Origin of the sequence: Microbacterium sp. DWRC1-3, assembly GCF_049896645.1 — a bacterium.
Lineage (GTDB): Bacteria > Actinomycetota > Actinomycetes > Actinomycetales > Microbacteriaceae > Microbacterium > Microbacterium maritypicum.
Map to the genome: position 1 here is coordinate 515242 of NZ_JAFCUS010000001.1, position 56944 is coordinate 572185.

General features: G+C 67.3%; 54 protein-coding genes and 2 tRNA genes (2 of these 56 running past the window's edge). 32 read left to right on the forward strand and 24 right to left on the reverse strand.

Annotated features, from left to right (window positions below; translation table 11 throughout):
* The 4 genes from gltB to ACP699_RS02485 form a co-directional block, all read left to right on the forward strand.
* Window positions 1–1030: the 3' portion of a glutamate synthase large subunit gene (gltB, locus tag ACP699_RS02470; RefSeq protein WP_157535620.1), read on the forward strand. It extends 3494 nt beyond the left edge of the window; the window shows 1030 of its 4524 coding nt (coding positions 3495–4524); the start codon falls outside the window, past its left edge; its stop codon occupies window positions 1028–1030.
* Window positions 1023–2489, forward strand: a complete 1467-nt coding sequence (locus ACP699_RS02475) for a glutamate synthase subunit beta (RefSeq protein ID WP_017830584.1) — start codon at window positions 1023–1025, stop codon at window positions 2487–2489. The genes gltB and ACP699_RS02475 overlap by 8 nt, the downstream gene beginning before the upstream one ends.
* A gap of 58 nt (window positions 2490–2547) precedes the next feature.
* Window positions 2548–3996, forward strand: a complete 1449-nt coding sequence (pyk, locus tag ACP699_RS02480; RefSeq protein WP_055868164.1) for a pyruvate kinase — start codon at window positions 2548–2550, stop codon at window positions 3994–3996.
* A gap of 79 nt (window positions 3997–4075) precedes the next feature.
* The gene (locus tag ACP699_RS02485) at window positions 4076–4762 is read left to right on the forward strand and encodes an esterase/lipase family protein (protein WP_426168900.1); all 687 of its coding nucleotides are present in this window, start codon (window positions 4076–4078) and stop codon (window positions 4760–4762) included.
* 3 nt (window positions 4763–4765) lie between these two features.
* On the opposite strand, the gene ACP699_RS02490 is transcribed toward ACP699_RS02485, so the two are convergent.
* Entirely contained in the window at window positions 4766–6025 is a 1260-nt protein-coding gene (locus ACP699_RS02490; RefSeq protein ID WP_426168903.1) for an alpha/beta fold hydrolase, read from the reverse strand.
* A 156-nt stretch (window positions 6026–6181) separates the two neighbouring features.
* Here ACP699_RS02490 and ACP699_RS02495 point away from each other — a divergent pair, with 156 nt between their 5' ends.
* On the forward strand, window positions 6182–6652 hold the full coding sequence (locus tag ACP699_RS02495) for a hypothetical protein (RefSeq protein WP_426168906.1): 471 nt from the start codon (window positions 6182–6184) through the stop codon (window positions 6650–6652).
* Between the two features lie 101 nt (window positions 6653–6753).
* Here ACP699_RS02495 and ACP699_RS02500 read toward each other — a convergent pair whose 3' ends face one another.
* On the reverse strand, window positions 6754–7215 hold the full coding sequence (locus tag ACP699_RS02500) for a universal stress protein (protein WP_426168909.1): 462 nt from the start codon (window positions 7213–7215) through the stop codon (window positions 6754–6756).
* 205 nt (window positions 7216–7420) lie between these two features.
* Here ACP699_RS02500 and ACP699_RS02505 point away from each other — a divergent pair, with 205 nt between their 5' ends.
* A complete protein-coding gene (locus tag ACP699_RS02505; protein ID WP_426168912.1) occupies window positions 7421–9907 on the forward strand; it encodes a phosphoketolase family protein in 2487 nt (828 codons plus the stop codon).
* 4 nt (window positions 9908–9911) lie between these two features.
* On the forward strand, window positions 9912–10580 hold the full coding sequence (locus tag ACP699_RS02510) for a BON domain-containing protein (RefSeq protein ID WP_302792219.1): 669 nt from the start codon (window positions 9912–9914) through the stop codon (window positions 10578–10580).
* Here ACP699_RS02510 and ACP699_RS02515 read toward each other — a convergent pair.
* From ACP699_RS02515 to ACP699_RS02525, 3 genes are all read right to left on the reverse strand, one after another.
* A complete protein-coding gene (locus ACP699_RS02515) occupies window positions 10574–11245 on the reverse strand; it encodes a response regulator (protein WP_288967612.1) in 672 nt (223 codons plus the stop codon). The genes ACP699_RS02510 and ACP699_RS02515 overlap by 7 nt on opposite strands.
* 267 nt (window positions 11246–11512) lie before the next feature.
* Window positions 11513–12004, reverse strand: coding sequence for a universal stress protein (locus ACP699_RS02520; protein ID WP_302792222.1), 492 nt, complete (start codon window positions 12002–12004; stop codon window positions 11513–11515).
* 64 nt (window positions 12005–12068) lie between these two features.
* On the reverse strand, window positions 12069–12827 hold the full coding sequence (locus ACP699_RS02525; RefSeq protein WP_426168919.1) for a universal stress protein: 759 nt from the start codon (window positions 12825–12827) through the stop codon (window positions 12069–12071).
* A 126-nt stretch (window positions 12828–12953) separates the two neighbouring features.
* Between ACP699_RS02525 and ACP699_RS02530 the strand changes: the two genes are divergently transcribed.
* From ACP699_RS02530 to ACP699_RS02560, 7 genes are all read left to right on the forward strand, one after another.
* Complete coding sequence (locus tag ACP699_RS02530) at window positions 12954–14651, forward strand: GAF domain-containing protein (RefSeq protein ID WP_426168922.1); 1698 nt, start codon at window positions 12954–12956, stop codon at window positions 14649–14651.
* Complete coding sequence (locus ACP699_RS02535; protein ID WP_151486367.1) at window positions 14648–15316, forward strand: response regulator; 669 nt, start codon at window positions 14648–14650, stop codon at window positions 15314–15316. The genes ACP699_RS02530 and ACP699_RS02535 overlap by 4 nt, the downstream gene beginning before the upstream one ends.
* A gap of 205 nt (window positions 15317–15521) precedes the next feature.
* Window positions 15522–16103, forward strand: coding sequence for a flavodoxin family protein (locus ACP699_RS02540; RefSeq protein ID WP_318278837.1), 582 nt, complete (start codon window positions 15522–15524; stop codon window positions 16101–16103).
* The gene (locus tag ACP699_RS02545) at window positions 16100–17515 is read left to right on the forward strand and encodes an MBL fold metallo-hydrolase (RefSeq protein WP_426168927.1); all 1416 of its coding nucleotides are present in this window, start codon (window positions 16100–16102) and stop codon (window positions 17513–17515) included. The genes ACP699_RS02540 and ACP699_RS02545 overlap by 4 nt, the downstream gene beginning before the upstream one ends.
* A gap of 13 nt (window positions 17516–17528) precedes the next feature.
* Complete coding sequence (locus ACP699_RS02550; protein ID WP_426168930.1) at window positions 17529–18368, forward strand: universal stress protein; 840 nt, start codon at window positions 17529–17531, stop codon at window positions 18366–18368.
* Window positions 18369–18457: 89 nt separating this feature from the next.
* Entirely contained in the window at window positions 18458–19516 is a 1059-nt protein-coding gene (gene adhP / locus ACP699_RS02555) for an alcohol dehydrogenase AdhP (protein ID WP_302794631.1), read from the forward strand.
* A gap of 88 nt (window positions 19517–19604) precedes the next feature.
* Window positions 19605–21293, forward strand: a complete 1689-nt coding sequence (locus ACP699_RS02560) for a hypothetical protein (protein ID WP_302792237.1) — start codon at window positions 19605–19607, stop codon at window positions 21291–21293.
* 15 nt (window positions 21294–21308) lie between these two features.
* Here ACP699_RS02560 and ACP699_RS02565 read toward each other — a convergent pair.
* A tRNA-Leu gene (locus tag ACP699_RS02565) sits at window positions 21309–21391 on the reverse strand.
* A 101-nt stretch (window positions 21392–21492) separates the two neighbouring features.
* Between ACP699_RS02565 and ACP699_RS02570 the strand changes: the two genes are divergently transcribed.
* The gene (locus tag ACP699_RS02570) at window positions 21493–22113 is read left to right on the forward strand and encodes an ANTAR domain-containing response regulator (RefSeq protein ID WP_017830602.1); all 621 of its coding nucleotides are present in this window, start codon (window positions 21493–21495) and stop codon (window positions 22111–22113) included.
* 2 nt (window positions 22114–22115) lie between these two features.
* A complete protein-coding gene (locus tag ACP699_RS02575; protein WP_302792242.1) occupies window positions 22116–22691 on the forward strand; it encodes a GNAT family N-acetyltransferase in 576 nt (191 codons plus the stop codon).
* Here ACP699_RS02575 and ACP699_RS02580 read toward each other — a convergent pair.
* Complete coding sequence (locus ACP699_RS02580; RefSeq protein WP_302792245.1) at window positions 22666–23094, reverse strand: hotdog fold thioesterase; 429 nt, start codon at window positions 23092–23094, stop codon at window positions 22666–22668. The genes ACP699_RS02575 and ACP699_RS02580 overlap by 26 nt on opposite strands.
* 45 nt (window positions 23095–23139) lie before the next feature.
* On the opposite strand from ACP699_RS02580, the gene polA reads away from it, so the two are divergent.
* Genes polA through ACP699_RS02610 form a run of 6 tightly spaced genes read left to right on the forward strand, consistent with a single transcriptional unit; the run spans window position 23140 to window position 31548 of the window.
* Window positions 23140–25773, forward strand: a complete 2634-nt coding sequence (polA, locus tag ACP699_RS02585; RefSeq protein ID WP_288967620.1) for a DNA polymerase I — start codon at window positions 23140–23142, stop codon at window positions 25771–25773.
* A gap of 41 nt (window positions 25774–25814) precedes the next feature.
* On the forward strand, window positions 25815–27491 hold the full coding sequence (locus tag ACP699_RS02590) for a DUF885 domain-containing protein (RefSeq protein ID WP_302792249.1): 1677 nt from the start codon (window positions 25815–25817) through the stop codon (window positions 27489–27491).
* A gap of 54 nt (window positions 27492–27545) precedes the next feature.
* Window positions 27546–28580, forward strand: a complete 1035-nt coding sequence (locus tag ACP699_RS02595) for an LLM class flavin-dependent oxidoreductase (RefSeq protein ID WP_302792251.1) — start codon at window positions 27546–27548, stop codon at window positions 28578–28580.
* Between the two features lie 47 nt (window positions 28581–28627).
* Window positions 28628–29980, forward strand: a complete 1353-nt coding sequence (locus ACP699_RS02600) for an MFS transporter (RefSeq protein ID WP_055868216.1) — start codon at window positions 28628–28630, stop codon at window positions 29978–29980.
* A gap of 34 nt (window positions 29981–30014) precedes the next feature.
* On the forward strand, window positions 30015–30770 hold the full coding sequence (locus tag ACP699_RS02605; RefSeq protein WP_426168940.1) for an SGNH/GDSL hydrolase family protein: 756 nt from the start codon (window positions 30015–30017) through the stop codon (window positions 30768–30770).
* Between the two features lie 31 nt (window positions 30771–30801).
* On the forward strand, window positions 30802–31548 hold the full coding sequence (locus tag ACP699_RS02610) for a formylglycine-generating enzyme family protein (RefSeq protein WP_055868222.1): 747 nt from the start codon (window positions 30802–30804) through the stop codon (window positions 31546–31548).
* 89 nt (window positions 31549–31637) lie between these two features.
* Here the strand turns inward: ACP699_RS02610 and ACP699_RS02615 are convergent, their stop codons facing one another.
* Both ACP699_RS02615 and ACP699_RS02620 read right to left on the reverse strand, forming a co-directional pair.
* On the reverse strand, window positions 31638–32963 hold the full coding sequence (locus tag ACP699_RS02615; RefSeq protein ID WP_055868225.1) for an MFS transporter: 1326 nt from the start codon (window positions 32961–32963) through the stop codon (window positions 31638–31640).
* A gap of 151 nt (window positions 32964–33114) precedes the next feature.
* Window positions 33115–33690, reverse strand: coding sequence for an AAA family ATPase (locus ACP699_RS02620; protein ID WP_426168945.1), 576 nt, complete (start codon window positions 33688–33690; stop codon window positions 33115–33117).
* A 66-nt stretch (window positions 33691–33756) separates the two neighbouring features.
* On the opposite strand from ACP699_RS02620, the gene ACP699_RS02625 reads away from it, so the two are divergent.
* Window positions 33757–34491, forward strand: coding sequence for a peptidoglycan recognition protein family protein (locus ACP699_RS02625; RefSeq protein ID WP_426168948.1), 735 nt, complete (start codon window positions 33757–33759; stop codon window positions 34489–34491).
* An 81-nt stretch (window positions 34492–34572) separates the two neighbouring features.
* On the forward strand, window positions 34573–35418 hold the full coding sequence (locus ACP699_RS02630; RefSeq protein WP_426168952.1) for a class I SAM-dependent methyltransferase: 846 nt from the start codon (window positions 34573–34575) through the stop codon (window positions 35416–35418).
* A gap of 61 nt (window positions 35419–35479) precedes the next feature.
* On the opposite strand, the gene ACP699_RS02635 is transcribed toward ACP699_RS02630, so the two are convergent.
* The 3 genes from ACP699_RS02635 to ACP699_RS02645 are packed head-to-tail and all read right to left on the reverse strand — an operon-like array spanning window position 35480 to window position 38681.
* Window positions 35480–37837, reverse strand: coding sequence for an ATP-binding cassette domain-containing protein (locus tag ACP699_RS02635; protein WP_426168955.1), 2358 nt, complete (start codon window positions 37835–37837; stop codon window positions 35480–35482).
* A gap of 29 nt (window positions 37838–37866) precedes the next feature.
* Window positions 37867–38277: a VOC family protein gene (locus ACP699_RS02640; RefSeq protein ID WP_426168958.1), complete on the reverse strand. Its 411-nt coding sequence runs from the start codon at window positions 38275–38277 to the stop codon at window positions 37867–37869.
* Between the two features lie 5 nt (window positions 38278–38282).
* The gene (locus ACP699_RS02645; RefSeq protein WP_426171519.1) at window positions 38283–38681 is read right to left on the reverse strand and encodes a helix-turn-helix transcriptional regulator; all 399 of its coding nucleotides are present in this window, start codon (window positions 38679–38681) and stop codon (window positions 38283–38285) included.
* Window positions 38682–38863: 182 nt separating this feature from the next.
* On the opposite strand from ACP699_RS02645, the gene ACP699_RS02650 reads away from it, so the two are divergent.
* On the forward strand, window positions 38864–39460 hold the full coding sequence (locus ACP699_RS02650; protein ID WP_017830619.1) for an HdeD family acid-resistance protein: 597 nt from the start codon (window positions 38864–38866) through the stop codon (window positions 39458–39460).
* Between the two features lie 70 nt (window positions 39461–39530).
* Here ACP699_RS02650 and ACP699_RS02655 read toward each other — a convergent pair whose 3' ends face one another.
* Window positions 39531–40295: an SDR family oxidoreductase gene (locus tag ACP699_RS02655; protein ID WP_426168962.1), complete on the reverse strand. Its 765-nt coding sequence runs from the start codon at window positions 40293–40295 to the stop codon at window positions 39531–39533.
* A gap of 122 nt (window positions 40296–40417) precedes the next feature.
* On the opposite strand from ACP699_RS02655, the gene ACP699_RS02660 reads away from it, so the two are divergent.
* The 4 genes from ACP699_RS02660 (at window position 40418) to ACP699_RS02675 (ending at window position 43111) form a co-directional block, all read left to right on the forward strand.
* Window positions 40418–40891 carry an NfeD family protein gene (locus ACP699_RS02660; protein WP_127482371.1) on the forward strand — a complete coding sequence of 158 codons (474 nt, stop codon included), beginning with the start codon at window positions 40418–40420 and terminating at the stop codon, window positions 40889–40891.
* 9 nt (window positions 40892–40900) lie between these two features.
* Window positions 40901–41830 carry an SPFH domain-containing protein gene (locus tag ACP699_RS02665; protein WP_055868247.1) on the forward strand — a complete coding sequence of 310 codons (930 nt, stop codon included), beginning with the start codon at window positions 40901–40903 and terminating at the stop codon, window positions 41828–41830.
* The gene (locus ACP699_RS02670; RefSeq protein WP_426168968.1) at window positions 41827–42603 is read left to right on the forward strand and encodes a glycerophosphodiester phosphodiesterase family protein; all 777 of its coding nucleotides are present in this window, start codon (window positions 41827–41829) and stop codon (window positions 42601–42603) included. The genes ACP699_RS02665 and ACP699_RS02670 overlap by 4 nt, the downstream gene beginning before the upstream one ends.
* Before the next feature lie 124 nt (window positions 42604–42727).
* Window positions 42728–43111 carry an RNA polymerase-binding protein RbpA gene (locus tag ACP699_RS02675; protein WP_017830624.1) on the forward strand — a complete coding sequence of 128 codons (384 nt, stop codon included), beginning with the start codon at window positions 42728–42730 and terminating at the stop codon, window positions 43109–43111.
* Here the strand turns inward: ACP699_RS02675 and lnt are convergent.
* The 9 genes from lnt to ACP699_RS02720 are packed head-to-tail and all read right to left on the reverse strand — an operon-like array spanning window position 43108 to window position 52770.
* Window positions 43108–44640 (reverse strand): apolipoprotein N-acyltransferase, encoded by a 1533-nt coding sequence (gene lnt, locus ACP699_RS02680; protein WP_426168972.1) that lies wholly within the window; start codon window positions 44638–44640, stop codon window positions 43108–43110. The two genes, ACP699_RS02675 and lnt, sit on opposite strands and share 4 nt — an antisense overlap.
* A 1-nt stretch (window position 44641) precedes the next feature.
* A complete protein-coding gene (locus ACP699_RS02685; protein ID WP_426168975.1) occupies window positions 44642–47116 on the reverse strand; it encodes a DEAD/DEAH box helicase in 2475 nt (824 codons plus the stop codon).
* The gene (tatC, locus tag ACP699_RS02690; RefSeq protein WP_151486670.1) at window positions 47113–47871 is read right to left on the reverse strand and encodes a twin-arginine translocase subunit TatC; all 759 of its coding nucleotides are present in this window, start codon (window positions 47869–47871) and stop codon (window positions 47113–47115) included. Before tatC ends, ACP699_RS02685 begins: the two co-directional genes overlap by 4 nt.
* A gap of 57 nt (window positions 47872–47928) precedes the next feature.
* Window positions 47929–48165: a Sec-independent protein translocase subunit TatA gene (gene tatA, locus ACP699_RS02695; protein WP_017830628.1), complete on the reverse strand. Its 237-nt coding sequence runs from the start codon at window positions 48163–48165 to the stop codon at window positions 47929–47931.
* A 44-nt stretch (window positions 48166–48209) separates the two neighbouring features.
* Complete coding sequence (locus ACP699_RS02700; RefSeq protein ID WP_426168979.1) at window positions 48210–49193, reverse strand: helix-turn-helix transcriptional regulator; 984 nt, start codon at window positions 49191–49193, stop codon at window positions 48210–48212.
* Window positions 49190–50182 carry a helix-turn-helix transcriptional regulator gene (locus tag ACP699_RS02705; protein ID WP_141386067.1) on the reverse strand — a complete coding sequence of 331 codons (993 nt, stop codon included), beginning with the start codon at window positions 50180–50182 and terminating at the stop codon, window positions 49190–49192. The genes ACP699_RS02700 and ACP699_RS02705 overlap by 4 nt, the downstream gene beginning before the upstream one ends.
* A complete protein-coding gene (locus ACP699_RS02710; protein ID WP_017830631.1) occupies window positions 50182–51093 on the reverse strand; it encodes a hypothetical protein in 912 nt (303 codons plus the stop codon). The genes ACP699_RS02705 and ACP699_RS02710 overlap by 1 nt, the downstream gene beginning before the upstream one ends.
* A gap of 10 nt (window positions 51094–51103) precedes the next feature.
* A complete protein-coding gene (locus tag ACP699_RS02715; protein WP_426168984.1) occupies window positions 51104–52123 on the reverse strand; it encodes a tRNA (adenine-N1)-methyltransferase in 1020 nt (339 codons plus the stop codon).
* Window positions 52120–52770 (reverse strand): HAD family hydrolase, encoded by a 651-nt coding sequence (locus ACP699_RS02720; RefSeq protein ID WP_017830633.1) that lies wholly within the window; start codon window positions 52768–52770, stop codon window positions 52120–52122. The genes ACP699_RS02715 and ACP699_RS02720 overlap by 4 nt, the downstream gene beginning before the upstream one ends.
* 123 nt (window positions 52771–52893) lie before the next feature.
* Between ACP699_RS02720 and ACP699_RS02725 the strand changes: the two genes are divergently transcribed.
* Window positions 52894–53742, forward strand: a complete 849-nt coding sequence (locus ACP699_RS02725) for a PAC2 family protein (RefSeq protein ID WP_127482376.1) — start codon at window positions 52894–52896, stop codon at window positions 53740–53742.
* Window positions 53743–53749: 7 nt separating this feature from the next.
* On the opposite strand, the gene ACP699_RS02730 is transcribed toward ACP699_RS02725, so the two are convergent.
* The gene (locus tag ACP699_RS02730) at window positions 53750–54574 is read right to left on the reverse strand and encodes an undecaprenyl-diphosphate phosphatase (protein ID WP_055868284.1); all 825 of its coding nucleotides are present in this window, start codon (window positions 54572–54574) and stop codon (window positions 53750–53752) included.
* A gap of 41 nt (window positions 54575–54615) precedes the next feature.
* Window positions 54616–55911, reverse strand: a complete 1296-nt coding sequence (locus ACP699_RS02735) for a M20/M25/M40 family metallo-hydrolase (protein ID WP_127482377.1) — start codon at window positions 55909–55911, stop codon at window positions 54616–54618.
* A 111-nt stretch (window positions 55912–56022) separates the two neighbouring features.
* Between ACP699_RS02735 and ACP699_RS02740 the strand changes: the two genes are divergently transcribed.
* Both ACP699_RS02740 and ACP699_RS02745 read left to right on the forward strand, forming a co-directional pair.
* A tRNA-Leu gene (locus ACP699_RS02740) sits at window positions 56023–56105 on the forward strand.
* A 139-nt stretch (window positions 56106–56244) separates the two neighbouring features.
* Window positions 56245–56944, forward strand: the 5' portion of a protein-coding gene (locus tag ACP699_RS02745; RefSeq protein ID WP_426168990.1) for a DUF1254 domain-containing protein. The gene runs 641 nt beyond the window's last position; the window shows 700 of its 1341 coding nt (coding positions 1–700); it begins with the start codon at window positions 56245–56247; its stop codon lies beyond the right edge, outside the window.

Sequence of the window (56944 nt, forward strand, 5' to 3'; positions counted from 1 at the left end):
CCGCTCGCTCGACGAGATCATCGGTCGCGCCGAGCTCATCGAGGTCAACGCCGCGGTGGAGCATTGGAAGGCCGAGGGCCTCGACCTCACTCCCGTGCTCGAAGGCCCCGTCTTCCCGGCGGGCGAGCCTCGCCGCAGCGGTCGCGCGCAGGATCACGAGCTCGAGAAGCACTTCGACGTGCAGCTGATCGACATCGCGAAGGGGGCGCTGCTCAATGGCGAACCCGTCGTGGTGGAGCTGCCCATCGCCAACACCGAACGCGCGGTCGGAACGATGCTGGGTCACCAGGTGACCTCTCGGCACGGTGCCGCTGGTCTGCCGCAGGGCACGATCGACGTCACCCTGCACGGCACCGCGGGACAGTCGCTCGGGGCGTTCCTGCCGCCGGGGATCGTGCTGCGGCTGGAAGGTGATGCGAACGACTACGTCGGCAAGGGCCTGTCGGGCGGTGACATCACCATCCGTCCGCCGCGCGGCTCCGCCATCGCACCCCATGAGAACGTCATCGCCGGCAACGTGATCGGCTACGGCGCGACCTCGGGGACGATGTTCATCTCCGGTGTCGTCGGCGAGCGGTTCCTGGTGCGCAACTCCGGCGCGACCGCCGTCGTCGAGGGCGTGGGCGACCATGCACTCGAATACATGACCGGTGGCCTGGCCGTGATCCTCGGTTCGACCGGTCGGAACTTCGGCGCCGGCATGTCCGGGGGAGTGGCGTACGTGCACGCGCTCGACACGAGCAAGGTCAACGCCCAGTCGCTGGGCAGCGGAGAGCTGCTGCTCGAGCCGCTGGACCGCGCGGATCTCGAAGTGCTGCGCAGCCTGCTCGTCGCACACATCGAGCGCACCGCGTCTCCGCGGGCGTCCGCGCTTCTCGAGAGTTTCGAAGAGGCCGCGGCAGAGTTCGTCAAGGTGCTGCCTCGCGACTTCGCCGCGGTGCGGAGCATGCGCGAGGAGGCGCTGGCCGAGGGGATCGACCCCGACGGCGACATCGTGTGGAACCGCATCCTGGAGGTGACCGGTGGCTGACCCCAAAGGCTTTCTGAAGGTGACCGAGCGGGAGCTTCCCGCACGGCGTCCCGTGCCCGTGCGCATCATGGACTGGAAAGAGGTCTACGAGCCCGGAGACACGCAGGTCCTCCGCCGTCAGGCCGGGCGCTGCATGGACTGCGGTGTGCCGTTCTGCCACCAGGGCTGCCCGCTCGGCAACCTGATTCCGGAGTGGAACGATCTGACGTGGCGCGGCGAGGGTCGCGCGGCGATCGAGCGCCTGCACGCGACGAACAACTTCCCGGAGTTCACGGGCCGGCTGTGCCCCGCACCCTGCGAGAGCTCGTGCGTGCTCGGCATCAACCAGCCTGCGGTGACGATCAAGCAGATCGAGGTCTCCATCATCGACGAGGCCTTCGCGAAGGGCTGGGTCGAGCCCGAGCCGCCCGAGCGCCTCACCGGCAAGACGGTCGCCGTGGTCGGATCAGGGCCCGCGGGCCTCGCCGCCGCACAGCAGCTGACCCGGGCCGGGCACACCGTCGCGGTCTTCGAGCGTGACGATCGCATCGGCGGTCTGCTGCGCTACGGCATCCCGGACTTCAAGATGGAGAAGACGCAGCTCGAGTCGCGCCTGCGTCAGATGCAGGAGGAAGGCACCCGCTTCCGTGCGGGTGTCGAGATCGGCAAGGACATCTCCTGGCCCGACCTCCGCGCCCGCTACGATGCCGTCGTCATCGCGACCGGATCGACCGTGCCGCGTGATCTCGCGATCCCCGGACGCGACCTCGACGGCGTGCACTTCGCCATGGAGTACCTCGTGGAGTCGAACCACGCGGTCGCCGGAGACAAGGTCACCGACCAGATCAGCGCCGAGGGCAAGCACGTCATCGTGATCGGCGGCGGAGACACCGGTGCGGACTGCATCGGCACCGCTCACCGTCAGGGCGCGCTCAGCGTGACCAACCTCGCGATCGGCAAGCAGCCAGGCGACACGCGTCCCGACCACCAGCCGTGGCCGATGATGCCGACCGTCTTCGAGGTCTCCTCCGCGCACGAGGAAGGCGGTGAGCGGGTCTTCCTCGCATCGACCGTCGAGTTCCTCGGGAACGAGGTCGGCGAGGTCCGCGCGCTGCGTGTGGCCGAGACGGAGTACATCGACGGGCGCCGTGTGCCCAAGAGCGGCACCGAGCGGGAGATCCCGGCGGATCTGATCCTGATCGCGATGGGGTTCACCGGACCGGAGCAGGGCGGGTACACCGACGACACGCTTCCGCAGGTGACCGAGCGCGGTGCCTTCGGGCGCGACTCGTCGTACGAGTCGACGGTTCCCGGCGTGTTCGTCGCCGGCGACGCAGGCCGCGGACAGTCGCTCATCGTATGGGCCATCGCCGAGGGCCGTGCAGCGGCCGCGAACGTCGACCGATTCCTCATGGGCAGCACCGTGCTGCCCGAGCCGGTGCGTCCGAGCGATGTCGCGATCGGTCTCCAGCCCGCGTAGGCTGAGGCCGGCACCGTCGCCTGATTTACCTTCCCCCACTTCTACCCTGGAGAAATCTTTGAGACGCGCGAAAATCGTCGCCACCCTGGGCCCCGCCACCTCCACCTATGAGACGGTGCGCGCACTGATCGATGCGGGGGTGGATGTCGCTCGACTGAACCTCAGCCACGGTGACTACTCCGTGCACGAGAACAACTACGCCAACGTGCGTCGTGCCGCAGAGGACGCCGGTCGTCCGGTCGCCATCCTCGTCGACCTCCAGGGGCCGAAGATCCGTCTCGGCAAGTTCGAGAACGGCCCTTACGAGCTCGCCAAGGGCGACATCTTCAAGATCACCACCGAAGACATCATCGGCAACAAGGACATCTGCGGTACAACCTTCAAGGGTCTCCCGCAGGACGTCAAGCCCGGTGACTTCCTCCTCATCGACGACGGCAAGGTGCGCGTCGAGGTCGTCGAGACCGACGGTGTCACGGTCACCACCAAGGTGATCGTCGCCGGGGCCGTCTCGAACAACAAGGGCATCAACCTGCCCGGCGTCGCCGTCAACGTCCCCGCGCTGAGCGAGAAGGACGAGGACGACCTGCGTTGGGGTCTGCGCATCGGCGCCGACCTGATCGCCCTGTCGTTCGTCCGCAACGCCGACGACGTCACCCGTGTGCACGAGATCATGGCGGAAGAGGGCGTCCGCGTGCCCGTCATCGCCAAGGTCGAGAAGCCGCAGGCCGTCGACGCGCTCGAGGAGATCGTCGACGCCTTCGACTCGATCATGGTCGCCCGTGGCGACCTGGGCGTCGAGCTTCCGCTCGAGGCCGTGCCGATCGTGCAGAAGCGTGCGGTCGAGATCGCACGTCGCATGGCCAAGCCGGTCATCGTCGCGACGCAGATGCTCGAGTCGATGATCAACAGCCCCGTTCCGACGCGCGCCGAGACCTCGGATGTCGCGAATGCGGTGCTCGACGGTGCAGACGCCGTCATGCTCTCCGGTGAGACGAGCGTCGGCGACTACCCCGTCGTGGTCGTGGAGACCATGGCTCGCATCATCGAGTCGACCGAGGAGCACGGCCTGGAGCGCATCGCGCCCCTCACGACCAAGCCCCGCACGCAGGGTGGCGCGATCACCCTCGCCGCTCTCGAGGTCGCCGAGTTCGTCGACGCGAAGTTCCTCTGCGTGTTCACGCAGTCCGGTGACTCGGCACGACGCCTGTCGCGTCTGCGCTCGCGCATCCCGATGATCGCCTTCACGCCGGAGCCGGGTATCCGCCGCCGCATGGCGCTGACGTGGGGCATCCGCTCGACGCTGGTCGACATGGTGCAGCACACCGACCTGATGTATCACCAGGTCGACGAGTACCTGCTCGGCAACGGTCTCGCCGAGGAAGGGGACAAGGTCGTCGTGATCTCCGGTTCCCCTCCCGGAATCGTCGGATCGACGAACGACCTTCGTGTGCACAAGGTCGGCGATGCGATCCGCGGTGCCGCCCCCATCTACAAGGCCGGCGTCTGACGGACAGCATCCAGAGGGGGCGGGACTTCGGTCCCGCCCCCTCTGTCATATGCGTCAGGTAGTTTTCACTCATGGAGCCGTGCCGTCGTCCGAGGAGCACATCATCGGCGTGCTGAGGAACGCCGGGTGGTGGGTCGCCGACTACGTCTACGCGGGGTACTGGCAGGTGCGTGCGCTGTTCGACCGCACCGATCCGGCCTCCTTCGCATCCGGGCGCGCCGCCCACATCGTCGTGCTCCCCGGTGTGTACGAGACCTGGAGGTTCCTGCAACCGCTCGTCGTGGCGATGCATCGGCGCGGGCACCCCGTCCACATCGTCGACGCGCTCCGCCGCAATCAGCAGCCGGTGGTCGACCTGGCCGCCGATGTGACGGCCTTCCTCGACGAGCATGACCTCACCGATGTGATCCTCGTCGCCCACAGCAAGGGCGGCCTCGCAGGGAAACTCGTCATGACCGGCCCGGCGGGAGAGCGGGTGCGGTCGATGCTCGCGGTCGCGACACCGTTCGGCGGATCTCGCTACGCCCGCCGCATACTGTCACGCACTCTGCGGGAGTTCTCTCCGGAAGCCCCATCGATCGTGAGTCTCGCACGGCAGCTGAGCGTGAACGAGCGGATCGTCTCGGTCTACGCGGGGTTCGATCCGCACATCCCGGAGGGGAGTGAGCTCGCCGGCGCCAAGAACGTCCGCCTCGAGACGGGCGGACACTTCCGGATCCTCGCCCACCCGCGGGTTCTGGCAGAGCTCGTGGTCCTGGCGGAGTAGCGCTCAGTCGCAGCCGTCGGCAGCGGGGCGGCCTCCACCGAGCGTCGGGAGCCACAGGAGCAGATCCGGCAGCGCGGCGTAGGCGGCGAGGCCGTGGGTGACATCCGGATAGCGGTGGAAGGTGACATCCGTGTTCTGCGTGCAGAGCAGCTTCACGTAGCCCTCGGTCGCGCTCGGGAGCACGAGCTCGTCGGCTTCTCCCTGACCGACGAAAACCGGCACCCTGAGAGGGCTGTTTCCCGCACTGTTCTCCTGGAGCATCGTCTGCCAGGGCTCTGTCGTCGCAGGGTCGCTTCGCACGTAGCGACCGACGAGCGGGTCGGCGATCGCGTGGATCTGCGCGTTCTGGGTGAGCAGGCACAGGGCGGCCATGTCGGGGGTCGCCGACAGCCCGGCGGGCGTGAGCACGTCGGTGATCGCCTCGGAGCCGTACTGCTCTGCGTAGGCGGCTTCGTAGGCCGGGATGGCGAAGGAGGCGATGGTGACGCCCGAGAGGTTGACGATGTCGTCGGTCATCAACGCGTTCAGATTCGCCGCCGGCGCCGCCACCGCGACGCCCTCGATCGTGAGCTCGTGCGCGTACTCCGCCGCGCGCTCCGCCGCGAACAGAACGGCCTGGCCTCCCTGCGAATGTCCCCACAGCACGACCCTGCCGCTCACCCCTGCGCCGTCGATGCGGCGTGCTGCGCGCACGATGTCCAGCACGCTGTTGGATTCGGGAATGCCCAGCAGATACGACGAGGCGCCTTCGATCCCGAGGCCGGGATAGTCGGTGGCGGCGATGGCGTACCCCTCGGCGAGCAGCTCGTGCATCCCCTCGATGTACTCGAACGGGTCCATCCCGAGCGACGGTGCGCACCGTGTGGCCGCCCCCGTGGTGGGATGGCCCCAGGACACGATCGTGCGTCCGCCGTCGGGAACCGGCCCGTTCGGGACGATCACGACGCCGGACACCGGGATATCCGCGCCCGCCTGATCGCGCGAGTGGTAGATCACACGCCACGCGCTGGTGCCGACGGGAGCGCTTTCGATCGGTGCGATGCGGATGATCTCGCCCGGATCGTCGCGGGGCAGGGGAGTGGGAAGCGCATAGAAGGCCGGATCCGTCCGCGCATCCTCCTGTTCGGCCAGCGTTCGGCGGGTGACCTCGATCGCGACGAGCACGAGCACCACGATCACGAGGGCGCCGATCAGGATGAGGGCGCGGCGTCGGCGCCGCGGGCGCGTGGCATGCGCGGCCGGCAGACCGTCACCGTTGTGCATAAGGACTTTCTAGCGCACGCAGCGAAAGAGCACGAGGAGGGTCCCGTTACGATGGCGCTCATGACGCCAACGGTCCCGAGAACCCGACGGTCGTCGTTGCGGCCCACGGTCATCGGGTGGGTGGCATGGTGCCTCTTCATCCTGAGCGTCTTCGTGGTGTCAACGAATGCAGGGCGTGACCGCTACACAGGGGTCTGTCCTGGACCGGGCGAGGGCGGACGTGATGGGGTCTTCGAGCTGTTCCCGTTCGCGCAGACGTGTGTGGTGCGCGGTGTCTTCGCTCCTGTCACGGTGGCCGCCGTGATCCAGACCGTCGTCGTGTACGTGTCGCTGCTCGTGGCCCTCGTCGCGACCGTGCGCCTGCTGACCGTGGGGCGCTTCCGAGAGCTACCTCGCGGCGCGACGCTCCTGATCACCGCCCAAGCAGCCGGAATCCTCCTCACCGGAGCGATGCTCCTCGTCCAGCTGGACTCCGCTCTCCAGCCGCCAGGAGCGGGTGGCGTCAACGTCGGACTCGTCTGGGGTGCAGCGGTCGCCCTGGGGCTGGCCGCCGCGGTCACCGTGATCGTCTTCGTCTTCGTGTCGCTCGTGAACCTCGGACGAGCGCACTCGGAGGTGCGACGGTAGTCGGAGTCAGAGGCCAGAGCGGTCGTCGGCACGCAGATGTCCGTCGGCACCGGCGGGCGAGTTCGGCTTCGTCGTCCTGGCGTCGAGAGGGTCTCTCGGGATCAGAGTCGAGTGTGGTCGCCGTCTGCGGCTGCGATCTTCGGCGTGTGGACGATCAGGACGGGACAGTGCGCGTGTTCCGCGCATGCGGCGCTGACCGATCCCAGGAGCAATCCGGCGAACCCTCCGTGACCGCGACTGCCCAGCACGAGCATGTAGCAGTTCTCGCTCAGTCCGATGAGCGTTCGTGCAGGAGCACCGAGCAGGGTCCGCTGGGTCAGTCCGGCGGGTGGTCGTCCGCCGAAGGCCTTCCGGATGCTCTCACCGAGAATCTCCTCGGCGTCCTGTTCGGGCGACCACTCGATGGCCGCATAGGGATCGATGGGTGGTGCGGTCCATGTGGTGACGACGTGCAGAGGTCTGTTCAGGGCGTCTGCCAGGGGAGCGGCGTAGCGCAGCGCTTCGACGGATGACGCCGAGCCATCGACGCCCACGATGATGCGGTCGGTCCGTGTGGTCTCCATCCCCCCACGATCGCGGGTCCGGTGCGCGATCCCCGGGACGAAGGTCACACCGACCTGACTCCAGAGGTCGTCTGGCGAAAGGGTCTGCGGCGAACGCCGTCCGAGGGTCTCGTGGACCGGCTCGGGACCTTCGGCACTGGAGGGCCCGAGCGAACGGAGATGTACTCGTGCTCATGACGCGAACCCCCTTCCGAGACGAAACGCGATGAGTGCGTCCGGAGCCCTCAGCTGGCCGAGCGTCGAGCTGACCGAACCGTCACCCCCGACGCTGGAGGCTCTGAACGCCTGGTGGCGTGCAGCGAACTACCTGTCGGTGGGGCAGATCTACCTGCTCGACAACCCTCTGCTGCGCGAGCCGCTCACCCGCGACCACATCAAGCCGCGACTGCTCGGCCACTGGGGGACCACGCCCGGCCTCAACTTCATCTACGCCCACCTGAACCGCGTCATCCGGGAGCGTGCGCTCGATGTCCTCTTCGTCGCCGGGCCGGGTCACGGAGGGCCCGGGATGGTCGCCAACGCCTACCTGGACGGCACATACAGCGAGGTGTACGACGCGATCCCTCGCACCGAGAAAGGCGTCCGCGCGCTGTTCCGCCAGTTCTCCTTCCCCGGGGGGATTCCCAGCCACGTGGCACCGGAGACCCCGGGGTCGATCCACGAGGGTGGCGAGCTCGGCTACTCGCTGGCCCACGCCTACGGGGCCGCATTCGACAATCCGGACCTGCTGGTCGCCGCCGTCGTCGGCGACGGCGAAGCCGAGACCGGGCCCCTGGCGACCGGATGGCACTCGAACAAGTTCCTCGATCCCCAGCACGACGGGGTGGTGCTGCCGATCCTGCACCTGAACGGCTACAAGATCGCCAACCCGACCGTGCTCGCCCGCATCCCCGAAGAGGAGCTTCTGCAGTTGATGCGCGGGTACGGGCACACGCCGTACCTCGTCTCCGGAGGCTTCGACGGTGAGGATCCCCTCGAAGTCCACAGACGATTCGCGCACACCCTGGATCAGGTGCTCAACCAGATCGCGCAGATCAAGGCGGATGCGGCGTCGGGCGCGCTCAACGCCCGTCCCGCCTGGCCGATGATCGTACTGCGCACACCCAAGGGGTGGACCTGCCCGAAGGTGATCGACGGACATCCGGCGGAGGACAACTGGCGTTCGCACCAGGTTCCCCTTCGGGACGCCCGCGACACGCTCGCGCACACCCAGCTGCTCGAGCACTGGATGCGCTCCTACCGGCCGGAGGAGCTGTTCGACGAGTCGGGTTCGATCAGAGCGTCGGTGGCCGCTCTCGCGCCGGAGGGAGATGCGCGGATGAGTGCCAACCCCGTGGCGAACGGCGGCCTCCTGCGCAGAGACCTGGTTCTCCCGGACTTCCGCGACTACGCCGTCGATGTCCCGGCTCCGGGAGGGTCCGTCAGCGAGGCCACTCGCGTTCTCGGCACCTGGCTGCGCGATGTGATCGCGGCCAACCCGAAGGACTTCCGGATCTTCGGCCCCGACGAGACCGCCTCCAACCGTCTCGACGCCGTCTTCGAGGTCACGGACAAGCAGTGGAACGCCGCGCTGTGGCCGATCGATGACGACAACCACCTGGCCAGGGCCGGCCGCGTCGTCGAGATGCTCAGCGAACACCAATGTCAGGGGTGGCTCGAGGGCTACCTGCTGACGGGGCGCCATGGAGTCTTCAATTCCTACGAGGCGTTCGTGCACATCGTCGACTCGATGTTCAATCAGCACGCCAAATGGCTGAAGACCGCGAAGGGCATTCCCTGGCGCCGCCCGATCTCCTCACTGAACTACCTGCTCAGCTCACACGTCTGGCGTCAGGATCACAACGGGCTGTCGCACCAGGACCCGGGATTCATCGACCACGTGGTGAACAAGAAGGCGGATGTGGTGCGCGTCTACCTGCCCTTCGACGCCAACACGCTCCTGTCGACCTACGATCACTGTCTGCGTTCGGTGGACTACGTCAACGTCGTCGTCGCCGGCAAGCAGCCGGCGCCGAACTGGTTGACGATGTCGGAGGCCATCGAACACTGCACACGGGGGCTGGGCATCCTGGAATGGGCCGGGAACGAGCGGACGGATCAGGAACCGGACGTCGTCCTCGCGGCGGCGGGTGATGTCCCGACGCTGGAGGTCCTCGCCGCAGCAGCCATCATCCGTGAGCGCATGCCTCGATTGAGCGTCCGGGTCGTCAACGTGGTCGACCTGATGCGGCTCCAGAGCGAGGGCGAGCATCCGCACGGACTCAGCGACCGGGAGTACGATGCCGTCTTCACCGAGGACAGGCCTGTGATCTTCGCCTACCACGGCTACCCGTGGCTCATCCACCGCCTCACGTATCGGCGGCACGGACACGACAACCTCCATGTGCGCGGCTACATCGAGGAGGGCACCACGACGACACCGTTCGACATGGTCATGATGAACGACATGGACCGGTTCCACCTCGTGATCGACGTGATCGACCGGGTGCCCGGCCTCGCCTCCACGCACGCGGTGCTGCGACAGGAAATGCAGGATGCGCGGCTTCGTGCGCGGACCTACACGCGCGCGCACGGCGAAGATGCGCCTGAGATCGCGTGGTGGACCTGGAACAGCGCCCCCACCCCGAACGGCGGTGACCGCGGGATCTCTGCGCCTTCCGTCGAACCCGAGCACCACGATCAGAAGGAGTAGCACCATGACATCCACCACCCGCATCGATGACGAAGACCTCCAGCGAGCGGTCCAGCAGGAACTGGAGTGGACCCCCGATGTCGACAGCGCGGGGATCGGCGTCGCGGTCGAAGACGGCACAGTGGCCCTCTCCGGTGAAGTCGACAGCCACACCGAGCGCCTGGCGGCACGACACGCCGCCCTGCGCGTGCGCGGCGTGAATGCCGTCATCGACCACCTCGGCTTGCCGTCGTCGCCGGACGAACACATGGCCGACACCGCCGTCGCGGAGGAGGTGGAGCACGCTCTTCGCGCTGCCGCTGACGTCCCTCCCGGCGTGAAGGCGGTGATCGAGGGCGGCGACGTCAGCCTCATGGGGGAGGTGGACTGGGACTACGAGCGGCGCGCCGCGAAGCGCGCGGTGCAGCATCTGAAAGGTGTGCGGACCGTGAACAGCATGATCACGCTCACCGCCCGGCCCTCGGCGGCGGATGCAGAGGAACGCATCCGCGGCGCGATCAGGCGCAACGCGCTCGTCGACGCGCACACGATCGAGGTCGCGGTCTCGGGCACCTCGGTCATGCTCACCGGCACCGTCCGATCATGGGCGGAGAAGAACCAGGCCGTGGAAGCGGCCTGGGCCTCTCCGCATGTGACCGAGGTCGACAACCGCATCGTCGTCCGCCCTTATTGACGAGGTGGCGCCGACGGCGCACCGGGAGAGCCGATTCCAGCCGTCCGCTCCGTTTCGAGCACGGCCGCCTGTGTCCGGCGCTCCAGCCCGAGCTTGCTGAGCACGGAGGAGACGTAGTTCTTCACCGTCTTCTCTGCGAGCCCGAGACGGTCACCGATCTGAGCGTTGGTCAGTCCTTCGGCGATCAGCGCGAGCGTCTGCTTCTCGCGCAGGTTGAGCGATCCGTAACGAGGGTCCTCCGTGCGGGCGTCGCGCACGCGATGGGTGATGCGGCGTACCATCGAGGGATTCAGCAGCGACTCTCCGTCGGCCACGGCGCAGACGGCACGCACGAGTTCGTCGGTGTGCAGACTCTTCAATAGGTAGCCGGAGGCATCGCCCATGACGGCGGCGACGAGCGCGTCGTCATCGTCGAACGCGGTCAGGATCAGGCATCGCACGCTCGGATGGGCTTGGCGGATGTGGCGGCACAGATCGATACCGCTGCCGTCAGGGAGATGCACGTCCAGGACGGCGACGTCCGGGAGCGTCTCGGCGATCCGGATGACCGCCTCGCTACAGGTCGATGCTTCCCCGACCACCGTCAGATCGGGGTGCGCGTCGAGGAGTCCGGCGATGCCGCGGCGCACGATCTCGTGATCGTCGACCAGGAACACTCGGTGCATTCGTCCCTCTCTTCGTTGTCGGGCGGTGGGGCGGCCATCAAGGCGGGTACGGACGTGCAGCTCACAGTACAGCTCGCGACTCGGACGGGAACAGGACTCGTCACGGGACCAAAGACCCACCGTGGGGCGGCCTTCGCGTCGTATCCTCGCCTTCTGGGAAAAAGAGGGGGGGAGTCGCCCGCATCGGGAGGGCCGCTCCGAGAAAAAGGGACAGGGGCCGCGCTCCAGGGGCAGTGCGGTTCCTCTCTCTTCTCGCTACCGTGACGATCAGCGCCGTCCAGGGGGAGTGGAGGCCCGAGGGGCTTCGGATGTGACAGCGGGCGGCATCGGTGTGTGGACGACGAGCACCGGACAGCGGGCGTGGGCCGCGCACGCCGCACTGACGGAGCCGAGGAGCAGCCCGGCGAATCCCCCATGTCCACGACTGCCGACGACGAGCATCGACGCCCGGTCGCTCTGTTCGATGAGCACCTCTGCGGCGCGGCCGGGAACGACCGATTGCGAGAAATGCTCCGGAGGCGATCCCTGGAACGCTGCACGCACGGTATCGAGGAGGCACCGCTGCGCATCCATCTTGGGAGACCATTCGGTGCCGGGATCGAACGGATCGAGCATCACCGGATACGTCCAGGTGGTCACCGCCGCGAGTGGGACATCGAGTGCAGCGGCGATGCGCGCCGCGTACGACAACGCCTCCACGGAGGCGGCGGAGCCATCGACGCCGACGACGATGGGGAGCGGCTCGACGATGTCTGTCATCCGTCCAGGATTCACCCCGCGGGAGCGGCTCGCAGAGGCGAACGTCCCACGGTGTGGTCTCGGCTCATCCCGAGTGGTGGGCCCGATCGCCGGGCACGATGAGGACGGGTGCGTTGATGTTGACGAGGACGTCCTGGACGACAGGTCCGAGGGAATGCTCGCTGCGATGCGCGTGCCCTGCGCCGATGACGACGAGTGCGGCATTCCGGGTGGCGTCCAACAGCGCTTCCGCCGGCGGCCGCACGGTCTCGCGCGTTCGCAGCGTGGCCCGAGGGTGCAGCCGTTGGACGAGAGCGGCCGCCTGCTCCAGCGCGGATGCCGACGTCTCCACGGGCGCCGGAACGATCCCGGAGAACGAGGAATGCACGACTTGCAGCGGCTCCCCGCGCTGTGCGGCCTCGTCGGATGCCGCGCGGACGACGGGATCGAGCAGGTCATCGGCCTTCACTCCGGCGACGACCCCTGAGCGGAAGCGCAGATCGAGGTGCGGCACGACCACGACGGCGCAGCGCGCCACCGCTGCGATGCGCAGACTCATGGTGCCGAAGACACGGCTGTGGATGAACCCCGTCTTGCCGGTGCTGATCACCAGGGCGTCATCATCCTGGAGGAAGCGGGCGAGCTGCTCCGGCACGGGCCCCCTCGGGAGTACGACGTCCGTCGTCCTGTGCGGTTCGGGGTGCGCGAAATCCGCATCGTCTCCGGTCGACACATGCACGCGGACGACCGGGACGCCGGCCGCGGCAGCATGCGACTCGGCCCACGCATGCGCCGTTTCCTCGCCACCGCGTCCCTTGAGCGCCAGGACATATCGTGCAGGCATTCGTGCGCTTCCTCTCTCGGTGGAATGCCATCGTCCGATGAGGGAGGTCGGGTCTGAAGAGTCGAAGGTCCCGCAGAGGCCTTTCGAGAGTAGTGTCGGCAATGACTGCCGCGGAAAGTGGGGGTGATGGACGACGAAGAGCTTCGGTTCCCCGACCAGCGCCGATCCGAGCTGGAGAGCACGATCGGCGAGCTGGTAGAACGAGCTCAGCACGTGCTCAGCGCCCAGGGCCGACTGCGCAGCCTGCTCCGTGCGAGCCAGATCGTCGTGGAGGACCTCGACCTCGAACAGGTTCTTCGCCACATCGCCGAGGCCGCCGTGACTCTGGTGGATGCGCAATACGGCGCGCTCGGTGTGATCGACCGCGAGGGGCGCCTGGAGCAGTTCATCCACGTCGGGATGCCGGATGACGTCGCTGATCGGATCGGTGATCTTCCGGAGGGGCATGGTGTGCTGGGGGCGGTCATCGAGAGCGCGCATCCGATCCGCCTGATCGACCTCGGTGCCGATCCGCGATCGGTGGGGTTGCCCCCGCACCATCCGGTCATGCGCACGTTCCTCGGCGTTCCGATCCGGGTGCGCGGGGAGATTTACGGGAATCTGTATCTCACCAACCGCACGGGCGGCGAGTTCACCGACGAAGACGAAGAGCTGGTGCTCGCCCTCGCGACCACGGCCGCGATCGCGATAGACAATGCGCGTCGCTATGAGGAGTCCCAGCGCCTTCAACGCCTCAGCCACGCCCTCGCTGAGATCTCCGCGGCGTTGCTCTCGGCGGACGCGGGTAACGTCTTCGGCGTGGTGGCGGAGAAGGTTGCCTCCGTCATCGATGCCGACCTGGTCCTGATCGTTGCGCCGGGAGCCGAGGAGGGGCGCTACCACGTGGAGACAGCCCGAGGAGTCGGTGCCGATCGGCTCGAGGGCACGGAGGTTCCCGATGGCGATTCCCTGATCGCCCGGGCGATGAGCGGCGCAAGCGTCGTCTCCAACGCCGATCCTGCCGAGTCGCCCTCCTTCGAAGGGCATCTCTCCGGAGGATCGACCATCGCCGTCCCCCTTCTCGTCGCGGGCACGCCCGCGGGAGCCCTATGCGTGGTCCGCGACGCGACGCAGAAGCACTTCTCGTCCGAGGATCTGTCGGTGCTCTCCGAGTTCGCCGCGCAAGCGGGCATCGCCGTCGCCCTCGCGCATGCGCGTGCTGACCGTCAGCGGCTGGATCTGATCGAGGATCGTGCCCGGATCGCACGAGACCTTCACGACAACGTCATACAGCGGCTGTTCGGGACAGGGCTCGGCCTGCAGGCGCTGGCAGCGACCACGCCTGATCGAGCCGAAGCAATCTCCGCGCACGCCGGAGAGATCGACGCGGCCATCTCCGACTTCCGCACGGCCATCTTCGCTCTTCAGACCACGGACCCCGAGTCGGTCCGTCATCGTCTCCTCGACGTGGTGGGCGAGTTCACCCCGAGTCTTCGCAGCGCTCCCCGCGTCTCGTTCTCCGGTCCCGTCGATCTCCTCGTCACCGGCGCGCTCGGTGACGACATCGTCGCCGTGGTGCGCGAGTCGCTGAGCAACGTCGCCCGCCATGCGCGCGCCACGACGTCGGAGGTCATCGTCGCCGTCACGGCATCCCATGTCACGGTCGTCGTCGACGACGACGGGATCGGTATGCCCGAGAACCCGGAGCGCGTCAGCGGGACGGCGAATCTGGAGATGCGCGCGCGAGCGCACGGCGGCACGTGCACGGTCGCGGCCCGAGACCTCGGCGGCACGAGGGTCCACTGGCGGGCGCCGCTCGAGGCGGAGACGACGGGCTCCCGATGATCGGCGTGTTCCTGGTGGATGACCACAGTGTCGTCCGTCGCGGAATCGCGCAGATCCTCGACGCGGAGCCGGGACTCGAGGTGGTCGGAGAATCCGGCACTGTGCGCGGCACGCTCGGGCGGGTGGAGGCGACTTCGCCGGATGTCGTCGTGCTCGACGTGCGGCTCCCGGACGGCAGCGGCGTGGACCTCTGCCGGAGCATCCGATCGGCGCACCCCGGGATTCGATGCCTCATGCTCACGGCCTTCGACGACGACGCGGCGAGCGCCGCCTCGGTGATCGCCGGCGCGTCGGGGTATGTCCTGAAGACGATCCGTGGCACTTCTCTCATCGACTCGATCCGCCGGGCGGCGGCCGGTGAGGACTTGACGCCTCCGGCAGTCACAGCGCGTGTGCGGACCGAGCTCGCTTCTCGCGCGACGGCCCTTCCCGCCCCCGAGGCGCCGTTGACCCTGCGCGAGAGCCAGATTCTGCGCTTGATCGCGGAAGGACTCACGAACCGTCAGATCGGCGAGCGCCTCGGCCTCGCCGAGAAGACGGTCAAGAACTACGTCTCTGGTCTCCTCGCGAAGCTCGGCATGCAGCGTCGCACGCAGGCGGCCGTCTACGGTGCCACGGAGCACTTCTCCGATCGAGCGACGGGGGAACGCTTCGATCCGTCGTGAACGTTCATGGGACGTTCGACCCTGACAGGGGCACCGCACGGGAGAAGCATGTCTCGTCGGGGCACTCCCACCACCGTCAGAGGAGCATCATGGCCGACTCGACCTTCGCCGCACATCGTCCACTCGTGATCGATCCCGCCGATCTGCAGCTTCCCCCCACTCAGCCGATCGACATCACCGCTCTCCTGCATGAGGGAACGCGATCGTGACGGGTGGATACGCGCATACCGACGCCCCGTCCACGGACATCGTCTTCGAGTCCTTCTTCGGCAACACCCGTCGCGTGGCCGAGGCGATCACCGACGGTGTGCGGCAGCATCTCGTCGCCGCCCTCGTCGACGTGCGCGATGAGGTTCCCCCGAATGAGCACGGCGTCCTCGTGGTCGGAGCGCCCACTCACGCCCACTCGCTGAGCAGACCCGCTTCCCGGCGCGAAGCCGAGATGTGGGCCAAGGACCTCGGGAAGCACCTGGCGCTCGAGCAGGGAAGCCGAGCGACCGGGATCCGGGAGTGGATCGAGACCGACCCGCGCGCGGTGTCCGGCTTCGCCGCCTTCGACACCCGTGTCGACATGCCGAGGATCTTCACCGGCTCGGCGGCGACGGCGATCAGCACGCGGCTGCGGAAGCGGGGGCTGCGAGAGCTCGTCCGCCCCGAGAGCTTCCTGGTCGACAAGGACAGCCGGCTCCTCGCCGGCGAGCTCGAACGCGCCCATGCCTGGGGTGCCGCACTCGCCCTCGAGGCGCTCTCGGGATCGTCGGCAGTGAGCAGCCGGTCACGACCATGACCGCGACGAAGGGCAGTGCCGCGAGCCTGACCTTTCTCGGGGCCGCCGATACGGTGACCGGCTCCCGCTATCTCGTCAGTGCCCCTTCCTCGCGGATCCTCGTGGATTGCGGGCTGTTCCAGGGATTCAAGGTGCTCCGCGAGCGCAATCGTGCACCGTTTCCGGTCCCTCCGGATTCCATCGACGCGGTGGTCCTCACCCACGCGCATCTGGATCACTCCGGGTACCTCCCGGCACTCGTCAGAGACGGGTTCGGGGGTCGCATCTACGCGAGTGCCGGCACGGCTTCCCTCTCCCGGATCATGCTCATGGACAGTGCGCATCTGCTCGAGGAGGAAGCACGGCACGCGGCGAAGCACAAGTGGTCTCGGCATGAGCATCCCCGACCTCTCTACACGACGCAGGATGCGGAGCGCGCCGTGGAACGGTTCGTCATCGTGCCGGAAGGGGAGGAGACATCTGTATCCGGCGCGACCGGCGTCGTGCTTCATCCGGCCGGTCACATCCTGGGCGCCATGAGCGCATATGTCGACGTCGACGGTCGTCGGCTGTGCTTCACCGGTGACCTCGGACGAACCGATGACCCCCTCATGCGGCCGCCGCACCCCTTCGAAGGCGCCGACGTCCTCGTGACCGAATCCACGTATGGAGATCGCGCACACAGCACTGTCGACCCGGAAACGTCGTTGGGGGACATCGTGCGGCGCACGGTGCGTCGCAACGGTGTGGTGCTCATCCCCGCCTTCGCCGTCGGACGCACCGAGACGGTGCTGTTGCATCTGTCCCGCCTGCGGGACCGCGGTGAGATCCCCGACGTGCCGATCTACGTCAACAGCCCGATGGCGATCAGCGTCGCCGAGGTGTATCGACGCCACCCTGAGGAACATCGGCTGTCCCGAGAAGAGGTCGATCGGCTGTATGGGCTCGCGACGCCGATCCACAGCGTCGACGACTCGAAACTGCTCAATCTGCGCGGAGGGCCGATGATCATCATCTCGGCCAGCGGAATGCTCGCAGGCGGGCGGATCCTCCACCATCTTCAGGCCTACGCCCCCGACGAGCGCAATGCGATCGTCCTCACCGGGTACCAGGCCGGCGGTACACGCGGAGCTCGTCTCCTGTCCGGCGCGCGCACGCTGCGCCTATTCGGCAGAGAGATCGCCGTGGAGGCCGAGGTCGTGGCGATCGACTCGATGTCCGCGCATGCCGATGCCGATGGCGTGCTCCGTTGGATGCGGGGCGCATCGCGCGCGCCCGGTGCCGTCTACGTCACGCACGGCGAACCCGCCGCCGCCGACGCGCTGCGGCTCCGGATCGAACACGAACTGGGGTGGCCGGCGCGCGTTCCCGACCACGGAGAAGAAGTACCGATCAGTCCCGAGCCCCGGCCCCGCGCACGTTTCGCCCCCTGAAAGGAAACCACTCATGCAAGAGAGCATCCTGGTCGGAGTCGTCGATACTCCTGCTTCCCGACGAGCCGTCGAGTGGGCGGCGCGCCGCGCGAATGAACGGCTCAGCAGGGTGGAACTCCTCTCTGTGGTGGGCGGCGCGATCGGAACAGTCGGCGAAGGGGCAGTCGTCGCCGAGGCCATCAGCCTGACGCAGACGTTGCTCGAACGCGAAGCGGAGCGGGTCAGGGCGCACGGGGTGAAGGCGGACACCGTGGTCTCGCGAGGAAACCCGGTGGAGGAACTGATCAGCGCATCGATGGTGTTCGATCTCCTCGTGATCGGAAGCGACTTCCGGGGGGATCATGCAGGTGCGCGCAGCATCCACCACGGCATCCGTGTGGCGGCAGGTGCCCACTGCCCGGTGGTCGTCGTTCCCGACATCGATCTCGCCGGTCGGCGGGGCGTGATCGTGGGCGTCGACGGATCCGCGGTTTCCGGGAAGCTCATCGATTTCGCCGCGGCAGAAGCCGCGCGCACCGGCGATCCGCTCACCGTGGTCAACACCTGGGTCACGGTCCCGTTGCCGCTCAACATGTCGGCCTATCCTGCGGACTATCTCTCCGGCATGCAGAAGGTGACGGAGGAGGCGCTGACGGATTCTCTGAAGGGGATCCCTCGCCTGTATCCGGAGCTCGAGGTGCATCGAGTCGTCGAGCGCGGCTATGCCGCAACCGTCATCAACCGCCTTGCGCGGGACGCGCGTCTCACGGTCATCGGCTCTCACGGCCGTGGCGCGATCGCCCGATTCCTCCTCGGTTCGACCAGCCAAGAGGTCCTCTCGAGTCCCTCCACTGTCACCGTGCTCGTCCGGTGAGCGCCCGGCACGGTGGGACCTTCGACCCGGGGAAGAAGGTCCGGCGGCGTCAGGCTTGAAGCATCCACGAGTCCCGTCCAGGAGGAATGATGCGAGCAGCAGTCGTCACAGAGTTCGGTGCACCGGCGCAGGTGGAAGAGCGTCCGATCCCACAGCCCGGTCCGGGACAGGTCCTGGTCCGGGTGGAGACATGCGGACTGTGCCACACCGACATCCACGCCATGCGCGGAGATTGGCCGGTCAAGCCCCCGCTCCCGCTCATCCCGGGGCACGAAGGCGTGGGCATCGTCGAACAGCTCGGTGACGGCGTGACCAGCCGCACGGTCGGACAGAGAGTCGCGATGCCCTGGCTCGGCCACGCATGCGGCGAATGCCGGTACTGCGTCGATGGTCGAGAGAACCTCTGCGAGAGCCAGTACAACAACGGCTACGCCGTCGACGGCGGCTACGCCGAGTACATGCTGGCAGACGCCCGCTTCGCCGTTCCCGTTCCGGACGGCATCACCGCGATCGACGCCGCGCCGCTCACCTGCGCCGGAGTCACGACCTACGCGGCGATCAAGAACGCGCATGTCACGCCGGGCGAGACGGTCGCGATCTTCGGTGTCGGGGGGCTCGGTCACCTTGCGGTGCAGTACGCCCGCCTGGTGGGCGCCAAGGTCATCGCGGTGGACATCACCGACGAGAAACTCGACCTGGCATCCGAGCTGGGTGCAGACCACATCGTGAACGCCGCCGACGCCGATCCGGTCGCTGCGATCCGAGATCTCGGTGGTGCCGACGTCGTCGTCGTCCTCGCGGTCGCGCCCGCGGTCTTCGACCAGGCGTTCCGCTCTCTGAACCGCGGCGGCAGGCTCGTGCTGGTATCCCTCCCCGCCGGTGGGGAGCTCACGGTGCCGATCTTCGACACCGTGCTCAAGGGGATCAGCATCATCGGCTCCATCGTCGGGACCAGGCAGGATCTGGCCGAGGTCTTCGACCTTCACGCCGCCGGACGGACGCGGGTCGTCACCGAGCCCCGTGAGCTGGACCAGGTCAACGCATCGGTCGACGAGGTGCTGGCGGGGACCGTGCCGGCCCGCCTCGTGTTCCAGTATCACACCGCCGATGTCGTCCCGACGCACGACGGGACCGCCGCGTCCCTGTGAGCCGGCGACGCACCGCAGACCATCGCTCCACCGACCGGGGCGACCGACTTTTTCCGATAAGGAGAGCAAAGACATCGTGAGAACGAACGTGAGACTTCGAGTATGGACAGGGCTTGTGTTGGGTGTGGCCGTCGTGTTCGCCACGGCGGCAGCAGCCGACGCCGCCGTGCCGCCTCCGCTCGGGGACGACGGCTCCTACCACGTGGTCCGGAGCTGGAACACCACCCAATCGGAGCCCACCGGGTTCCTGGTTCCTTCGACGATTCTCGCCACGACGGCGGGTGAGATCTACGGGATCGCGAACTACTCCTCGGGTTCGTCTCAAGCGATCATCCGTGACAGCGACACCGGATCGCGCCTTGCCTCCTGGTACAACCCCGACACCTCGCCGACAGGTCTGGCATTGGATGCTGCGGAGAATCCGCACGTCCTGGAACGAAACAACATGACCGGGCTATGGCAGGTCACCACGTACGACCCGGTGGGGGTGACCCTCAACACGGCCGTGCTCACCGGCAGCGAGGACATCAGCCTCGCGGGACTCGCCCTTGCCGAGGACGGCACGATCTACACCATCAACGCGGGCGCCTCCCCGAACGAGATCGCAAGCTACTCCTCGGACGGCACGGCTCGACCGGCGACGCCGCTGCCGGGCCTGCAGATCAGCTACGCCGCATTCAACCTGAACCTCGCCGCCGACGGTCGGCTTCACTTCTCGGCGTACAGCCTCGCCGACGGCAACTCGGTCCTCGTCGGAGTCGGAACGGATGGCGGGGGCCTCGCCGTCACCGCACTCCCGAATGCCGCGCAGACCACTCTCGGCCCGAACGACCGACTCTTCACCGTGCAGTACGACGGCACGATCGTCATCTCGGACACGAGCGGTGCGGTGCTCGACACCATCCCCCCGACCGCCTTCGCCCCGTCTCAGATATCGCCGATCGGAATCACAGCTGCGACCGACGGGGGGACGATCTTCGTCAGCGGATACGCATACAACCCCGTCACCGGCGAGTCGACTCCCGGGATCACGGCGCTTCAGCCGCTGCGCTCCCCGGACATCGTCGGCACGGCGTTCACGGCGCTCAGCTGCGAAGCCTTCAGCGACGTCGTCACCGCCACGGGTACACCGCCACCGAGCTTCTACCAGGTCATCAGCGGCGTGCTGCCCCCGGGAATCACGCTCAACGGCGATACGGGCGAGATCGCGGGCGTCCCGACCATCGACGGCGACTTCGGCTTCACGATCCAGGCATTCAACGGTGTGACACCGACACCCGACACCACCACTCGGGACACCGCCGACTACACGATCCGTGTGAGTCTGAAGACTTTCGCCACGTCAGCCCCCATCATCAGCGGGACACCGAGCGAGGGGAGCGAGCTCACCGTCGACGTTGCCCCATGGGTCCCCGTGCCGACAGAGATCGACTACCTGTGGCTCCGCGACGGCCAGCCGATCGACGGAGCGACCTCGAGCACCTACACCCTGGTCGCCGCCGACGTCGGTCGAGACATCAGCGTGGCGGTCTCCGGTACGGCGGACTGCTACAGTCCGGCCACGGCGACCTCTGCCGCGCTCACCATCCCGACTCCGGCGCCCAGCCCTCCTCCCGCTCCGGGTCCGTCGGATCCGGGCGCACCCCCGCATGGTGGTCTGGCGGGAACGGGTGGCGACACGAGCGGCCTGCCGCCCCTGCTCATCAGCGCAGCGATGATGATGACGATCGGTGCCGCGCTCATCCTCGTTTCAGGGGCGCGCCGTCGTCTGAGGTGATCTGCGCTGCAAGGGTGCCGGCGGTGGGACTCGAACCCACACGCCCTTTCGGACAAAGCATTTTGAGTGCTCCGCGTCTGCCATTCCGCCACGCCGGCTCGTGTGTCGCGTCTATGACTTTAGCGCAGGGGAGGGGGAGTGATCCTCCGCGCCGAGTGGTTACGGCCTGCAGACAGGGGCACTCCACTAGGATGGTTCTGTGACAGAGCAAGAAGAGCAGGCTGAGCAGCCCACGTCATCCGCACCCCGACGCGTGGTCGTCGCCGAAGATGAGTCGCTGATCCGTCTCGACATCGTCGAGATCCTCCGCGACAACGGCTTCGATGTCGTCGGTGAGGCCGGTGATGGAGAGACCGCGGTCGCTCTGGCGACCGAGCTGCGCCCCGACCTCGTCATCATGGATGTCAAGATGCCTCAGCTCGACGGCATCAGCGCCGCCGAGAAGCTGCACAAGGGCAACATCGCCCCCGTCGTGCTCCTCACGGCTTTCAGCCAGAAGGAGCTCGTCGAGCGTGCCAGCGAGGCCGGTGCTCTCGCGTACGTCGTGAAGCCGTTCACTCCGAACGACCTCCTGCCGGCGATCGAGATCGCGCTGGCCCGGCACGAGCAGATCATCACGCTCGAGGCCGAGGTCGCCGACATGGTCGAGCGCTTCGAGACCCGCAAGCTCGTCGATCGGGCCAAGGGTCTGCTCAACGAGAAGATGGGTCTGAGCGAGCCCGAGGCGTTCCGCTGGATCCAGAAGGCCTCCATGGATCGCCGTCTGACGATGCAGGACGTCGCCAAGGCGATCATCGAGCAGCTCGCGCCCAAGAAGTAAGGGTGAGCGCCGGGGTCATCCGGCTCGATACCGAGCACATCCTGCGGCCCGTGCGCCTCGGAGATGGCGCCGCGCTCTCGCGGGCGTATCTGGCGAACCGCGAGCACCTCGCACCGTGGGAGCCCTCACGCACGGAGGCGTTCTTCACCGTCGCCTCGCAGGAGCAGCACGCGCAGCAGTGCGTCGACGATGCGTCCGCAGGTCGCAGCGTCCGCTTCGTGATCGCGTCCGACGACGGTGAGATCCGCGGACGGATGAACATCAACAACATCGTCCGTGGTGCGTTCTGGAGCGCCGATCTCGGCTACTGGGTCGACGTCTCGCGGCTGCGTCGCGGGCTCGCGCACCGCGCCGTCGCGCAGATCATCGAGTACTCGCGCACGGAACTGGGACTTCATCGGCTGCAGGCGGCCACACTGGTGCACAACCTCGGCTCCCAGAGCGTGCTGCGAGGAAACGGCTTCGAGCGCATCGGGATGGCGCCGAAGTACCTCCGCATCGCGGGGGAGTGGCAGGACCACCTGCTCTTCCAGCGACTGCTGGAGGAACCGCTCAGCGCTCGGCGGGAAGGTCCTTGATCATGTTGGTGATGCGGATCGTGGAGCAACGTCGCCCCTGATCGTCGGTCACCACGATCTCGTGCACGGTGATGCTGCGTCCCAGGTGGACAGGGGTGCAGACGCCGGTGACGACGCCCGACGTCGCCGAACGCGTGTGCGTCGCGTTGATGTCGACGCCGACGGCGAGCCGTCCGGCACCGGCGTGCAGATTGGCCGCCATCGATCCGAGGGATTCCCCGAGGACCACGTAGGCGCCGCCGTGCATGAGTCCGACAGGCTGCGTGTTGCCCTCGACCGGCATCGTCGCGACGCAGCGGTCGACGCTGAATTCGACGAACTCCATGCCCATCTTCTCGGCCAGAGCGCCCATTCCGCGGGCTGTGGCCCAGCCGAGTCCCTCGCTCGTCGCGACGTCGCTCATGCATCCTCCTCAGCGGGTGTCTGTCGTCCTCGTTAGGCTGACAGGGTGACGGACTCCGCAAAGCCTACCCTCATGGTCGTCGACGGCCATTCGCTCGCCTATCGTGCCTTCTTCGCCCTCCCGGTCGACAACTTCACGACCAAAGACAACCAGCACACGAACGGCATCTACGGCTTCCTGTCGATGCTGGTGAACCTCATCAAGGCCGAGCAGCCGACGCACCTGGCGATCGCCTTCGACACCTCGCGTCACTCCTTCCGCACCGACGAGTACCCGGAGTACAAGGCCACGCGCTCCGAGTCGCCTCAGGAGTTCAAGGGGCAGATCCCCCTGCTCCAGGAGTGCCTCACTGCGATGTCGATCCCGGTGCTGACGAAGGAGGGGATCGAGGCCGACGACATCCTCGCCACGCTCGCGTCTCAGGGGGCCGAACAGGGCTTCGACGTGCTCGTCGTCTCGGGCGATCGCGACACGATTCAGCTCGTCAACGACGATGTCACGCTGCTGTACCCGTCGGTGCAGGGCGTCTCCCAGCTCAAGCGCTACGACCCGACGACCGTCCAGGAGCGCTACGGGGTCCGGCCGGAGCAGTATCCCGACATCGCCGCTCTCGTCGGCGAGACCAGCGACAACCTGCCCGGTGTGCCGAAGGTGGGGGAGAAGACCGCCGTCAAGTGGCTCACGCAGTTCGGGTCGCTCGACGAACTGATCGCCCGAGCCGACGAGATCAAGGGTGTGGTCGGCGGTAACCTCCGCGATCACATCGACGACGTGCGCCGCAACCGCAAACTCAACCGGCTGCTCACCGACGTGGAGCTTCCCGTAGGCCCTGCCGATCTCGCGGTCGCGCCGATCGATGCCCAGGCCGTGCGTGACATCTTCGCCCGCCTGGAGTTCCGCACGCTGCTTCCGCGGGTGTTCGAGGCCGTCGGTGCGGGCGAGGTCGCCGACGATCCCGCATCCGTGGTCGTCCTTCCTGTGCCTGTGGAGGTGACGCCCGCCGAGCTCGCTGACTGGGGTTCGGCACAGGAAGGCGAAGTCTCCCTCCGGGTCACGACGCAGGGCGGAGTGCCCGTGCGCATCGGTGCCGCCACCCTGACCGAGCTCCGCGAATCCGACTGGACCGAAGCCGCGCCCGAGGCGCTGCGCGGATGGCTCGAGTCCGACGCGCCGAAGGTGCTCCACGACGCGAAAGCGCAGGTGAAGGCACTGATCCGTCAAGGCATCCGCCTCGGCGGCCTTTCGTACGACACGAGTCTCGCCGGCTGGCTGCTGCGACCGAGCTTCCCGGACAAGACCCTCTCCGACCTGGTCGAGCGCTACCTGGGCGAGAAGCTCCCCGAGGCCGACCCGTCGCAGCTCGTGCCCGAGACCGAGGGCGCGACGCCTTCGCAGGAGGCGTGGTTCGCGCTGCGCGTCGCCGATGCTCTTCGGGAAGACATCCCCGAGCCGGTCGCCAAGGTCTTGGTCGACATCGAGCTGCCGACGCTGCTCACCCTCGCCGACATGGAGGTCGCGGGCGTCGCGGTCTCGCACGACGTGCTGTCCACGTTCTCCGGAGAGCTCGCCGCCCGCGCCGAGGCGCTCGCGCAGGAGGCCTTCTCCGTGGTCGGGCGCGAGTTCAACCTCGGCTCGCCCAAGCAACTGCAGGAGGTCCTGTTCGAAGACCTGCAGCTGCCGAAGACCCGAAAGACCAAGACTGGTTACTCGACGGATGCCGCGGTTCTCGCCGACCTGCAGGAGAGCAACCCCCACCCGTTCCTGAACCTGCTGCTACAGCACCGTGAGGCCACCAAGCTGCGTCAGATCATCGAGTCGCTCGATACCGCCATCGGCGACGATCACCGCGTGCACACGACGTATGTGCAGACCGGAAGCCAGACGGGGCGTCTCTCCAGCACCGACCCCAACCTGCAGAACATCCCGGTGCGTACCGAGGAATCCCGTCGCATCCGCAGCGCGTTCGAGGTGGGCGAGGGCTACGAGGCGCTTCTCACCGCCGACTACTCGCAGATCGAGATGCGCATCATGGCGCACCTCTCCGGCGACGAAGGCCTCATCGAGGCGTTCAACAGCGGGGAAGACCTGCACCGTTTCGTCGGTGCGCGGGTCTTCGGAGTCGAGCCGAGCGAGGTGACAGCGGCCATGCGCACCAAGGTCAAGGCGATGTCGTACGGCCTGGTCTACGGGCTCTCCGCGTTCGGCCTCTCCAAGCAGCTGCGCATCGAGCAGTCCGAGGCCAAGCAGCTCATGATCGAGTACTTCGCTCGGTTCGGCGCGGTGCGCGACTATCTGCGCGCGTCGGTCATGAAGGCGAAGGAGGTCGGCTACACCGAGACGATCTTCGGCCGCCGCCGTCCATTCCCCGACCTGGCGAGCCCGAACCGGGTGCTGCGCGAGAACGCCGAGCGCGCGGCCCTCAACGCCCCCATCCAGGGCAGTGCCGCAGACATCATGAAGATCGCGCTCCTGCACATCCACGATGATCTCCGCTCCGAGCAGCTCTCCTCGCGCGTGCTGCTGCAGATCCACGACGAGCTCGTCGTCGAGGTCGCTCCCGGGGAGTGGGAAGCGACGGAGCGCATCGTGCGGGCGCGGATGGGTGACGCCGCCGACTTGTCGGTGCCGCTCGACGTGCAGGTCGGACGCGGTCGCGACTGGAACGAAGCCGCGCACTGAGGTCCGGCGGCGGAAGGGGGCCGGGGATTAGGCTGACAGCTATGACTTCAGCTCCCCGCACCCCCTCCGCCATCGACGCCGTCGCCGATGAATGGGTCGACACGATCGCGGTCCTCGCGCCCACGCTCGGGACGTATATCGGCCGCGATGAGGTGAACGACCGTTTCGGCGACCTGAGCCCGGCGGGGCACGAGGAGATCGCCGCGGCGACCCGCGCGACGCTCGACAAGCTCGCCGCACTCGAGCCGGTCGATGCGATCGACGAGGTCACCAAGACCGACCTCGGAGCCGAGCTGCGTCTCGACCTCGAGCTGCACGACGCGAAGTGGCATCTGCGGGACCTCAACGTCATCGCCTCGGCCGCACAGGATGTGCGCGCGGCGTTCGATCTGATGCCGACCGCGACCGTCGAGAACTGGGATGTGGTCGCGACGAGGCTCGCCGCGGTCCCCGAGGCACTGCGCGGTTACATCGAGACCCTGCGGACCGGTATCGCCGAGGGCGTGACGCCGGCGCGACGCCAGGTCGTCGAGGTCGCGACGCAGATCGACCGCTACACGGCCGACGACGGCTTCTTCGCCGCCTTCGTGGCCGATGCCGATCCCGACGAGGGGCAGCTGCCCGCTTCGCTCGCGCGCAGCCTCGCCGACAACTCCGCCGCGGCACGGGTCGCCTACGACGAGCTTCGTCGCTTCCTCGTGGAAGAGCTCGCTCCCGCGACGGGCGAGGTCGACGCGGTCGGACGCGACCTGTACGCGCTCAACTCCCGTCGCTTCCTCGGGGCGACGATCGACCTCGACGAGACGTACGAGTGGGGGCGCGAGGAGCTCGCGCGCATGGTGGCGGAGCAGACCGCGATCGCGAACGAGATCCTGCCCGGTGCATCCGTGGAAGAGGCCGTCGCCCACCTCGAGGCCGACCCGGCCCGCAAGCTCGTCGGCACCGACGCGCTCCAGAGGTGGATGCAGGAGACGAGCGACCGCGCTGTCGCCGAGCTCGGCGCCTCGCACTTCGACATCCCGGAGGCCATCCGCACCCTCGAGTGCATGATCGCCCCCACGCAGGAGGGCGGCATCTACTACACCGGGCCGACGGACGACTTCTCTCGCCCCGGCCGCATGTGGTGGTCGGTCCCCGAGGGCGTCACGGAGTTCGACACCTGGCGCGAGCTGACCACCGTGTTCCATGAGGGCGTGCCGGGACACCACCTCCAGATCGCCCAGGCCGTGTACAACCGGGCCGAGCTCAACTCCTGGCGCCGTCTGCTCGCCGGCACCTCGGGTCATGCCGAGGGCTGGGCTCTGTATGCCGAGCGTCTGATGGAGCAGCTGGGCTACCTCGACGATCCCGCCGACCGTCTCGGCATGCTCGACGGGCAGCGTATGCGGGCCGCCCGCGTGGTGCTCGACATCGGCGTGCACCTGGGCAAGCCTCGACTCGACGGTACGGGTGTCTGGGACGCCGAGTACGCACTGGACTTCATGCGCCGGAACGTGAACATGTCCGACCAGTTCGTGCAGTTCGAGGTGAATCGCTACCTGGGCTGGCCTGGTCAGGCGCCGTCCTACAAGGTCGGTCAGCGCATCTGGGAACAGGTCCGTGACGGCGTCCGCGCAGCCGAAGGCGATGCGTTCTCCTTCAAGGACTTCCACAAGCGCGCACTCGACATGGGCGGTGTCGGCCTCGACACGCTGCGCAGCGCCTTGCTTCCACGCTGACGGGAATGCGGTCCGGCCGAGGCGTGTTCATTCATCTGAATAGGAAGGGATGACATGGGCATCGAATTCGGGTTGGACACGTTCGGCGACATCACCAGGAACGCGGACGGAGAGCTCCTCACCGGCGCGCAGACGATCCGCAACATCGTCGCGCAGGCAGAGCTGGCCGACACGGTCGGTGTGGACTTCTTCGGGGTGGGGGAGCACCACCGCGCGGAGTTCGCGGTCTCTGCCCCGGAGATGGTGCTGGCCGCTATCGCGGCCCGCACCAAGCACATCCGTTTGGGCACGGCGGTGACGGTGCTCTCGTCCGACGACCCTGTGCGCGTTTTCGAGCGGTTCTCGACGTTGGATGCCCTCTCGAACGGTCGTGCCGAGGTGGTTCTCGGCCGCGGCTCCTTCATCGAGTCGTTCCCGTTGTTCGGCTATGACCTCCGTGACTACGACGCACTCTTCGAGCAGAAGCTCGAGCTGTTCGTCGAGCTCCTCAAGGAGGAGCCGGTGACGTGGTCGGGCACCATGCGCTCTTCGCTCGAGAACGCGAACGTCTTCCCGAAGACCGAGAAGGGTCTGCGCACCTGGGTCGGTGTGGGGGGCAGCCCTGAGTCGGTCGTCCGTGTCGCACGCCATGGCCTCGGCCTGATGCTCGCGATCATCGGGGGATCGGCGGCGCGGTTCAAGCCCTTCGTCGACCTGTACCACCGCTCCGTGGCCTCCTTCGGCACGACGTCGCACCCCGTCTCGGTGCATTCGCCCGGCCACATCGCCGAGACGGATGCGGAGGCCTGGGACGCCGCGTACTCCGGCTTCGAGGCCATGAACAACACGATCGGACGTGAGCGCGGATGGCCGGCATACAGTCGTGCGCGCTTCCAGAACGACATCGGCCCTGAAGGAGCGATCTACGCGGGCTCGCCGGATCGCGTCGCGGCGAAGATCGCCGACACGATCACGACGCTGGGACTCGGCCGGTTCGACTTGAAGTACGCCACAGGCACCCTGTCGCACGAGTCGATGATGCGCAGCATCGAGCTGTACGGCACCGAGGTTATCCCGCGGGTGAAGCGGATCCTCGACGCTCAGGACTGACGTCATCGGGCGCGGGACGTCGGGCGCTCGGCTCTACGATGAAGAGCATGGCCAACACCGCCTTGCCGAGCCGCTCATCTCTGGCCGAGCGCCTGGACGTCCTGCCGTTCACCCGTCGCCACCTGCGCCTCCTGACGGGTTCGGGGCTCGGCTGGGCTTTGGACGCGATGGATGTCGGTCTGATCTCCTTCATCCTCGCCGCGCTCACGCAGCAGTGGGGGCTGACGAAGGGCGAAGCCGGTTGGATCGCCTCGGTCGGGTTCATCGGCATGGCCATCGGCGCGACGCTCGGTGGCCTGCTGGCGGATCGTTTCGGACGACGGCAGGTGTTCGCGCTCACGCTGCTCGTATACGGCATAGCGACCGGTGCCAGCGCGCTCGTCGGAGGTCTCGCGGCACTGCTCGTTCTCCGCTTCCTGGTCGGTCTCGGTCTCGGCGCCGAGCTCCCGGTCGCTTCGACGTATGTGAGCGAGTTCGCTCCGGCCCGGATCCGTGGCCGGCTGATCGTGGTGCTGGAAGCCTTCTGGGCACTCGGATGGACCGCGGCCGCCGTGATCGGCTTCCTCGTCATACCGGCCTCCGATGACGGGTGGCGCTGGGCCTTCGCGCTCGGCGCGATCCCTGCCGTGTACGCACTCTTCGTGCGGTGGCGGATGCCGGAATCGCCCCGCTGGCTCGCCTCGCGAGGACGCATCGCGGAAGCAGACCGCATCGTCTCGGCGTTCGAGGCCGATGCCGGGGTGGGCGGTGCCCCCGCTATCCGCAAGGAGCCGGCATCACGTGCGATCGCGGTCACCGCACGCGCGCGGCTGGCAACGCTCTGGAACCCGGAGTTCCGAGTGCGCACACTGTGCCTGTGGATGGTGTGGTTGGGCGTGAACTTCGCCTACTACGGGGCGTTCATCTGGATACCGAGCATCCTCGTGGATGCCGGGTTCGATCTGGTGCGTTCGTTCGGTTTCACCCTCATCATCACGCTGGCCCAGCTGCCGGGCTATGCTGTCGCGGCGTGGCTGATCGAGGTGTGGGGGCGTCGGCTGACGCTGTCGGTGTTCCTGCTCGGTTCTGCGGTGTCTGCAGTGGTCTTCGGCACGGCGACGACCGAGGGCGCCATCATCGCCGCGGGCATGGCTCTGTCGTTCTTCAACCTGGGCGCCTGGGGAGCCCTGTACGCCGTGACCCCCGAGATCTATCCCACCTCGCTGCGGGGAACGGGCGCCGGTTGGGCGGCAGGAGTGGGTCGCATCGCATCGATCGTGGCGCCGCTCTCCGTTCCGGTGCTGCTGCTCGCCGGTGGAGCGCCGCTGCTGTTCGCGGTGTTCGGGGTGTGCTTCCTCGGTGCTGCGGCCGCAGCATGGGGGCTCGTCGACCGCGGCGGGCAGGCGCTCGACGATCGTTGACGCCTGCTCTCGTCTGCCGCAATAGGCTGGGACGATGGCAGATGTGCGGTTCGTGGCGATCGGCGATTCCTTCACCGAGGGGGTCGGCGATGTCCTCCCGGATGGGCGTGAGCGCGGCTGGGCGGATCTCGCGGCTCAAGGGTGGGCGGATGCCGCAGGACACTCGATCCAGTACGCCAACCTCGCGATCAGAGGCAAGCTCGCCTGGCCGATCGTCGAGCAGCAGCTCGAGCCCGCGCTCGCGCTGAGGCCGACACATCTCTCCTTCAACGGCGGAGGCAACGACATGCTTCGCCCACGCACCGATGTCGAGCACATCGCCGATGCGTTCAGCCGCGTGCTGCGCCGGTGCGACGAGGAGGGGGTGACCATGATCCTGCTCTCCGGGGCGAACCCGAGTGGACAGCTTCCGATGGGATCCCTCGTTCAACGGCGCGGAGATCTCCTCTCTGATGCCGTGCTTCGACGGATCGAAGAGCGCCCCGATGTGGTCCGTGCATTCAACTGGCCGGATCGTGAGCTCTCCCGTGGCGCCTACTGGGCGGACGACCGGCTGCACATGAACGCGGCGGGCCATCACCGCGTGGCGGCTCGGGTGCTGCATGCTCTCGGCTTCGAGCCGCCGGAGACTTGGTGGGCGCCGAGCGATCGCCTCGGTGCGGGGCCGTCGGGGCTTGCCTACTATCGGGAGTTCGTGGGCCCCTGGGTCCGTCGGCGCGTGACCCGCACATCCTCCGGCGACGGTCGCAGGGCCAAGTTCCCGTCCTGGGTAGAGCGAGTGCCCTCGTGAATCGAGTCCGTCGCTCGGACGCGGGGGACCGGTGAGCGATTTCGAGTTCGCCCGCATCCCCGCCGGCGTGCTGACACTGCGGGACGCACGTCGCGAGGAGCAGCGCGTGGTCACGCTGGAGCCCTTCGAGATCGGCGTGTATCCGGTGACGGAGGAGCAGCTCGCAGAGGTGCTCGGCATCCCGGTGCGCCACCCTCGTCGCCCCGCATCCGACCTCAGCTGGCTGCGCGCCATCCACTTCTGCAACGCCGCATCCGAGTGGGAGGGCCTGGATCGGGTCTACCTGTTCGATGGTGAGGACGTCGCCTGGGACACGACCGCAGACGGGTACCGGTTGCCCACCGAAGCGGAGTGGGAGTTCGCGTGCCGGGCCGGTTCCACCGGACCGCACTATGCGCCTCTGGCCGACGCCGCGTGGACGAGCGCGGACGGCGTCTCGTCGCCGCAGGACATCGGCGGCAAACTGCCGAACCTCCACGGTCTCTTCGACACGCTCGGCAACGTCTGGGAATGGTGCTGGGACCTGTTGGACCCCGCCCGCTACGACGACTACCGCGTGTTCCGTGGCGGCGGGTTCGCCGACGACGCCTGGAGCGTGCGGGCATCTGTCCGCCGTGGGGGAGCACCGCGCATGCATCATGAGGATGTCGGTCTCCGACTGGCTCGGGGTGCGTTCGACACGGTCGACCGTGCACAGGGCTGGTCCGCACGGGCCGACCGGGAGCGAGCCGTGCAGGAGGGGCCGCTTCCCTCCGGGTGGACCCCGCGCGGTCGTTGACCTCCCCGTCGTCAGCCCCGCCGTGACCGCACCGGACTCCGCGCGCCGATTTCGAGCCACGCAGCGGGAAACGCTGTGCGGATTGAGGTTCAGCGCCGCCGTTCGGGATCCAGACCCATGCGGATCCGCGTCCGCTTGCGTTCGATGAGGATGAACACGGTGCCGATGATCCAGAGGGGGATCGGCATGAGGAACGCGATCCGGAAGGCATCGAGCGAATAGGTCTCGGGAGTGCCGGCGCCCTGGAGGTCGAGGGCGAGTCCGATCAGGAAGATGGCGATGAGTGCGGCGATGAAGCCGCCGGCGTTCGTCACCCCGGTTGCCGTGCTGAGCCTGTGGGACGGGTTGTGTGTGCGCGCGTGATCGAAGGCGATCATCGATGCGGGTCCGCCGGTCGCGAGCGCGATGGCCAGTACGTAGAGGAGCCAGCTCGGTGCGGTGCCTGGCAGGGCGATGACGGCGATCCAGGCGACCATCTGCACTCCGACGGCGGGGAGCACGAGAGCGAGGGATCGGTGATTCGGCAGCCGGCGGGAGAGATCGCCGATGATCGGCCCAAGAAGCATGCCTGCAATGACATATACCGAGATGATGCCTGCGGCGTGCGCGGTATCGAGTCCCTCAGCAGCGGTGAGGAACGGCATACCCCAGAGGAGGACGAACGCGGTGCCGGCGAACGGCGTGGTGAAGTGCGACCAGAACGCGAGACGCGTTCCCGGGTGCGCCCAGGCTGCACGTATGCCGACTCCGGTATCTATCGCGGAGGTGACGACGCGGATGACGCCGGTATCGGTGTTCACTGTCACGTCGGCACCGCGCTCTGCGGGATGGTTGCGGATGACCAAGGCGACGAGGATCGTGAAGAGCACGCCGAGGCCGGCGATGCTGCCGAAGGTGATGCTCCAGCTGGTGGCGTGCAGGAGTGCAGCGACGGGAACCAGGGCGATCAGCTGGCCGGTCTGGCCGATGATGCCGGTGAACTGGACCATGATCGGCCCTCGTTGCGCAGGAAACCAGGTCGCCACCAGACGCAGCACAGCGGGGAAGATCGCGGCGTCACCTGCGCCGAGCAGCACGCGTGCGAAGATCGCGACCCCGATGCTGGGGGAGAGCGCCATGGTCAGCTGGCCCGCGGCCATGAGCAACATGCCGATCGTCATGATCGGACGCGACCCGAAGCGATCCAGCAGAATACCGACGGGGATCTGCATGCCGCCGTAGACGGCGAGCTGCACCACGGCGAACAGCGCCAGCGTCGACGCATCAGCTTGGAACCGGTCCGCCGCTTCGACGCCCACGGCGCCGAGAGATGTGCGGTTCGTGATCGCGAGCACATATGCCGCGACTCCGACGGACCAGATCAGCCATGCTCGCCACCCCGGTGTCGAGACGGGGGAGTGGGAGACCTGCTGCACCTCCCCAACGCTACTCCTCCGGGAACGTGGCAGACGATCGGTGATGAGCGCAAGGACATGCTCGTCTACAGCCAGCTGCGACCGCGGTAGCGCAGAAGGCGGACTCGTCGATGTCGGTCGGCTCGCCGTCTGGTGATCGCGTGTGGCGCAATCACATGGGCATGCCGCCGCCGAGGTCTTTCACGATGATCTTCACGAGTTCTTCGGTAGTCGTCTCCGGTCCGACCCGCCGCTCATCGAACCAGGGGAGTGGTTGCCACCCGTCGTGCCATTCGCGGATCCTGTCCTCACCGAAGTCGTTCGCGAGCGGCCTCCCCGCGTGGCGCCGGACCGTCTCGTCGAGACCGACGTCGAACTGGTAGATGCACGTCGTCCCGCGGTGGTCGCGATACAAGCTCTCGAAGAATTCGGAGTAGTCGCGCAGGTTGAAGACCCCATCGAGAATCACGTCGTATCCGAGGTCGAGTGCCTGTCTGGCAGCGCCGACGATCAGGACGCTGGCATCCCTGGACCGCCTCAGCCGATCGGGGTCGTGCAGCAGCTCCCGGCGAAAGTGATCCTGCGAGATGAGAGCCACCCGCACACCGAGCTTCGGCCGCAGCGCCGTCGCCGTCGTCGTCTTGCCCGACGCCGCATCGCCGCGCAAGATGACGAGACGGGTGGAGTCACTGCCGGTTTCAGCCATCGAACCATTCTCGCAACCCGCGGCGGGCAGTTCGGTGATCATCACGCCTGGTGACGGCTGGCCGTGTTGAATGGGCAGATGCCGCACTCTCACCCGCCCGAGCCTGCTGTGCGCCCGGAGGCGCATACCCGAAGGCGGTTTCTCATCGCTGCCGGCGCGGGGGCGGCCGTGACCGCAGTGGGGATCTGGCTCACCACGACTGCTGAGGGCCCCGACGATGCGACGCCGGCAGTGGACCCGGACAATCCGCGAGGGCTTCCGGAGTACGACCCTGTCTACGAGCGCGCGGTTCGCGGCCTCGAGGCGCCTCTCGGGTTCACGGACTGTGCGAATCCCAGGAACCGGGCCAACCGCGACACCGCGGGAAGCGACGGCCACGTGGTGAGACCGGTCATCGACCGGTTCATCATCCACCACACGGGGACGACGGCAGACCAATTGGACTTCCTGTCCCGCTGCAACAAGCGATCATCCGCACCGACCTTCTACCTACGCAACGACGGTTCCGTCATCGAGTTGATTCGTCCGTCCGCGAAACCGTCCGCAACCGGCGCTGACTGGAACTGGCGGTCCGTCGCGGTGGAGACTCTCAACGCCAGCGGGGCACCTGAGTACGCGGTGACGGAGGCGCAACTCGAAGAACTCGCGCAGATGATCGCGTGGCTTGCGACCTTCGACGGCAAGAGTCTGGACGGCGTGCCGGTGTCGTTCACGATCGACCGAGCCCACGTCATCTCTCACCGCGAAACATGGTCGGGGACCGAATGCCCCGGTCCCTATCTGCAATCCCGTCTCGACGACATCGTTGTCCGCGCACGGCAGATCTTCGGCGATCGGGGATAGGTGGGTTTTCCGCGTTCTGACATAATGTGCATTATCGGATATTGCTCCTCGCCGGAATGCGGCACTCGATAGGCTCGCACCGTGAATGGAAGCAATGTCGACATCGACTGGGAATCTGCACGGCGGGCGAACCAGGCGAACTGGGAAGATCGCGTTCCTGTGCACGAGGAAGCGTACGGACTCGAAGCGTTCGACGATCCGGATCATCTGAGTGATGTCGTGCGCGACGATCTCGCCACGATGTCTGCATTCCTTCCGTCGGGCGGCCTGTCCGGACTCGACCTGTGCCACCTGCAGTGCCACATCGGCACCGACACCGTCTCACTGGCTCGCGCCGGCGCGCGGGTGACCGGCGTCGACTTCTCGCCGTCGGCGCTTCACACAGCCAGTCAGCTCACGACGCGTCTGGGGGTCGAGGCCACGTGGGTGGAGACCGATGTCCTCGATGCGCGGGCTGCCGTCGTCGGCGACTTGGACGTCGTTTACACGAGTATCGGGACGATCACCTGGCTCGACGACCTTGACCGGTGGGCCGCCCAGATCGTCGCGCTGTTGCGCCCCGGCGGCATGTTCTTCATCCGCGACGGCCATCCCGCCCTCTACGCGTTGGATGAGGATGCCGTGGGCCTGACCACGCGGTATCCGTATTTCGCGACCGGGCATGCGCAGCAGTGGGATGACGACTCCACTTATGCCGGCGACGGTCGTATCTCCCGCGCGCGCACCTACGAGTGGCCCCACTCGTTGTCCGAGATCCTCGGCGCGCTGCTGCGCGCAGGTCTACGCCTCTTGCACTTCGACGAGGGCCGGACCCTGCCATGGCAGTTCAGCGACCGCATGGTCGAGGTCGCCGGCGGCTATGCCTGGCCCGAGGCCGAACGCGATCTGATGCCGTGCACCTACACGATCATCGCCCGGCGGGACTGAGTCGACTTCCCCGAGGGTCCGAGCATCGGGGGCGCCTCAGGTGAGGCGCCCTCGACTCCTCTCAGCCGCCGACGTAGGCTGCGAGGTGCTCCCCCGTCAACGTCGATTTTTGGGATACCAAATCTGTCGGTGTTCCCTCGAAGACGACCTTGCCGCCGTCATGACCGGCTCCGGGCCCGATGTCGATGATCCAATCCGCGTGCGCCATGACCGCCTGATGGTGCTCGATCACGATGACGGTCTTCCCGGCGTCGACGAGTCGATCCAGGAGGCCGAGGATCTTGTCGACATCCGCCAGGTGAAGGCCCGTGGTGGGCTCGTCGAGCACGTACACGTCCCCCTTCTCCCCCATCTGGATCGCCAGCTTGATGCGCTGACGTTCGCCACCCGACAGCGTGGACAGAGGCTGTCCGAGCGAGAGATAACCGAGCCCCACGTCTTCCAACCGGCCGAGGATGGCCGCGGCCGCAGGCAGCTTGGCCTCTCCCTCACTGAAGAACACCCGGGCCTCGGAGACCGGGAGGTCGAGAACCTCGGTGATGTCCTTGCCCGCGAGCTTGTACTCGAGCACGCCGACCTGGAAGCGCTTGCCTCCGCAGTCTTCGCACGGCGTCTCGATGGTGTCCATGAAGCCGAGCTCGGTGATGATGACGCCCGCACCCTTGCATGACGGGCAGGCACCTTCGGAGTTCGCGCTGAACAAAGCGGGCTTGACGCCGTTGGCCTTCGCGAACGCCTTGCGGATCGGCTCGAGAAGCCCCGTGTAGGTCGCGGGGTTGCTGCGGCGGGACCCCTTGATCGCCGCCTGATCGATCGACACGACACCGTCGCGGTTGGACACCGATCCGTGGATGAGCGAGCTCTTGCCGGAGCCAGCCACTCCCGTCACGACCGTGAGCACGCCGGTCGGGATGTCGACATCGACGGCCTGCAGGTTGTTCGCGGTCGCCTCTCGCACCTCGATGGCTCCCGTGCCCGAGCGCACCGCATCTTTCAGCTGTGCCCTGTCGTCGAGATGCTCACCGGTCTTCGTGCCGCTCGCCTTCAGCCCCTCGACCGTGCCCTCGAAGCAGATCTCGCCACCGGCGCTTCCCGCGCCAGGCCCCAGGTCGACCACGTGGTCGCCGATCACGATGGTCTCGGGCTTGTGTTCCACGACCAGCACGGTGTTGCCCTTGTCGCGCAGCTGGAGCAGGAGCCCGTTCATGCGCTGGATGTCGTGCGGGTGCAGGCCGATCGTCGGCTCGTCGAAGACGTAGGTGATGTCGGTGAGCGAAGAGCCGAGGTGCCGGAGCATCTTGATGCGCTGCGCCTCTCCCCCGGACAGTGTGCCGGAGGGCCGTTCCAGACTGAGGTAGCCGAGCCCCAACGTGACGAAGGCGTCGAGGTTGGCGCTGAGCGCCTGCAGCAGCGGGCCGGCTTCGGGAAGATCGAGACCTCGCACCCAGTCGGCCAGATCCGTGACCTGCATGCGGCAGGCGTCGGCGATGCTCACGCCCTCGATCTTCGAGGAGCGCGCACCCTCGGTGAGGCGGGTCCCGTCGCACTCCGGACAGACCGCGAAGGTGGCCACACGCTCGACGAAGGCGCGGACGTGAGGCTGCAGCGCATCGAGGTCTTTCGACAGCATCGACTTGGTGATCTTCGGGATGAGACCCTCATAGGTCATGTTGATCCCGGAGATCTTCACCTTCGTGACCTCGCCGTAGAGGAAGAGGTGACGCTGCTTCTCGGTGAACTGCGAGATGGGCTTGTCGCCCGGATAGAACCCCGACTGGGAGAAGCCCTTCACCATCCATCCGTCGGCGGTGTAGCCGGGCACCATGATGGCGCCTTCGTCGAGAGACTTCGTCTCATCGACGATCTGGGCGAGGTCGATGTCGGATACCGCTCCCCTGCCTTCGCATCGTGGGCACATGCCGCCGAGATAGATCGCGTCCTTCACGATCTTCTTCGCCCCTCCCGGGCCGGTCATCACGCCGCTGGCCTTCTGGGTCGGGATGTTGAACGAGAACGCCGTCGGCCCGCCGATGTAGGGCTGTCCGAGCTTGCTGAACAGGATGCGCAGCATCGCGTTGGCGTCCGTCACTGTGCCGACGGTCGATCGCGGGTTCGCGCCGAGGCGTTCCTGGTCGACGATGATCGCTGTCGTCAGCCCCTCGAGGACGTCGACGTCGGGTCGTGGAACCGAGGGCATGAAACCTTGGACGAAGGCACTGTAGGTCTCGTCGATCATGCGCCGCGACTCGGCAGCGATCGTGTCGAAGACGAGCGAGCTCTTCCCCGAACCGGACACGCCGGTGAACACGGTGAGGCGGCGCTTCGGGATGTCGACGCTGACGTCCTTCAGATTGTTCTCGCGCGCGCCCTGCACGCGGATCAGGTCGTGGGTGTCGGCGGGGTGCTCGTCCGTGGTCATCGGCGTCCTTCGTGTGGTCGGTGGAGAGATCAGGCGGCTTGGCTAATACGGAGCAGATTGCCTGCGGGGTCGCGGAACGCGCAGTCGCGAACCCCGTAGGGCTGGTCGATCGGCTCCTGGACGACGTCGGCGCCGCGCTCGACGAGGCGTTCGAACAGCGCGTCGACGTCGTCGCTGGCCAGTGTCAGCGCCGCGTAGCTGCCCTTCGCGATGAGCTCGAGGATCGTCTGGCGCTCGACGTCGGTGATACCGGGGTCGGTCGCCGGCGGATGCAGCACGATCGACGTCTCGGGCTGGCCGGGCGGGCCGACCGTGAGCCACCTCAGCCCGTCGTAGCCGACGTCGTTGCGAACCTCGAAGCCGAGCGCGTCGCGGTAGAAACCGAGCGCCGCTTCGGCGTCGGTGTGCGGAAGGAATGCGTAGTGGATGCGGATGTTCATGGTGTTCACGGTAGGTGCGCGTCGGTGCGCGGCGCTTCTCGATTCCTGATCGGTCTGGTCACCTGTTTGACGTGGAACGAGGGGATCCCCTCGACGGTGGCGGCGCGTTCACGGTACACGCTGGGTGCGACACCGACCAGCTCCGAGAATCTCGTGCTGAACGAGCCGAGCGAGGAGCACCCCACTTCGAAGCACACCTCCGTCACCGTCAGGTCGCCGCGCCGCAGCAGTGCCATCGCGCGCTCGATCCGACGAGTCATCAGATAGGAGTACGGCGATTCGCCGTAGGCCTCGCGGAATTTCCGGCTCAGATGCCCCGCGGACATGTGCACACCGTCCGCGAGGGCCTGCACATCGAGCGGCCTCGCATACTCGCGGTCGATGCGGTCTCTGACCCTTCTCATCACGGCGAGCTCACGCAGGCGATCTTCGTCGACGACGGACACGACTCGATTTTGCCATGTCGCCGGAAGTCGCGGCGTGACGGAGCGAAACGCGGGTGGGACCTTCTCCCCCATCCCGGACCATGGGAGCGCTACCCTGAGGATGCATCCTCACAGCATCTTCTCAGAAAGGGCTCCCCACCATGTCTGAACCACTCACGGAGGCCAAGTCTCTGTTCAAGTCGATCCGGGTCACGCTGGCGGTCGCCGGCGTCATCGCGCTGATCGCCGGAATCGTCCTCCTCGTCTGGCCCATCAAGTCCGCGGTCATCGTGACGGCGATCTTCGCGTCGTACCTGGTCGTCGCCGGTCTCGTGTACGTCGGGCTCGGCATCTTCTCGAGCGCGAAGGGAGGATGGGCCCGCGTAGGCCACATCGTCCTCGGCCTGCTGTACATCGCAGCCGGTGTCATCGCGTTCTTCAACCTGAACGCCGCCGCAGCCACGCTCGCGTTCGTCGTCGTGATCTTCATCGGCGTCAGCTGGATCGTCGACGGGATCGTCGCCCTCACGCTGCTCGGCAGCGACGGGTCGCGGGTCTGGACCGTCCTCTACGCGATCCTCAGCATCGTCGCCGGAATCATCGTCCTGTTCTCGCCGCTGATCGCCGGCTTCGCGTTCTGGCTCCTGTTGGGCATCTCGCTGGTCGTGCTCGGCATCGTTCAGATCGTGCGTGCCATCACGCTCGGTCGGGACGCGAAGGAGTTCGTCTCCGCCGTCCAGGGCGGAGCGGCGAGCTGACGCTCATCGCCTGAAACACGATCGGCCCCGTCCTGCATGATGCAGGACGGGGCCGATTCTCTGTGTCGTACTACTCGGCCGCGAAGGCGCTCACGTCACCCACGAGGCGCGTGTTGTCCGCGGGCACGGGGTCGACGGCTGCCTTGGCGACCTCTGCCGCGAACTCCGAAACGTTGTAGAGCTTGCCCGCCGATTCCCGGCGCTCCGCGATCGCTCCCGGGTTCGCCCGCTCCAGCAGCGTCGCGGTGATCGTCCCCTCGATCATGTCGCCGGAGACGACCGTGAACCCGATCCCCTTCGCGGCCAGGCCGGGGACGAGCTCGCGCAGCGCGTCTTCTCCTGCGCGCTTGGAGAGTGCCACCGGCTCGTACTCCGGCATGGTCGGCGTGGTCCGGATGAAGTGGGCCTGGTGGCTGGTGACGAACACCACGCGCGCGCCTTCGCCGAGCAGGGGCGTCGCCGCGTTCAGGACGTTGAGCTGGGCGTCGCGGTTCAAGGTGAGTGCGTAGTCCTCGGCCATGCCGGACTCCATGCCGCCGGACGCGTTGAGCACGAGCACGTCGAGGCGCCCGTACTCGGCACGGATGGCGTCGAACATCTCGGCGACGGACTCGGGGTCGGTCAGGTCGGCACCGACGACGAGCGCACGACGACCGAGCTCGCGCAGCTGTGCGGCCAGCTTCTCGGCACGCGGTGCCTTGTTGCGGAAGTTGATGACGACGTCGGCACCGGCCTCGGCGAGGTAGCGCACGGTGTCGGCGCCGATGCCCCGCGATGAACCGGTGACAAGGGCGACCTTGCCGTCAAGGGATCCTGCGGGAAGAACGTCGGTCACGGTGACTCCTCATGATGCGTGAAAAAGCCGTGATCGCACGGCCCTCACACACTACCAAGCGCGCGCTGTGGCACCCGGATCCGCGGACGCCCGCGTGATACGTTGACCACAAAGGAGGCCGCATGGACAACTTCACGACATTCGTCACGTTCATCGACCAATGGGCTTGGATCGGCTGGCTGGTCCTGATCGCCGTCTTCCTCGTCATCGAGATGCTCTCGCTGGATTTCACCTTCCTCATGCTGAGCTTCGGCAGCGTCGTCGGTCTGGTCACCGACCTGATCGGCGTCCCGGTGTGGGTGCAGGTGATCATCGCCGCCGCCGCGGCCGCGCTGTTCATCCTCTTCCTGCGGCCGCCGCTGCTCAAGCGCCTGCGGCGCGGGGAGGATCCGACGAAGTCGAACGTCGACGCCCTCGTCGACCTCCGCGGCATCGCGCTGCACGACATCACGCAGATCTCGGGCCAGGTCAAACTCGCCAACGGCGACACCTGGACCGCACGCACCGCCACACCCGTGCCGATCCCCCAGGGCGCTCCGGTCGCCGTGAGTGCGATCAACGGCGCGACCGCCATCGTCCGTCCCGTCAACGACTAGGAGAACCCCGTGAACGACGCATCGTTCATCCCCACCGCGATCCTGTGGGTCCTCGTGATCGCGGTGATCATCTTCGTGGTGGTCACCGTCGCTCGCGCGATCCGCATCATCCCGCAGGCCACAGCGGGGGTCGTCGAACGCCTCGGGCGCTACCACAAGACCCTCACCCCCGGGCTCAACGTCCTCGTGCCCTTCATCGATCGCCTGCGCCCTCTGATCGACATGCGCGAGCAGGTCGTCTCGTTCCCGCCGCAGCCGGTGATCACCGAGGACAACCTTGTCGTGTCGATCGACACGGTCGTCTACTTTCAGGTCACCGATGCGCGCGCCGCGACCTACGAGATCGCGAACTACCTCGGCGCGGTCGAGCAGCTGACGACCACCACTCTGCGTAACGTCGTCGGTGGACTGAACCTCGAAGAGGCGCTCACCAGCCGCGACAACATCAACGGTCAGCTCCGTGTCGTCCTCGACGAGGCGACAGGCAAGTGGGGCATCCGCGTCGGTCGCGTCGAGCTCAAGGCGATCGACCCGCCCATCTCGATCCAGGACTCCATGGAGAAGCAGATGCGCGCCGAGCGTGACCGCCGCGCCGCGATCCTGACGGCAGAGGGAACGAAGCAGTCCGCGATCCTGGAAGCCGAAGGTGCTCGCCAGGCCGAGATCCTCCGCGCAGAGGGCGACAAGCAGGCCGCCGTGCTGCGTGCGCAGGGTGAGGCCGAGGCCATTCAGAACGTCTTCAGCGCGATCCATCAGGGCGAGCCGGACGACAAGCTCCTCGCCTACCAGTACCTCCAGATGCTGCCGAAGATCAGCGAGGGTCAGTCCAACAAGCTGTGGATCATCCCGAGCGAACTCACCGAGGCGCTCAAGGGCATCGGCAGTGCATTCACCCCGAAGCCGGGCCAGGGCCCGACGAACACGCTGCCGGGCGCGTGACGCACCCGTACTTCTCGAAGACGCGGCATCCCCGAGTCCTCGCCCACCGCGGTCTGATCACCGCGGCAGGCGAGGACTCGGGCGTCTGGGAGAACTCCGCTGCGGCATTCGCCGCTGCGCATGCGGCAGGCATCGACTACATCGAGACCGACTGCCAGGTCACGGCTGATGGCGACGTCGTCCTGTTCCACGATGAGACACTGACCCGGCTGGTCGGCGACAGCCGCAGCGTGCGGGAGGTGCGCACTCGAGAGCTCCGGATGCTCTTCGCGGACCACGGCGGGCTCCTGACGGTGGCCGAGGCACTGGCTTCCTTCCCGGACGTCCGCTTCAACATCGATGTGAAGACCCCCGCAGCCGTCGATCCGCTCGGACCGATACTGGTCGAGCACACGCACCGGGTGCTCCTGACGAGCTTCTCCGACGCGACCCGTCGAGCCGCGCTCGCCGCGGTCTTGCGGTCCGGAGCAGCACTTCGCCCCGCCACATCCGGTGGGAGCGGAACGATCGCCGCGCTGAGGGCTCTGTCGGCGCTGCGCCTCTCCCCCGCTCGTGTGCTCCGGGAGGTCGACGCTCTGCAGATACCCGAGCGCTACGGTGCGCTGAAGGTCATGACGCCGGCACTCGTCCGCGCTGCCAGACGACATGACGTCGAAGTCCACGTATGGACGGTGAACGAGCCCGAACACATGCAGCGCCTCATCGCTCTCGGCGCCCACGGAATCGTCTCCGATCGCGCGGACGTGGCACTCAAAGCGCTGATCCCCCGCTGACCTCCGACGCGCCCCATAACCTCCGGTGCTGGGATTAACCTGTGAGTTCCGCCGAGAAGGCGGCCGCGTGGATGAAGCGCACAGGCTGGAGCGCTATACCTGACAGCGACGAGAGGACCACACAATGGCAGATCGCAGCCTGCGCGGCATCCGACTCGGCGCCCAGAGCCTACAGAGCGAAGAGGGCGTCGTTTTCATGGAGCGCCGTGAGACCACCTACACCTGTGACACCTGCGGCCACGTCACGAACCTGATGTTCGCGGCGGACGCAGAACCGCCCCAGACCTGGGAGTGCCGCGCGTGCGGCGCCGAAGCCCGCCTGAACGTCGACGGCCAGGCCGTCACGCTCGAGGTCACCGACGAGAAGGCTGCCCGCACCCACTGGGACATGCTGCTGGAGCGTCGTAGCCGCGCAGAACTCGAGGAACTCCTCGAGGAGCGCCTCGCCTTCATCCGCGCCCGCCGCGGTGCCGGCGAAGACCCGACCCGGGAGAAGATCGGCGCTTAGCGCCTCCTGGCGCGCCACCACCCGACGAGGAGCGCGCCCAGACCGCCCCAGAGCAGGATCGCCTGCAACCAGGGGCCCAGCACCACACCAGCTGTGAGGCCGGATCGGAGCTCGACATCCTCGAGCATCGCTCCGGCCTCATCTGCGTCCAGGCTCGTGACGGTCGATCCGTCGGCGCGGATGATCTGGCTCGTGCCGACGGTCGAGACGTTCACCACGCTGCGGCCCGTCTCGATGGCCCGCATCCGGGCGAAGGCCAGCTGCTGGAGATTCTCGTCCGTGCCACGGAAGTCCGCGTTGTTCGTCTGGAACACCAGCACCTCGGCGCCGGAGTTCAGGCCCTGCCAGATCACGTCGTCGTAGATCACGTCGAAGCAGATGGCGAGGCCGACAGGGACACCCTCGACGGTGACCAGCGGAGGGTTCGAGCCCGGGGTGTACTCCCTCTGGATGAGTCCGATGAGGTCGGGAGCGAGCGCGTTGAAGAAGGCGCGATCCGGCACGTACTCGCCGAACGGGACCGGGTGGCGCTTGTCATGCAGCTGTGTCGCTGTGCCGTCGGGATTCCACAGCATCGACGTGTTGAAGTATCGGTCGTCTCGGCCGGTGGCCGCGTTCGCCAGCAGCGGGGCGTCGATCCGGTTGGCGAGCAGAGTCATCCGCCGAGCGAGGGCGTCGATCTGGAACGGGTCGCCGTCCAATGACCCCTCCGGCCACACCAGGAGATCGACATCCTCGCCGTAGAGAGGCGCGGTCGCGTCGGTCTGCGCCTGGATCACCGAGAACGGCTCGCGGTCGTCGAAGTAGCCGGTCGGACCGTTTCCCTGTACCGCAGCGATCCGCAGGGAACCGCTCGAAGACGTGGGAAAGAGCGGGGTGAACAGGAGCACCACCACGAGGGCCGCGGGCGCGATCACGAGGAGTGGCCGTCGCCATGCCCGCATGCGCGCGACCTCGATGAGCATCGCCACGACGAAGACCATGAGGAAACTGAGTCCGCTGACGCCCACCCATGAGGAGACCGGTGCCAGCGGGCTCTCCGCCTGACTCATGCCGATGCGCGCCCAGGGGAAGCCCCCGTAGGGCCACGAGCCGACGAAAAGCTCGCGGCCGACCCAGAGGGCGGCGACGACAGCGGGAAGCGCCAGGAGGCGTCCTGCGGTCCCGGGGAAGGCCTTCGGGAGCCACCGGTAGGCGAGGGCGATCGGGACGAGGGCGATTCCCGTCAGAACTCCCTCGAGGACACTGAGAGCGGCCCACGGGACCGGGCCCAGGTAGCGCGACGTCCAGGAGACGAGAAGTCCGAAGAACAGGATCCCGTAGACGACTCCGACCAGCAGCGCTCCCCCGAAACGGCGTCCGATCAGTGAGACCAGAACGAGAGCGGTCGCCGGGAAGGCGAGGATCCATACGGCGGCCTCCGGATAGGCCAGGTCCATCATCACCGCGGCGAGTCCGGCGGAGAGCACAGCGGCCCACAGAGGCAGGAGGGCGCGCTGGGGCGCTCGTTTGTCGGTCATCGCATCCATCTCACATCGAGGAGTAGGCGACGATGCCCCGGCGCACGCCGTCGAGCGCGGCCCGCGCGGTCCGCGCGATCGTGGCGTCCTCCGCCACGATCGAGAGCTGATCCAGCAGGTCGATCGTCTGCTTCGCCCAGCGCACGAAGTCACCGGCCGCCATGTCGGCGTCGATCAGCACCCGGTCGAGCATTCCGCCGCGCGCCCACGAGTGCATCGCCCCGGCGAGCCCGGCCGCCAACGGCTCGCTGCCGGGAAGGTGATGGTCCTGCTCCAGATCATCGAGCTCGGCCCACAGCGTCGTCGTCTTCTCGTACGCGGCGCGGAAGGCACCGCGCGGCAGACCCCGCTCCCCCGCATTCGCTTCGTCGCGGCGGGGCTCGTACACCAGGCAGCACGCCATGGCGGCGAGTGAGGGGGCGTCGAGACCGGCCCAGAGGCCTTGGCGCAGGGACTCGGCGACCAGCAGATCGCGTTCACCGTAGATACGGCGCATGGTGCGTCCGGCTTCGGTCAGAGTGGTCTCCTCGCCGTCGTCCACGATGTAGTCGAGTGTCTCCAGCACCTCGATGACACGGTCGAAGACGCGCGCGACGGAACCGGTGCGCGTCTCGATCTGACGACGGATCCGGTCGTTCTGGCGCTTGAGCTTCCAATAGCGCTCCGCCCACCGCGCGTGAGCTTCACGATCGGGACAGCGGTGGCAGGGGTGGCGCTGCATCTGCGTGCGCAACGACTGCATGCGCTTCATGCGCTTGTCGCGCGACGCACGCGGCGCGTTCGAATCCTGTCGGTTCTTCTTCTCGAGGTCGCTCAGCTCGCGCCGGATGGCCGCGTACTCGGGGAAATCTCCGTGCTCGCATGCCATCGCGCTCTGGTAGCCGGCCAGAGACTCCTCGGCCTCGCGCACCTGACGCGCCAGCCCGACGACGGCACGGTCCGCCTGGAACTGCGCGAACGACGATTCCAGGATCTGCCGGGCCCTGACTTTGCCGAACATGTCGATCAGGTTCACGGCCATGTTGTACGTGGGGCGGAAGCTCGAATTCAGCGGATACGTCCTGCGGGAAGCGAGCGCCGCGACCGCCTGCGGATCCATGCCCTCGGTCCACTGCACCACGGCGTGACCTTCGACGTCAATGCCTCGACGCCCGGCGCGGCCCGTGAGCTGCGTGTACTCCCCCGAGGTGATGGCGACACGGGCCTCGCCGTTGAACTTCTCCATCTTCTCGAGCACGACCGTTCGCGCCGGCATGTTGATCCCGAGCGCGAGCGTCTCGGTGGCGAAGACGACCTTCACGAGCTTGCGCCGATAGAGCTCCTCGACGACTTCCTTGAACGCGGGCAGCAACCCCGCGTGGTGCGATGCGACGCCGCGCTCGAGGTTGTCGAGCCACTCCCAGTAGCCGAGCACGCCGAGGTCCTCCTCCTGGAGGGTGCGCGTGCGCTCCTCGACGATGGCGCGGATCTCGGAACGCTCCTCGTTCGAGGTGAGCCGGATCCCTGCCCGACGCACCTGCTGCACGGCGGCCTCGCACCCGACCCGACTGAAGATGAAGAAGATCGCCGGGAGCAGATTCGCCCGCTCCAGCAGTCGCACGACGTCGGGGCGATCCATCCGCTCGATCCGGCGTGCGTTGGCGGCGCGTACCGGACGACGTCCGCCTCGCTGAGGCCGCTTCGCCTGACGACCGGCGTGGCGGTCGCTGCGGTAGGACTGCGCCTGACGGTTGTTCTCGTATGTCGTGCCCGTAGAGGAGCGGATACGCATCAGCTCCTGGTTCACCTGCGCGGTGGCCGGGCCGGCACGATCGTCGAAAAGCGGCAGGAGGTCGTCGCGGACGAGCACGTGCTGCTCCAGCGGCACAGGCCGGATCTCCGAGACGATCACCTCGGTGTCGCCGCGCACGGTGTCCAGCCAATCACCGAACTCCTCGGCGTTGGACACGGTGGCGCTCAAGGAGACCAGGCGCACACGCGCCGGCAGGTGGATGATGACCTCTTCCCACACCGCACCGCGGAAGCGGTCGGCGAGGTAGTGGACCTCGTCCATGATGACGTAGCGCAGGTCCCGCAGCGCCGAGGAGTCGGCGTAGATCATGTTGCGCAGGACTTCGGTGGTCATCACGACGATGCGGGCGTTGCCGTTGATGTTGGTGTCGCCGGTGAGCAGACCCACCTGATCGGCTCCGTAGACGTCGACCAGCTCTCTGAACTTCTGATTGGAGAGCGCCTTCATCGGCGTCGTGTAGAACGCCTTGTCGCTCGCGGTCTGCATCGCGAGGTGGATCGCGAACTCACCGACGATGGTCTTTCCCGCACCCGTGGGGGCTGCGACCAGTACGCTGCGTCCGCTCTCGAGCGCGTGGCACCCTGCGACCTGGAAGGGGTCGAGCTGGAACTTCTGCAACGCCGCGAACGCTGTGGACTGCGGGTGCTCCACGGCCTCCTGCGCGCGCGCGTACCTCTCCGAGGGTGAACTCATGCCGGATCCGGCAGAAGCCCTGATGCCTCGTCGCGCTTGCGTTTGCGTCGATCGAAGATCAGGGAGAGACCCGCGGCCGCGAAGAAGAGGACGATCAGGATACCCGCGAGCATGAGCATGCTGACGACGTCGGCGGCCGGCGTCGCGAGAGCGGCGAACACCGTTGCGATGATGATGGCGACCCGCCATCCCTTGAGGATCGCTCGACCCGACATGACGCCGGCGAGGTTGAGAGCGACCAGGAACACCGGCAGCACGAACGAGATGCCGATCACGATCATCAGCTTGAAGATGAAGTCGTAGTACTCCTGGGCGGAGTAGAGGTTCGTCGCTCCGGCCGGGGTGAAGCTCCACATGAGCTCGATGATGTGGGGCATGATCATCACCCCGAGGTAGCAGCCGGCGAAGAACAGCGGAACGGCAGCCACGACGAAACCGATCGTGTACCTGACCTCTTTGCGAGTGAGGCCGGGCATGATGAACGCCCAGATCTGCCACAGCCAGACCGGAGCCGACAGGAAGATGCCGATGGAGAACGCGATGCGCATGCGCATGTCGAACGCCGAGGTGATGGTTCCGAAGTTGAGCGCGCTGAAGTCGTCTCCGCGCTTCTCGGCGATGATGCGCACCGGTTCGGTGATGAAGTTGATGATCGGGTCAGCCACGAGAAAGGCGATGACCATGCCGACCACGAGAGCGAGCGCAGCGAACATGAGGCGCTTGCGCAGTTCGACGAGATGCGCGCCGAGCGACATCCGTCGATCCCGATCCGCCTTCGGCATCACGGTCGGTTCGATGGCTGCCACGGCCGGTCAGGCGCGGGGCGGAGTCTCAGGGTCGATGCCCGAGTCCTTCACCGTGGTCGGGTCGACGGCTGCGGACTCGGTGCGAGCGGCGTCATCGTCCTTCATCGCCTTCATCTCGCCCTTGAACACGCGGGCGGACTGACCCATGCTCTTGGCGAGGGCCGGCAGCTTCGCCGCACCGAAAAGAAGGAGGATCACTGCCAGCACGATAAGCAGGTGCCAGCCTTGCATTCCAGCGAACATGTCAGGTTTCCCGTCGTCGGTGAGCGTTCGATCCAGTCTACAGATCAAACCTTTGCTTCGGGTTGGCGATAGAGGGCGAGTCCTGCGGCTGCCCACTCCCTGGTCGCCGCGCGGGCTACACCCGGTTCCAGGACCTCCATGGATCCCCCGAAGCGCGCCGCGAGCCGCTTGATGCCGCGCGGGTCGGCGAGATGCAGCCGAGTGGTCACTGCGCCGTTGACCGCCTCAGTCGCCCCGGTGGGCACGAATCCGCTGAGCAGGGGTGCGAGACGCTCGGCGACGCGCACCGTCACCTCGCGCTCATCATCGAGCCCGGCGAACGCCTCCGGAACCTGATCTCCGCTGTGGGTGATCGGGATCTCTGTCAGCGTCGGTGCGCTCACCCGGTCGAGGTGGAAGGTACGCATCGCCTGTCGGAGGTGGCACCACCCCTGCAGATACCACTGTCCGTTTGTGATCAGAATCTGCATCGGATCGACGGTGCGCGTCGTCGGCGCGGCATCGGGAGCCTGATACGTGAAGGCGATCGCGACGCCTTCGTGCAGGCCTCGAGCCACGGCTTCACGAACCTCGTCGACGGCGCTGGGCGCGACGACCACGTCGGCGGGCGCGTCGGCAGCACCTCGGGACAGCTTCGAGATCAGCCCTGCCACCAGGCCCGAGTCGGAGACGGCGGGAACCGCGGCCACCATCTGCAGACCTGCGAGCAGGGCGGCAGCCTCCCGCGCGGTGAAGCGCGGCACACGACGCAGGGCGACATCGTTGGTGATCTCGATGACGTCCTCGAGGTCCAGCAGATCCCAGTTGATGTCGAACATCTCCTGCGGCTGCTGCCAATAGCCGTCTTCACCGGGAAGCCCGATCACGGTGAGCTTCTCGACCATGCCGCGCATCTCCTGCGACGTGACGCCGAACTCCGATGCAGCCTCTTCGAGAGAGACCTGTCCGTGCTCGAGCACGTAGGGAACGAGGGTCAAGTACAACCGCACCCGGTCGGCGGCGAGCAACGGCTTCGACTTGGCGGTCATCTCGCCTCCTCCTCGTCGGTGTGCAGCTCGGCGACGGCGCGAAGACGCGCGATCACGGCGTCGCGCAACGGTGCGGGCTCGACCACGCGAACCTCCGGACCGTACGAGGCGAGTTCGTCCGCGAGGATGTGCAGGTCCACGAAGGGCACGTTGATGCCCTGAGGAGCTGATGTGGCCCTTCGGCCCAGGCGCAGAGCGGCCTCCGTACCCGGGGTGATCTCCAGGAGTGCCGAGTTCTCGGACGCGACCCGTTCCAACCCTGCGAGTGCGCGATCCCCCGCACCGTCGCGCAGGGCGGGGTCGAAGCTCTGGGAGCTCACCCGCACATCCCCGACGATCCGACTGAGCAGGAAGGTGCGGTCCTCCTCTGCATCGACGTCGACGCCGAAGACATGCCACCGTGCCTCGTAGTCGACCAGCGCCAGCGGGCGGACGCGGCGCCGGCGAGGGGCATCCTCGCCGGGCTTCAGGTAGTCGAAGGAGACCACTCGGGACCGTTCGATCGCATCCTGCAACGGAGAGAACGCGGCATCCCTAGCCGTGATACGAGGGGCGAAACCGATGATCGGCTCGTCGCCGTCGATCCCCAGGGCACGGATCTTGCGGACACCCGACTGAGCGTCCCCGGAGACGGATTCGGCGCTCCAGACGCTTCCGGCCAGCTGGAGCACTGCCAGCTCGGCCGGCGAGAACTCGATGTCGCTGGGGAGATCGTATTCCGCCTGGGGAATGCGGTAGCGCGCTTCGCGGAGGTCGTTGGGATCCGCAGCGTCCCCGATGGTCTCGATGGGCACGCCGAGCGAGCGCAGCTCGTCCTTGTCCCGCTCGAACATCTTCTCCAGGGCGTCCGATCGGGTGCCCGCCTCTGCGCGCTGCCGATACCCGGAGACGTTGTCGAGGATCTGCTGCTTGGTCAACCCGATCTCCGTGGCCATCAGCGCCACGACGAGATTCGTCAGGCGCTCCTCCGCGGGGATACGGGCGGCCATCACTGCGTGGGCGCCGTCACTGCGCCCAGGATGTCGACGACGATCGCCGTGGCCGGAGCGCTCTCGGCAGCAGGGAAGACGACGAGCAGTTGCGACCCGACGGTGGCGCCCACGAGCTGCTCGGCGGCCACACTCACGCTCGCGTCCTTGCCCCACGAGCTCGTGGTGACCGTCTTGTCGTCCCAGCCGACACCCATGATGTTGGAGACGACGATGTCGCCCTCCTTCACCTTCGGGCCATCGCCCTTGATGAGCGTCTGCGTCACGATCTCGGTCGGCGCGGGAACATCGGGGATGATGATGCCGGGAGTGCCGTCGGGGGCGCGGACGACGCTGGGAAGGCCGCGTGCGTCGTTGAACTGCAGTGCACCGGATGCCTTCGCCGGCATGACATCGAGCACATCGATGACCGCGACGATGTTCTCGCCCTTGTCGAGACCGAACGCCTGGACGTTCTGGGCCCCGAAGTCCTCCGGAGTCAGGACGGCGAGGACACGGCTGCCACCGGTGGCGCACTCGAGAACGTCCGCGAGACCCGCAGAACGCTGAGCCCAGTAGTCGATGCTGTGCACGCGGCTCTGGTCGCCGTTGAACTCGGACTGGTAGAGCGCCTTGCCGCTGTCTCCGCCGTAGAAGGCGATGTCCAGCACCACGGGCTGGAAGTCCGATCCCAGTGCCAGACCGTCTCCGACGGTGACGTCGGCGAACGAGGTCTTGTCGGTCTTGACCGGTCCGAAGACGTCGACATCGGGGACGGAGCCGAGGTCACCGCTCACGTCGGCGACGTTCAGGATCTTGTCGTTGCCGCCGCGGTCGCACGCGGCGACACCGTCGGATGCTGTCGCGGTGCAGCCCGTCAGGGCGAGGACGGCGAGGCTGAGGGATGCCAGAACGGCGGACGTTTTACGCACGCGCTCCAGTCTATTCCGTCGCGTGCCCGGAATCGCGCGATGCGGCGGCAAGGCGCGCCCCTTCGGCCGCCTTCTCCGCTTCTCGTGCGCGTTTGCGGAGGTTCTTGTCACTGATCTCACGGTCACCGACGGCGCCGGGCGTCCACGCCTCCACGTCCTCATCGCCGTAGCTGCTCTTGGACGCACGCCGCTTCACCGACGGCGCGATGGCACCGGGAGCGAGTCGGCGGGCCGTGAGGAGGAACCCGGTGTGCGCGACCATCCGGTGATCAGGGCGCACGGCGAGCCCCTCGACGTGCCAGCCGCGGACCATCGTCTCGGAGGCGTCGGGGTCGGTGAAGAGTCCCGTGCCGCGGATGTACTCCGCCACACGGGAGAGCTGGGTCGCGGTCGCCACGTAGCAGAGCACGACGCCGCCGGGGGTGAGGGCGTCGGCCACGACATCCATGCATTCCCACGGCGCGAGCATGTCGAGCACCACGCGGTCGACGGAGGTCGGGGCCACCTCGTTCGGCAGGGCCTCGACGAGATCGCCCACGACGACGCGCCAGGTGTCCGGGTGCTCACCGAAGAAGGTCTCCACGTTTCCGCGGGCGACATCGGCGAAGTCCTCGCGACGCTCGAAGGAGATCAGCTTCCCGGCCGGGCCCACGGCGCGCAGGAGCGAGAGGGAGAGCGCGCCGGAGCCGACGCCGGCCTCGACCACCACCGACCCGGGGAAGATGTCGGCCTGCATCACGATCTGGGCCGCGTCCTTGGGGTACACGATCGCCGCGCCGCGGGGCATCGACATCGCGAAGTCCCGCAGCAGAGGCCGCAGCGCCAGGTAGTCGTGCCCGGAGCTGTTGGCCACGACGGAGCCGTCGGGAAGCCCGATGAGGTCGCGATGACGAAGCACACCCTGGTGCGTGTGGAGCTCCCCGTCCTCGCGGAGCGTCACGGTGTGGAGTCGGCCTTTCGGCCCGGTCAGCTGTACGCGATCGCCCGCACGGAACGGACCGCTCGGCCGCTGTACGCGGGAATCGGTCATCGGGTGGCTCCTGTCACGGCGGTGTTGCTGTCGAAGAGATCGGTGAGATCGTCGGCGCCCCTGCCGGCGAGGGTGGACCACAGCTCGTGGGCACCGAGGTGGTCGAGGGGCACGATGTGGGGAACCGCGAGGGTCAGCGCCCCGGAGGCGAGGCCGGCGCGCACGCCGGTCGGCGAATCCTCGATGACGATCACCTCGGCGATGTCGACGTCCAGAAGCGCGGCCGCCTGCAGGTAGGGCTCGGGGTGGGGCTTGGGGTTGTCGACGTCATCGCCGGCGACGACGATGTCGAAGGCCTCGAACTCGATGAGCTCGACGACGTTGAGCGCCATGCGACGCAGCGACATGGTCACCAGGCCTGTGGGGATCCCCGCCTCGCGGAGGTCACGGAGGAGCTCGCGGGCGCCGGGGCGGAACGGGACGCCCTGCGTGCGCAGCGATTCCTGCACGACGTCGGTCAGGTGGGAGACGATCGCCTCGGGCTCCATCGCGACACCGGCGTTCTGCAGGATCACCGCGCTGTCGAGCAAGCCGCTTCCGACCAGCTGCAGCGCATCCTCGTGGGTCCAGGAACCTCCGAACGATTCGACCAGCGCCGTCTCGGCGGCCATCCAATACGGTTCGGTGTCGACGAGTGTTCCGTCCATGTCCCAAAGGACCGCGCTGGGCTTTCTGCTCACTGAACCCATGGTAGCCGTGGTGCCGCCCGCATCCCGCCTTCGCGGACTAGCCTGGAAGGATCACGACCGCGATCTCGAAGGGAGCCCTCGATGGATGTTCTCGGTCCGCGCATCGTCATCGCCGCCTTCGACGGCTGGAACGATGCGGGTGAAGCGGCCAGCAGCGCCATCGAGGCGCTGCGCTCATCGTCGGAGTACGACCTCGTGCACTCCGTCGACCCTGAGCTGTACTTCGACTACCAGTACACGCGTCCCTCGACGCGGATGGATGCCGAGGGTCGCCGCCAGCTGACGTGGCCGGAGGCCGGACTGTGGCGTCCGCGCGATCCTGCGCCCGGGCCCGAGTTCTGGTTGCTCACGGGCGCCGAACCTGCGCGCACCTGGCAGGCCTTCGCCTCCGAGTTCATCGACATCGCTCTCCGCGACGACATCACCGGTCTCGTGACTCTCGGGGCGATGCTGGCCGATGTCCCGCACACCCGACCGATATCGATCTTCGCCTCGAGCCAGAACGAGCAGGTGCGCGAGGCGCACGGCCTCGAGCGCTCGCTGTACGAGGGTCCGGTCGGCATCCTCACCGTCTTCGAGCACTTCGCCGAGAACGCGGGCATCCCCACAGCGAGTCTGTGGGCGAGCGTGCCCCACTACGTCGCCTCGGCGACCCCTTCGCCGAAGGTGACGCTGGCGCTGCTGGACCGCCTCGAGGAGCTCACCGGTGTGGACGTCGATCGCCAGACGCTGCGCACCGAGGCCGCGACCTGGGAAGCCTCGATCGACGCCGCAGCCTCCGAGGACGAGGACATGGCGGAGTACATCCGTCAGCTCGAGCGCACCCGCGACACGTGGGACTCCCCCGAGGCATCAGGCGACGCGATCGCCCAGGCGTTCGAGCGCTACCTGCGCCGCCGCGACGACGGCCCTGGCGACCGCAAACGCTGAGCCCGGCTCAGGCCGCGATCACACCGGTGCCGAGCAGGACCAGCAGGACGGTGCCGAGCAGGATGCGGTAGATCACGAAGGGCAGGAAGCTGCGCTTCGAGATCCAGTTCATGAAGAACGCGATCACCCCGAGCGCCACGACGAATGCGATCCCGGTCGCGGCGAGCGTGTCGCCGAAGGAGAAGAACGACGGCTCGCCCCAGCTCTTGAAGACCTGGTAGAAGCCGCTGCCGAACACCGCGGGGATCGCGAGCAGGAACGCATAGCGCGCCGCAGCGGCACGCTCGTAGCCGAGGAAGAGCCCCATCGTGATGGTGCCGCCCGAGCGGGAGACACCCGGGATCAGCGCCAGCGCCTGCGCGAAACCGAAAGCGATGCCGTGCGGGTAGGTGAGGTCGTCGAGCTTGCGGCGCTTCGCCCCCACGTAATCGGCGACGCCGAGCAGGATTCCGAAGACGATCAGCATCACCGCGACGATCCACATCGACCGCAGCACGGTCTCGATCTGGTCCTGGAACAGCAGCCCCAGGACCACGATCGGGATGCTGCCGATGATGATCAGCCAGCCCATCCTGGCATCCGGATCGTTGCGCGGAGCCTTGCCGACCAGCGACCGGAACCACTGCGTCACGATGCGCACGATGTCGCGCCAGAAGAACACGACCACCGCGGCCTCGGTGCCGATCTGGGTGATCGCGGTGAACGCCGCACCCGGGTCTTCACCCGACGGCAGGAACGTGCCGAGGATGCGCAGGTGAGCGCTGGAGGAGATCGGAAGGAACTCGGTGAGTCCCTGGACCACACCGAGGATCAGTGCTTCGAGCAGGTGCATGGAGAGCTTTCAGTTCGGAGGAGGCACGGAGCGCGCGACGCTCAGTACGTGCGCAGCAGATCGGTCAGCACCCGCTGGCCGAAGACAAGCGAGTCTACGGGTACTCGCTCATCGACTCCGTGGAACATGCCTGTGAAGTCGAGGTCGGCGGGGAGCTTCAACGGGGCGAAGCCGTAGCCGGTGATGCCCAGGTATGCCAGCGCCTTGTTGTCGGTGCCGGCCCCGAGAAGATACGGGATGACCGGCACGCCGGGATCGTGTCGACCGATGCTGGCGACCATCGCCTCGACGAGCTCGCCTTCGAACGGCGTCTCCATGCCGATGTCCCGGACGACCGTCTCGATGATGATCTCGTCGCCGACGATCTGCTGGAGCTCGGCCAGGACGTCGTCCTCGGTCCCGGGGATCACCCGCACGTCGATGAGCGCTTCTGCGCGCTCGGGGATCACGTTGTGCTTGTAGCCCGCGGTCAGCGCGGTCGGGTTCGTCGTCGTGCGGAAAGAGGACCGCAGGAAGGCCTCGGCAGGGCCAGCGGCCGAGGCGAGGGCATCGGGATCATCGACGCTGCGTCCGCTCAGGGCGCTCAGTCCTTCGAGCAGGGCTCTCGTGGTCGACGTCAGCCGGATCGGCCAGCGCGTGCGGCCGATCGCCGCGACGGCCTCTGCGAGCTTCGTGACCGCGTTGTCGTCGTGCAGACGGCTCCCGTGACCCGCGCGCCCCTTCGCCACCAGCCGGATCCAGATCAGGGCCTTCTCCCCCACCTGCAACAGGTAGGCGCGTCGGTCGTCGACCGTGATCGAGTAGCCGCCGACCTCGCTGATGGCCGCCGTCGCCCCCTCGAACCACTCCGGGCGATTCTGCACGACCAGTGCCGAGCCTTCGACGCCGCCGTTCTCCTCGTCGGCGAAGAAGGCCAGCACCAGATCCCGCTCCGGTCGTTCGCCCGCGCGAAGGATCTCCGCCACCGACGTCAGGATCATGGCATTCATGTTCTTCATGTCCACGGCGCCGCGTCCCCACAGCATCCCGTCTTGCACGAGGCCGGCGAAGGGGTCGACGCTCCAGTCTTCGGCCATGGCCGGCACGACGTCGAGGTGGCCGTGCACGACGAGCGCGGGCTTGTCCCTGTCGCGTCCTGGCACGCGTGCCATCACGTTCGTGCGCCGCGGGATCGGCTCGTAGTACTCGACTTCGAGCCCCAGCTCCTCCAGGTACGCCCCGACGTACTGCGCGGCCTCGCGCTCGCCCTTCGCGTTTCCTCCGCCGAAGTTGGACGTGTCGAATCGGATCAGGTCGCTCGCGATGCGGACGACCTCCGGAAGGGACGGATCAGTCATGGCTCCAGGCTATCGAAACCGTGCGCCACGCCCGGGCGTGCGCCTCGGTTCGAGAGGCCGCGGAGGACGTGGTAATGTCATTCTTCGGTCGGCAACGATCATCCAACACCTGCGCGGGTGGCGGAATGGTAGACGCGCTACGTTGAGGTCGTAGTGCCCGTAAGGGCGTGGGGGTTCAAGTCCCCCTCCGCGCACAGGAAGGCGAAGGCCCCGGATCCAAGGATCCGGGGCCTTCGTCGTCTCCCGTCGATGGCGCGACGCACCCGCGGGGGCTCATCCGGGAGGGATGATCTCCTCCCCTGCGTGCGGGCGGCTCTGGATAGCCTGATCGCCATGACCGCCCTCGAAGCCGATCGTCAGACGATCATTCAGGCCTACCTCTACGGGTTCCCCCTCGTGTTCAACCTCGATCAGGTGACGCGTTACACGACGACGGGAGTCGGCTCCAACCCTGCCGCCCCGTTCAATGCCTTAAGTCACGCCCGAACGCTCGCCGGCCCCGCGGACACATTCGTGACGATCAACAACGACACGCTCTACTCGATGGCCCAAGTGGACCTCAGCGTCGGCCCGGTCGAGCTGCGGGTCCCGGACACCGCGGGCCGCTACTACGTCCTCCAGTTCGTCGACGCGTGGACGAACAACTTCGCGTACGTCGGACACCGTGCCACGGGGACACGCGCGGGGACGTTCCTGCTGGTCCCGCCCTCGTGGGACGGCGACACCGGCGACGCGGTCGTCATCCGGTTCCCGACGACTGTCGCCTCGATCGTGGGCCGGTGGGCTGTGAGCGGCGACGACGAACTCCCCGCCGTGCATGCGCTCCAGGACGCGACGACGCTCACGCCGCGAAACCCGGACGCCGTGCCCGCGGGGCTCGCCCTCCCGGATCCCGGCGTCCCGGAGAGCGCGCTCTTCCTCGAGAAGCTCCGCGTCTGGTCGCAGCAGTTCCCGCCCGCACCCCGGGATCGACCCTTGCAGGCCTCGCTGGCCTCGACAGGCATCGCCGTCGTAGGCGACTCCCCGTACGCAT

What these genes read in the sequence shown, in the direction of transcription:
- ACP699_RS02515 (WP_288967612.1), bottom strand. Translation starts at nt 11,245, where the DNA reads ATGCACCGAGTGTTCCTGGTCGACGATCACGAGATCGTGCGCCGCGGC.
- ACP699_RS02675 (WP_017830624.1), top strand. Translation starts at nt 42,728, where the DNA reads ATGGCAGATCGCAGCCTGCGCGGCATCCGACTCGGCGCCCAGAGCCTA.
- ACP699_RS02505 (WP_426168912.1), top strand. Translation starts at nt 7,421, where the DNA reads ATGAGTGCGTCCGGAGCCCTCAGCTGGCCGAGCGTCGAGCTGACCGAA.
- tatA (WP_017830628.1), bottom strand. Translation starts at nt 48,165, where the DNA reads ATGTTCGCTGGAATGCAAGGCTGGCACCTGCTTATCGTGCTGGCAGTG.
- ACP699_RS02590 (WP_302792249.1), top strand. Translation starts at nt 25,815, where the DNA reads ATGACTTCAGCTCCCCGCACCCCCTCCGCCATCGACGCCGTCGCCGAT.
- ACP699_RS02550 (WP_426168930.1), top strand. Translation starts at nt 17,529, where the DNA reads ATGCAAGAGAGCATCCTGGTCGGAGTCGTCGATACTCCTGCTTCCCGA.
- ACP699_RS02580 (WP_302792245.1), bottom strand. Translation starts at nt 23,094, where the DNA reads ATGAGCGACGTCGCGACGAGCGAGGGACTCGGCTGGGCCACAGCCCGC.
- ACP699_RS02635 (WP_426168955.1), bottom strand. Translation starts at nt 37,837, where the DNA reads ATGACCACGGACGAGCACCCCGCCGACACCCACGACCTGATCCGCGTG.
- ACP699_RS02500 (WP_426168909.1), bottom strand. Translation starts at nt 7,215, where the DNA reads ATGGAGACCACACGGACCGACCGCATCATCGTGGGCGTCGATGGCTCG.
- adhP (WP_302794631.1), top strand. Translation starts at nt 18,458, where the DNA reads ATGCGAGCAGCAGTCGTCACAGAGTTCGGTGCACCGGCGCAGGTGGAA.
- ACP699_RS02520 (WP_302792222.1), bottom strand. Translation starts at nt 12,004, where the DNA reads ATGACAGACATCGTCGAGCCGCTCCCCATCGTCGTCGGCGTCGATGGC.
- ACP699_RS02535 (WP_151486367.1), top strand. Translation starts at nt 14,648, where the DNA reads ATGATCGGCGTGTTCCTGGTGGATGACCACAGTGTCGTCCGTCGCGGA.
- ACP699_RS02605 (WP_426168940.1), top strand. Translation starts at nt 30,015, where the DNA reads ATGGCAGATGTGCGGTTCGTGGCGATCGGCGATTCCTTCACCGAGGGG.
- ACP699_RS02700 (WP_426168979.1), bottom strand. Translation starts at nt 49,193, where the DNA reads ATGACCGCCAAGTCGAAGCCGTTGCTCGCCGCCGACCGGGTGCGGTTG.
- ACP699_RS02530 (WP_426168922.1), top strand. Translation starts at nt 12,954, where the DNA reads ATGGACGACGAAGAGCTTCGGTTCCCCGACCAGCGCCGATCCGAGCTG.
- ACP699_RS02620 (WP_426168945.1), bottom strand. Translation starts at nt 33,690, where the DNA reads ATGATCACCGAACTGCCCGCCGCGGGTTGCGAGAATGGTTCGATGGCT.
- ACP699_RS02650 (WP_017830619.1), top strand. Translation starts at nt 38,864, where the DNA reads ATGTCTGAACCACTCACGGAGGCCAAGTCTCTGTTCAAGTCGATCCGG.
- ACP699_RS02600 (WP_055868216.1), top strand. Translation starts at nt 28,628, where the DNA reads ATGGCCAACACCGCCTTGCCGAGCCGCTCATCTCTGGCCGAGCGCCTG.
- ACP699_RS02685 (WP_426168975.1), bottom strand. Translation starts at nt 47,116, where the DNA reads ATGAGTTCACCCTCGGAGAGGTACGCGCGCGCGCAGGAGGCCGTGGAG.
- ACP699_RS02730 (WP_055868284.1), bottom strand. Translation starts at nt 54,574, where the DNA reads ATGCACCTGCTCGAAGCACTGATCCTCGGTGTGGTCCAGGGACTCACC.
- ACP699_RS02510 (WP_302792219.1), top strand. Translation starts at nt 9,912, where the DNA reads ATGACATCCACCACCCGCATCGATGACGAAGACCTCCAGCGAGCGGTC.
- ACP699_RS02525 (WP_426168919.1), bottom strand. Translation starts at nt 12,827, where the DNA reads ATGCCTGCACGATATGTCCTGGCGCTCAAGGGACGCGGTGGCGAGGAA.
- ACP699_RS02660 (WP_127482371.1), top strand. Translation starts at nt 40,418, where the DNA reads ATGGACAACTTCACGACATTCGTCACGTTCATCGACCAATGGGCTTGG.
- ACP699_RS02715 (WP_426168984.1), bottom strand. Translation starts at nt 52,123, where the DNA reads ATGACCGATTCCCGCGTACAGCGGCCGAGCGGTCCGTTCCGTGCGGGC.
- ACP699_RS02545 (WP_426168927.1), top strand. Translation starts at nt 16,100, where the DNA reads ATGACCGCGACGAAGGGCAGTGCCGCGAGCCTGACCTTTCTCGGGGCC.
- tatC (WP_151486670.1), bottom strand. Translation starts at nt 47,871, where the DNA reads ATGTCGCTCGGCGCGCATCTCGTCGAACTGCGCAAGCGCCTCATGTTC.
- ACP699_RS02595 (WP_302792251.1), top strand. Translation starts at nt 27,546, where the DNA reads ATGGGCATCGAATTCGGGTTGGACACGTTCGGCGACATCACCAGGAAC.
- ACP699_RS02490 (WP_426168903.1), bottom strand. Translation starts at nt 6,025, where the DNA reads ATGCACAACGGTGACGGTCTGCCGGCCGCGCATGCCACGCGCCCGCGG.
- ACP699_RS02720 (WP_017830633.1), bottom strand. Translation starts at nt 52,770, where the DNA reads ATGGACGGAACACTCGTCGACACCGAACCGTATTGGATGGCCGCCGAG.
- ACP699_RS02640 (WP_426168958.1), bottom strand. Translation starts at nt 38,277, where the DNA reads ATGAACATCCGCATCCACTACGCATTCCTTCCGCACACCGACGCCGAA.
- ACP699_RS02735 (WP_127482377.1), bottom strand. Translation starts at nt 55,911, where the DNA reads ATGACTGATCCGTCCCTTCCGGAGGTCGTCCGCATCGCGAGCGACCTG.
- ACP699_RS02705 (WP_141386067.1), bottom strand. Translation starts at nt 50,182, where the DNA reads ATGGCCGCCCGTATCCCCGCGGAGGAGCGCCTGACGAATCTCGTCGTG.
- lnt (WP_426168972.1), bottom strand. Translation starts at nt 44,640, where the DNA reads ATGGATGCGATGACCGACAAACGAGCGCCCCAGCGCGCCCTCCTGCCT.
- ACP699_RS02645 (WP_426171519.1), bottom strand. Translation starts at nt 38,681, where the DNA reads ATGAGAAGGGTCAGAGACCGCATCGACCGCGAGTATGCGAGGCCGCTC.
- ACP699_RS02725 (WP_127482376.1), top strand. Translation starts at nt 52,894, where the DNA reads ATGGATGTTCTCGGTCCGCGCATCGTCATCGCCGCCTTCGACGGCTGG.